At 47.9% G+C, this 57,671-nt stretch carries 62 protein-coding genes and 1 riboswitch (2 of these 63 running past the window's edge); of the genes, 8 read left to right on the forward strand and 54 right to left on the reverse strand.

What is annotated here, in order from left to right; translation table 11 throughout:
• From AK95_RS03680 to purT, 9 genes are all read right to left on the reverse strand, one after another.
• Positions 1 to 289 carry the beginning of a Gfo/Idh/MocA family protein gene (locus AK95_RS03680; RefSeq protein WP_071218582.1) on the reverse strand. 782 nt of this gene lie to the left of the window's left edge, so the window shows 289 of its 1,071 coding nt (coding positions 1-289); the start codon lies at positions 287 to 289; the stop codon falls past the left edge of the window.
• A gap of 296 nt (positions 290 to 585) precedes the next feature.
• Positions 586 to 1,605 (reverse strand): galactose/methyl galactoside ABC transporter permease MglC, encoded by a 1,020-nt coding sequence (gene mglC, locus AK95_RS03685; RefSeq protein WP_071218584.1) that lies wholly within the window; start codon positions 1,603 to 1,605, stop codon positions 586 to 588.
• Positions 1,583 to 3,115 carry a sugar ABC transporter ATP-binding protein gene (locus AK95_RS03690; protein ID WP_162487523.1) on the reverse strand — a complete coding sequence of 511 codons (1,533 nt, stop codon included), beginning with the start codon at positions 3,113 to 3,115 and terminating at the stop codon, positions 1,583 to 1,585. The genes mglC and AK95_RS03690 overlap by 23 nt, the downstream gene beginning before the upstream one ends.
• 116 nt (positions 3,116 to 3,231) lie before the next feature.
• Positions 3,232 to 4,284 (reverse strand): galactose ABC transporter substrate-binding protein, encoded by a 1,053-nt coding sequence (locus tag AK95_RS03695; RefSeq protein WP_071218587.1) that lies wholly within the window; start codon positions 4,282 to 4,284, stop codon positions 3,232 to 3,234.
• Positions 4,285 to 4,455: 171 nt separating this feature from the next.
• Positions 4,456 to 5,457 (reverse strand): substrate-binding domain-containing protein, encoded by a 1,002-nt coding sequence (locus tag AK95_RS03700; RefSeq protein ID WP_071218588.1) that lies wholly within the window; start codon positions 5,455 to 5,457, stop codon positions 4,456 to 4,458.
• Positions 5,450 to 7,279 (reverse strand): cache domain-containing sensor histidine kinase, encoded by a 1,830-nt coding sequence (locus tag AK95_RS03705; protein WP_162487519.1) that lies wholly within the window; start codon positions 7,277 to 7,279, stop codon positions 5,450 to 5,452. The genes AK95_RS03700 and AK95_RS03705 overlap by 8 nt, the downstream gene beginning before the upstream one ends.
• Positions 7,280 to 7,284: 5 nt before the next feature.
• A complete protein-coding gene (locus AK95_RS03710) occupies positions 7,285 to 8,919 on the reverse strand; it encodes a response regulator (protein WP_071218590.1) in 1,635 nt (544 codons plus the stop codon).
• A 198-nt stretch (positions 8,920 to 9,117) separates the two neighbouring features.
• Positions 9,118 to 10,476: an MATE family efflux transporter gene (locus tag AK95_RS03715; RefSeq protein ID WP_071218591.1), complete on the reverse strand. Its 1,359-nt coding sequence runs from the start codon at positions 10,474 to 10,476 to the stop codon at positions 9,118 to 9,120.
• 320 nt (positions 10,477 to 10,796) lie between these two features.
• Positions 10,797 to 11,957, reverse strand: a complete 1,161-nt coding sequence (gene purT, locus AK95_RS03720; RefSeq protein ID WP_071218687.1) for a phosphoribosylglycinamide formyltransferase 2 — start codon at positions 11,955 to 11,957, stop codon at positions 10,797 to 10,799.
• A gap of 83 nt (positions 11,958 to 12,040) precedes the next feature.
• Positions 12,041 to 12,121, reverse strand: a riboswitch (ZMP/ZTP riboswitch).
• 253 nt (positions 12,122 to 12,374) lie between these two features.
• On the opposite strand from purT, the gene AK95_RS03725 reads away from it, so the two are divergent.
• Complete coding sequence (locus AK95_RS03725) at positions 12,375 to 13,817, forward strand: PAS domain-containing sensor histidine kinase (RefSeq protein WP_071218593.1); 1,443 nt, start codon at positions 12,375 to 12,377, stop codon at positions 13,815 to 13,817.
• A 10-nt stretch (positions 13,818 to 13,827) separates the two neighbouring features.
• Here the strand turns inward: AK95_RS03725 and AK95_RS03730 are convergent, their stop codons facing one another.
• The 5 genes from AK95_RS03730 to AK95_RS03750 all read right to left on the reverse strand — a co-directional run bounded on the left by AK95_RS03730 (position 13,828) and on the right by AK95_RS03750 (position 19,560).
• Positions 13,828 to 14,460, reverse strand: a complete 633-nt coding sequence (locus AK95_RS03730) for a YdcF family protein (protein ID WP_071218594.1) — start codon at positions 14,458 to 14,460, stop codon at positions 13,828 to 13,830.
• A 169-nt stretch (positions 14,461 to 14,629) separates the two neighbouring features.
• On the reverse strand, positions 14,630 to 17,176 hold the full coding sequence (locus AK95_RS03735; RefSeq protein ID WP_071218596.1) for a diguanylate cyclase domain-containing protein: 2,547 nt from the start codon (positions 17,174 to 17,176) through the stop codon (positions 14,630 to 14,632).
• Positions 17,177 to 17,278: 102 nt separating this feature from the next.
• Entirely contained in the window at positions 17,279 to 17,800 is a 522-nt protein-coding gene (locus tag AK95_RS03740; RefSeq protein ID WP_071218598.1) for a GNAT family N-acetyltransferase, read from the reverse strand.
• A 251-nt stretch (positions 17,801 to 18,051) separates the two neighbouring features.
• Positions 18,052 to 18,516 (reverse strand): DinB family protein, encoded by a 465-nt coding sequence (locus AK95_RS03745; RefSeq protein ID WP_071218600.1) that lies wholly within the window; start codon positions 18,514 to 18,516, stop codon positions 18,052 to 18,054.
• A 129-nt stretch (positions 18,517 to 18,645) separates the two neighbouring features.
• Complete coding sequence (locus tag AK95_RS03750) at positions 18,646 to 19,560, reverse strand: LysR family transcriptional regulator (RefSeq protein WP_071218602.1); 915 nt, start codon at positions 19,558 to 19,560, stop codon at positions 18,646 to 18,648.
• A gap of 330 nt (positions 19,561 to 19,890) precedes the next feature.
• Between AK95_RS03750 and AK95_RS03755 the strand changes: the two genes are divergently transcribed.
• Positions 19,891 to 21,099: a peptidase gene (locus AK95_RS03755; RefSeq protein ID WP_071218604.1), complete on the forward strand. Its 1,209-nt coding sequence runs from the start codon at positions 19,891 to 19,893 to the stop codon at positions 21,097 to 21,099.
• A gap of 113 nt (positions 21,100 to 21,212) precedes the next feature.
• Here AK95_RS03755 and AK95_RS03760 read toward each other — a convergent pair whose 3' ends face one another.
• The 3 genes from AK95_RS03760 to AK95_RS03770 form a co-directional block, all read right to left on the reverse strand.
• On the reverse strand, positions 21,213 to 21,932 hold the full coding sequence (locus tag AK95_RS03760) for a YebC/PmpR family DNA-binding transcriptional regulator (RefSeq protein ID WP_071218688.1): 720 nt from the start codon (positions 21,930 to 21,932) through the stop codon (positions 21,213 to 21,215).
• Positions 21,933 to 22,069: 137 nt separating this feature from the next.
• Entirely contained in the window at positions 22,070 to 22,993 is a 924-nt protein-coding gene (locus AK95_RS03765; RefSeq protein ID WP_071218606.1) for an NADP-dependent oxidoreductase, read from the reverse strand.
• Complete coding sequence (locus tag AK95_RS03770; protein ID WP_071218607.1) at positions 22,990 to 24,363, reverse strand: MFS transporter; 1,374 nt, start codon at positions 24,361 to 24,363, stop codon at positions 22,990 to 22,992. Before AK95_RS03770 ends, AK95_RS03765 begins: the two co-directional genes overlap by 4 nt.
• A gap of 178 nt (positions 24,364 to 24,541) precedes the next feature.
• On the opposite strand from AK95_RS03770, the gene AK95_RS03775 reads away from it, so the two are divergent.
• Positions 24,542 to 25,414: a LysR family transcriptional regulator gene (locus AK95_RS03775; protein WP_071218609.1), complete on the forward strand. Its 873-nt coding sequence runs from the start codon at positions 24,542 to 24,544 to the stop codon at positions 25,412 to 25,414.
• A 239-nt stretch (positions 25,415 to 25,653) separates the two neighbouring features.
• The gene (locus tag AK95_RS03780; protein ID WP_201259347.1) at positions 25,654 to 26,859 is read left to right on the forward strand and encodes an MFS transporter; all 1,206 of its coding nucleotides are present in this window, start codon (positions 25,654 to 25,656) and stop codon (positions 26,857 to 26,859) included.
• A 91-nt stretch (positions 26,860 to 26,950) separates the two neighbouring features.
• Here the strand turns inward: AK95_RS03780 and AK95_RS03785 are convergent, their stop codons facing one another.
• The 3 genes from AK95_RS03785 to AK95_RS03795 all read right to left on the reverse strand — a co-directional run bounded on the left by AK95_RS03785 (position 26,951) and on the right by AK95_RS03795 (position 30,865).
• Entirely contained in the window at positions 26,951 to 27,187 is a 237-nt protein-coding gene (locus AK95_RS03785; protein ID WP_083397515.1) for a sigma factor, read from the reverse strand.
• Positions 27,188 to 27,265: 78 nt separating this feature from the next.
• Entirely contained in the window at positions 27,266 to 28,990 is a 1,725-nt protein-coding gene (gene cysI / locus AK95_RS03790) for an assimilatory sulfite reductase (NADPH) hemoprotein subunit (RefSeq protein ID WP_071218614.1), read from the reverse strand.
• 36 nt (positions 28,991 to 29,026) lie between these two features.
• On the reverse strand, positions 29,027 to 30,865 hold the full coding sequence (locus AK95_RS03795; protein WP_071218615.1) for an assimilatory sulfite reductase (NADPH) flavoprotein subunit: 1,839 nt from the start codon (positions 30,863 to 30,865) through the stop codon (positions 29,027 to 29,029).
• Positions 30,866 to 31,115: 250 nt separating this feature from the next.
• Here AK95_RS03795 and cdaS point away from each other — a divergent pair, with 250 nt between their 5' ends.
• The gene (cdaS, locus tag AK95_RS03800) at positions 31,116 to 31,733 is read left to right on the forward strand and encodes a sporulation-specific diadenylate cyclase CdaS (protein WP_071218617.1); all 618 of its coding nucleotides are present in this window, start codon (positions 31,116 to 31,118) and stop codon (positions 31,731 to 31,733) included.
• Between the two features lie 159 nt (positions 31,734 to 31,892).
• Here cdaS and bshB2 read toward each other — a convergent pair whose 3' ends face one another.
• The 9 genes from bshB2 to AK95_RS03845 all read right to left on the reverse strand — a co-directional run bounded on the left by bshB2 (position 31,893) and on the right by AK95_RS03845 (position 39,436).
• The gene (gene bshB2, locus AK95_RS03805) at positions 31,893 to 32,549 is read right to left on the reverse strand and encodes a bacillithiol biosynthesis deacetylase BshB2 (protein WP_071218618.1); all 657 of its coding nucleotides are present in this window, start codon (positions 32,547 to 32,549) and stop codon (positions 31,893 to 31,895) included.
• A gap of 22 nt (positions 32,550 to 32,571) precedes the next feature.
• The gene (locus AK95_RS03810) at positions 32,572 to 32,916 is read right to left on the reverse strand and encodes a YojF family protein (RefSeq protein WP_071218620.1); all 345 of its coding nucleotides are present in this window, start codon (positions 32,914 to 32,916) and stop codon (positions 32,572 to 32,574) included.
• Between the two features lie 103 nt (positions 32,917 to 33,019).
• Complete coding sequence (locus AK95_RS03815) at positions 33,020 to 33,511, reverse strand: 2-thiouracil desulfurase family protein (RefSeq protein WP_071218622.1); 492 nt, start codon at positions 33,509 to 33,511, stop codon at positions 33,020 to 33,022.
• Between the two features lie 134 nt (positions 33,512 to 33,645).
• Positions 33,646 to 34,440: a helix-turn-helix transcriptional regulator gene (locus AK95_RS03820; RefSeq protein ID WP_071218623.1), complete on the reverse strand. Its 795-nt coding sequence runs from the start codon at positions 34,438 to 34,440 to the stop codon at positions 33,646 to 33,648.
• Positions 34,441 to 34,629: 189 nt separating this feature from the next.
• A complete protein-coding gene (locus AK95_RS03825) occupies positions 34,630 to 35,718 on the reverse strand; it encodes a Gfo/Idh/MocA family protein (RefSeq protein WP_071218625.1) in 1,089 nt (362 codons plus the stop codon).
• A 14-nt stretch (positions 35,719 to 35,732) separates the two neighbouring features.
• Positions 35,733 to 36,680 (reverse strand): AraC family transcriptional regulator, encoded by a 948-nt coding sequence (locus tag AK95_RS03830; protein ID WP_071218627.1) that lies wholly within the window; start codon positions 36,678 to 36,680, stop codon positions 35,733 to 35,735.
• 30 nt (positions 36,681 to 36,710) lie between these two features.
• On the reverse strand, positions 36,711 to 37,712 hold the full coding sequence (locus tag AK95_RS03835; protein ID WP_071218629.1) for a Gfo/Idh/MocA family protein: 1,002 nt from the start codon (positions 37,710 to 37,712) through the stop codon (positions 36,711 to 36,713).
• Positions 37,713 to 37,870: 158 nt separating this feature from the next.
• Positions 37,871 to 38,395 carry a YfiT family bacillithiol transferase gene (locus AK95_RS03840; protein WP_071218630.1) on the reverse strand — a complete coding sequence of 175 codons (525 nt, stop codon included), beginning with the start codon at positions 38,393 to 38,395 and terminating at the stop codon, positions 37,871 to 37,873.
• A 60-nt stretch (positions 38,396 to 38,455) separates the two neighbouring features.
• The gene (locus AK95_RS03845; RefSeq protein ID WP_071218632.1) at positions 38,456 to 39,436 is read right to left on the reverse strand and encodes an aldo/keto reductase; all 981 of its coding nucleotides are present in this window, start codon (positions 39,434 to 39,436) and stop codon (positions 38,456 to 38,458) included.
• Positions 39,437 to 39,549: 113 nt separating this feature from the next.
• On the opposite strand from AK95_RS03845, the gene AK95_RS34700 reads away from it, so the two are divergent.
• Together AK95_RS34700 and pdxR are read left to right on the forward strand one after the other, a co-directional pair.
• The gene (locus AK95_RS34700; RefSeq protein ID WP_235612978.1) at positions 39,550 to 39,762 is read left to right on the forward strand and encodes a GntR family transcriptional regulator; all 213 of its coding nucleotides are present in this window, start codon (positions 39,550 to 39,552) and stop codon (positions 39,760 to 39,762) included.
• A gap of 29 nt (positions 39,763 to 39,791) precedes the next feature.
• Positions 39,792 to 40,976 carry a MocR-like pyridoxine biosynthesis transcription factor PdxR gene (gene pdxR, locus AK95_RS03850; RefSeq protein ID WP_481855808.1) on the forward strand — a complete coding sequence of 395 codons (1,185 nt, stop codon included), beginning with the start codon at positions 39,792 to 39,794 and terminating at the stop codon, positions 40,974 to 40,976.
• Positions 40,977 to 41,091: 115 nt separating this feature from the next.
• Here pdxR and AK95_RS03855 read toward each other — a convergent pair whose 3' ends face one another.
• From AK95_RS03855 to AK95_RS03950, 20 genes are all read right to left on the reverse strand, one after another.
• On the reverse strand, positions 41,092 to 42,000 hold the full coding sequence (locus AK95_RS03855; RefSeq protein WP_071218633.1) for a hypothetical protein: 909 nt from the start codon (positions 41,998 to 42,000) through the stop codon (positions 41,092 to 41,094).
• Positions 41,997 to 42,362 carry a glyoxalase superfamily protein gene (locus tag AK95_RS03860; RefSeq protein ID WP_071218635.1) on the reverse strand — a complete coding sequence of 122 codons (366 nt, stop codon included), beginning with the start codon at positions 42,360 to 42,362 and terminating at the stop codon, positions 41,997 to 41,999. Before AK95_RS03860 ends, AK95_RS03855 begins: the two co-directional genes overlap by 4 nt.
• 175 nt (positions 42,363 to 42,537) lie before the next feature.
• Positions 42,538 to 43,173 carry a DedA family protein gene (locus AK95_RS03865; RefSeq protein ID WP_071218637.1) on the reverse strand — a complete coding sequence of 212 codons (636 nt, stop codon included), beginning with the start codon at positions 43,171 to 43,173 and terminating at the stop codon, positions 42,538 to 42,540.
• A gap of 18 nt (positions 43,174 to 43,191) precedes the next feature.
• Positions 43,192 to 44,433, reverse strand: a complete 1,242-nt coding sequence (locus tag AK95_RS03870) for an MGDG synthase family glycosyltransferase (protein WP_071218638.1) — start codon at positions 44,431 to 44,433, stop codon at positions 43,192 to 43,194.
• A gap of 22 nt (positions 44,434 to 44,455) precedes the next feature.
• Complete coding sequence (locus AK95_RS03875) at positions 44,456 to 44,992, reverse strand: phosphatase PAP2 family protein (protein ID WP_071218639.1); 537 nt, start codon at positions 44,990 to 44,992, stop codon at positions 44,456 to 44,458.
• On the reverse strand, positions 44,992 to 45,609 hold the full coding sequence (locus AK95_RS03880) for a YqaA family protein (RefSeq protein ID WP_071218640.1): 618 nt from the start codon (positions 45,607 to 45,609) through the stop codon (positions 44,992 to 44,994). The genes AK95_RS03875 and AK95_RS03880 overlap by 1 nt, the downstream gene beginning before the upstream one ends.
• Before the next feature lie 331 nt (positions 45,610 to 45,940).
• Positions 45,941 to 46,588 carry an HAD family hydrolase gene (locus AK95_RS03885; protein ID WP_071218641.1) on the reverse strand — a complete coding sequence of 216 codons (648 nt, stop codon included), beginning with the start codon at positions 46,586 to 46,588 and terminating at the stop codon, positions 45,941 to 45,943.
• 142 nt (positions 46,589 to 46,730) lie between these two features.
• Entirely contained in the window at positions 46,731 to 47,429 is a 699-nt protein-coding gene (locus tag AK95_RS03890; protein ID WP_071218642.1) for a YjjG family noncanonical pyrimidine nucleotidase, read from the reverse strand.
• Positions 47,430 to 47,455: 26 nt separating this feature from the next.
• A complete protein-coding gene (locus AK95_RS03895) occupies positions 47,456 to 47,689 on the reverse strand; it encodes a hypothetical protein (protein ID WP_071218643.1) in 234 nt (77 codons plus the stop codon).
• 9 nt (positions 47,690 to 47,698) lie between these two features.
• On the reverse strand, positions 47,699 to 48,283 hold the full coding sequence (locus tag AK95_RS03900; RefSeq protein ID WP_162487520.1) for a GNAT family N-acetyltransferase: 585 nt from the start codon (positions 48,281 to 48,283) through the stop codon (positions 47,699 to 47,701).
• A gap of 123 nt (positions 48,284 to 48,406) precedes the next feature.
• Positions 48,407 to 48,886: a GNAT family N-acetyltransferase gene (locus AK95_RS03905; RefSeq protein WP_071218644.1), complete on the reverse strand. Its 480-nt coding sequence runs from the start codon at positions 48,884 to 48,886 to the stop codon at positions 48,407 to 48,409.
• Between the two features lie 15 nt (positions 48,887 to 48,901).
• Positions 48,902 to 49,624, reverse strand: coding sequence for a class I SAM-dependent DNA methyltransferase (locus AK95_RS03910; RefSeq protein ID WP_071218645.1), 723 nt, complete (start codon positions 49,622 to 49,624; stop codon positions 48,902 to 48,904).
• A 204-nt stretch (positions 49,625 to 49,828) separates the two neighbouring features.
• The gene (locus tag AK95_RS03915; RefSeq protein ID WP_071218646.1) at positions 49,829 to 50,575 is read right to left on the reverse strand and encodes a GNAT family N-acetyltransferase; all 747 of its coding nucleotides are present in this window, start codon (positions 50,573 to 50,575) and stop codon (positions 49,829 to 49,831) included.
• A gap of 125 nt (positions 50,576 to 50,700) precedes the next feature.
• The gene (locus AK95_RS03920; protein WP_071218647.1) at positions 50,701 to 51,258 is read right to left on the reverse strand and encodes a GNAT family N-acetyltransferase; all 558 of its coding nucleotides are present in this window, start codon (positions 51,256 to 51,258) and stop codon (positions 50,701 to 50,703) included.
• Positions 51,259 to 51,292: 34 nt separating this feature from the next.
• Entirely contained in the window at positions 51,293 to 51,709 is a 417-nt protein-coding gene (locus tag AK95_RS03925; RefSeq protein WP_071218648.1) for a hypothetical protein, read from the reverse strand.
• Positions 51,710 to 51,743: 34 nt separating this feature from the next.
• Positions 51,744 to 52,304, reverse strand: coding sequence for a ribonuclease FAU-1 family protein (locus AK95_RS03930; RefSeq protein WP_071218649.1), 561 nt, complete (start codon positions 52,302 to 52,304; stop codon positions 51,744 to 51,746).
• A gap of 88 nt (positions 52,305 to 52,392) precedes the next feature.
• Positions 52,393 to 52,938, reverse strand: coding sequence for a GNAT family N-acetyltransferase (locus AK95_RS03935; protein WP_071218650.1), 546 nt, complete (start codon positions 52,936 to 52,938; stop codon positions 52,393 to 52,395).
• 186 nt (positions 52,939 to 53,124) lie between these two features.
• Positions 53,125 to 53,751, reverse strand: coding sequence for a hypothetical protein (locus AK95_RS03940; protein WP_071218651.1), 627 nt, complete (start codon positions 53,749 to 53,751; stop codon positions 53,125 to 53,127).
• Positions 53,752 to 53,755: 4 nt separating this feature from the next.
• The gene (locus tag AK95_RS35090) at positions 53,756 to 53,881 is read right to left on the reverse strand and encodes a hypothetical protein (protein WP_260065605.1); all 126 of its coding nucleotides are present in this window, start codon (positions 53,879 to 53,881) and stop codon (positions 53,756 to 53,758) included.
• A gap of 336 nt (positions 53,882 to 54,217) precedes the next feature.
• Positions 54,218 to 54,622: a NusG domain II-containing protein gene (locus tag AK95_RS03950; RefSeq protein WP_235612982.1), complete on the reverse strand. Its 405-nt coding sequence runs from the start codon at positions 54,620 to 54,622 to the stop codon at positions 54,218 to 54,220.
• Between the two features lie 38 nt (positions 54,623 to 54,660).
• Here AK95_RS03950 and AK95_RS34020 point away from each other — a divergent pair, with 38 nt between their 5' ends.
• Positions 54,661 to 54,831, forward strand: a complete 171-nt coding sequence (locus tag AK95_RS34020) for a hypothetical protein (protein ID WP_162487521.1) — start codon at positions 54,661 to 54,663, stop codon at positions 54,829 to 54,831.
• 34 nt (positions 54,832 to 54,865) lie between these two features.
• Here AK95_RS34020 and AK95_RS03955 read toward each other — a convergent pair whose 3' ends face one another.
• From AK95_RS03955 to AK95_RS03975, 5 genes are all read right to left on the reverse strand, one after another.
• Entirely contained in the window at positions 54,866 to 55,336 is a 471-nt protein-coding gene (locus AK95_RS03955) for a hypothetical protein (RefSeq protein WP_071218653.1), read from the reverse strand.
• A 14-nt stretch (positions 55,337 to 55,350) separates the two neighbouring features.
• On the reverse strand, positions 55,351 to 55,890 hold the full coding sequence (locus AK95_RS03960) for a thioredoxin domain-containing protein (protein WP_071218654.1): 540 nt from the start codon (positions 55,888 to 55,890) through the stop codon (positions 55,351 to 55,353).
• A gap of 10 nt (positions 55,891 to 55,900) precedes the next feature.
• Positions 55,901 to 56,428 (reverse strand): MauE/DoxX family redox-associated membrane protein, encoded by a 528-nt coding sequence (locus AK95_RS03965; protein WP_071218655.1) that lies wholly within the window; start codon positions 56,426 to 56,428, stop codon positions 55,901 to 55,903.
• Positions 56,429 to 56,450: 22 nt separating this feature from the next.
• Entirely contained in the window at positions 56,451 to 57,095 is a 645-nt protein-coding gene (locus AK95_RS03970; RefSeq protein ID WP_071218656.1) for a hypothetical protein, read from the reverse strand.
• A gap of 198 nt (positions 57,096 to 57,293) precedes the next feature.
• Positions 57,294 to 57,671 carry the final stretch of a carbon starvation CstA family protein gene (locus tag AK95_RS03975; protein WP_071218657.1) on the reverse strand. It continues 1,074 nt past the right edge of the window, so 378 of the gene's 1,452 nt are visible here — the last part of the coding sequence; its start codon lies off the right edge, out of view; its stop codon occupies positions 57,294 to 57,296.

Below are 57,671 nucleotides of genomic sequence, written 5' to 3' on the forward strand. Positions count from 1 at the left end.
GGACATGCTTGCCTGCTGCAATGGCTTTAAGGGCAGCTTCCACGTGAAATTGATCCGCGATGCCAATGATGACAGCCTCCACATCGGGATCGGCGAGCATTTTATCATAATCGCTGTAGATCTTGGCTGGCTGGTGGATTTCAGCCATGCGGCTCAGCAAATCCTCCGCGACATCGCATATCGCGTATAGCCTGGCATTGCGCGCTCTCCGGCAAGCCTCGAAATGTCCGTACTGCGATATGGGGCCACAGCCCAGCACGCCGATATTTAATTCCATCTTATCCATCATCAAATCAGCACCTCCTGTAATGGATGATTATAAGAAAAACGTCTATCGACGTACTTTCTCAGAAGACAGACCGCGGTTAGAGGATGTTTTTCTTGCGATATCAGGTAGGCCCGTGCTTCGTAGTTTATACTTCCTGATATCTAAAGAAAAACGTCTATCGACGTACTTTCTCAGAAGACAGACCGCGGTTAGAGGATGTTTTTCTTGCGATATCAGGTAGGCCCGTGCTTCGTAGTTTATACTTTCTGATATCTTTACAAAAGCCGCAGGATATATTCCAGCGGCTCTTTTTGCTATTATTTTTTTGCCATGTATTTGCGAATATCAAATGCGACCGCTGCTACAATAATAAGCCCTTTAATAATCAATTGCCAGTATGGGCTGACACCGATAAAGGTTAATCCGTAATTGATGACGCCGAAGATCAGAACCCCGGCCATCACGCCCGGTACTGTGCCGATGCCTCCTGCAGTGGATACGCCTCCAACCACGCATGCAGCAATTGCATCCAGTTCATACATATTGCCGTAGTTATTCGTCGCGCCGCCGGTTCTCGCAGCCTCCAGTACGCCGGCGATGCCGTACAACGCACCGGAAATAGCGTAGATCGCTATGAGATTACGGGCTACATTGATCCCCGATACATGCGCCGCTTGCACGTTGCCGCCAATCGCATACATATTTTTGCCGAGACGGGTCTTGTTGAAAATGACCCAGCAGATAAGTGCAACGAAGACGGCGATAATGACGATGTAAGGGAGAGAATACCCACCCCCGAAGTCGATGTAGCCGCTGCCCCACACGGTAAAGTCCGGTCTTAAGCCGCCAATCGGCTGGGATTGGTTCGGCTCCATATCAAAATAGATGGAGTTGACGCCATATATGCCGACCATCGTACCGAGTGTCGCTATGAACGGCGGCACATGCAGTTTGGCTACGATGAAACCATTGATGAACCCAACGATAAGTCCCGCTGCAATACCGATAAGGATCGGCAATACAACCGCTACTTGAGGCAGGTCCGGGAAGAAGCGATTTGCGTATACATCCGTTTGCAGCATGGAAGCCGATACGACCGCCGTTAATCCGACAACGCGTCCTGCGGAGAGGTCAACCCCGCCGGTGATCAGAATGAACGCCGCGCCAAGCGCGATAATTAATCGGGTGGAGGATTGCTGCAAAATATCCCGGAGCGTGGAGAACGCCAGAAAGTTGGGATCTGCGACGGCAATCCCGATAACAAGCAATATTAATACTACGAATATAGCGCGCTGCGCCAAATAATCTTTAACCTTACCGATGGTTTGCGTATTCATCGACTTCCCCTCCCGAATCGGCTGACCGCTGCTGTGCGGCAAGCCGCATGATTTCCTCTTCGCTTGCTTCCTGCCCTGCCAGAATTCCCGTCAACCGCCCTTCACTCATCACCATGATTCGGTCGGACATTCCGAGCAGCTCGGGCATTTCGGAGGAAATCATAATAATGCTCTTTCCTTGCTTGGCTAGCTGCGTAATGATGGAATAAATCTCGAACTTCGCGCCGACATCGATGCCACGGGTCGGCTCATCCAGCAGAAGGATCTCAGGCTCGGTCAGAAGCCATCTTGCCAGCAGCACCTTCTGCTGGTTCCCGCCCGACAGATTCCGTATCTGGGTATGGACCGAGGGCGTTTTCGTTCTAAGCTGCTCCACGTTCATTCGCGCATCCTGGATTCCTCTGCGTTCATTTAACAGAAACGCCCAATTCTGATACCTGCGAAGATTGGCAATGACGGTATTCTCATAGACCGAGAGCACCGGGAATATGCCGGTAACTCTGCGCTCTTCCGTCAGCAGCGCCATATTATTTTTCTTGGCGTCCGATGGTGATTTGATCTTTACCGGCTTCCCGTTGATCGATATAGTTCCGGAAGCCACAGGACGTAGTCCGAATATTGCTTCAACCAATTCCGTCCGCTGTGCGCCGACAAGGCCGCCGATGCCCAGGATCTCTCCCCGTCTTAGCTCGAAGGATACATTCTGAAACGATTTTGGATTCGTGGAGCTTAATTGGCGAACCTGCATCCGGGTTTCGCCGGGAACGTTCACCCGTTCCGGATAGCGATCCGTCAAATCCCGTCCCACCATGCGGGTGATAATCAAATCGGTTGTCAGCTCGCCGGCCTGCCAAGTCCCCACATATTTACCATCGCGCATAATCGTCACGTCATCGGATATGCGCAGGATTTCTTCCATTTTGTGCGAAATGTAGACGATCGACACCCCTTGCGAACGGAGCCTATTCATGATGCTGAACAGATGCTCCACTTCATTTCCGGTGAGCGATGAGGTCGGTTCATCCATTACAATCACCTTGGAGTGATGAGACACCGCTTTGACAATCTCAAGCGATTGGATCTTGGATACAGACAGCGCTCCTGTTCTTGCCCTGGGATCGATATCGATATCAAGCTCGCGGAACAGGCGGAGCGTATCTTCTGCCATCTGTTTCTCGTTCACGAATTTCAGAGGCCAGAAACCCGTCATCGGAAATCTTCCCAGCCATATATTCTCCATCACATTGCGGTGAGGCACGGGATGAAGCTCCTGATGAATCATGGATATTCCGTGATTCAATGCGTCCCTGGAGCTGTTGATGGTTACCTTGCTGCCGTTTAAATAAATGTCCCCTTCATCAGGCTTGTAGATGCCGAATAAACATTTCATCAGCGTTGATTTGCCTGCCCCGTTCTCGCCCATGAGCGCATGCACGGTTCCGGGTCTCACCTTGAACGTTACGTCGCTTAATGCCTGAACGCCTGGAAACGCCTTCGAAATATTCCGCATCTCCAGCACATACGATTCCGCCACCTTGAATACCTCCTTCGCAGGCCGGGTGAAAAAAGCCCAATATAAAGGGACAACGCTACGAATAGCTGCTGCCCCTTCCCATAACCCTGCTATTATTTCGCGTCGGCGATATTGTCCTTCGTTATTTTTTTGTAAGCGATCCATACATATTTGCCGTCGGTAATATCAAATCCGGTGTTGTCCTTGTTCGGCGTTTCTCCTTTGGATAGCGCTGCGGCAATCGCAACGGAAGCTTTACCCTGGCTCTTGGCGTCATTAAGTACAGTGCCGAGAAGCGTGCCGTCTTCCAGCGCCTGAATGGCCGGAGCTGTCGCATCTACACCCACGACCGGCATATACTTGTCGCCGCTGAAGTAACCCGCCGCTTTCAATGCTTCAATGGCACCGAGCGCCATATCGTCATTGTTGGCCAGAACCGCTTCAATCTTGTCGCCATGGGATGCAAGGAAGGCTTGCATCTTTTCCTGTCCCTTCACGCGGTCCCACATGGCGGTATCCACCGCTAGCGCTTCGACTTCGATCCCGGCATCTTGAATCGCCTGAACGGAGAATTTGGTCCTCAGCTCGGCATCCTGATGCCCCGGCTCACCCTGCAGCAATACATACTGCAGCTTGCCATCCCCGTTCTTGTCCGCCTTGGGATTGGCCTTCCAATAATCGACGATAAGCTGACCCGAAATCGTTCCGGATTCCTCCGCTTTTGCCCCTACGTAATACACCTTATCCCACTTGTTCATGTCTTCCGCGATCGGCTCCCGGTTCAAGAATACCACTGGCGTATTCGCAGTTTTTGCCTTATCGATAATGACGCCGGCGGCCGTCCGATCCACCGGGTTGATGATCATGGAGCTGTATTTCTTCGAAATGAACAGATCGATTTTCTCATTTTGGGTTGGCTGCGCATTTTGGCTATCCACGATATCCAGTTTGGCTACGCCATTCGCTGCATCGGACATCGCGTTCCGAACGCCTGTCATGAACGTGTCGTCGAACTTGTAAATTGCCACCCCGACTTGAGGTGTGCTGCCGCCTGCCGCCTCATCTTGCTTGCTTTCGCTGCCGGTTGAACTGCTCCCGCCGTTATTGCATGCCGCCGTGGTCAGCATCATGCCGGCTATAAGGATTAACAGCCATTTTTTCTTCACCTGGGTTGACCTCCCTGTTTCATTCGAATTTTCAGTGACGGATACGGCGTTCCTGCGCCATATCGCACTGTCTACCGCCATTATGCCGCAATGCTCCTGACATTCGAATTCAAAATCCTCATGCTTTCTAGCAAAATTCTCATCACTTTGCCTCTAAGTTTCGCGATTTCTTTACTTCACAAATGGAAACAGAACCTTCTGATTATCCATCCAGAACATGTTGTCCGCATCAATCACCTTGGTCTCAAGCACAATCGGCTTATCATATTTCGAACCATCCAATACCTTCACAGCCTGTTCTACTCCCAGATATCCCGTGCTGAATCCGTTCTGCACAATGAGTTTGTGAAGGATGCCATCCTGCAGAAGCTGAAGCTGCTCCAGGTCGCTTCCGAAGGTGACAATCTTGATCTTCCCCTGAACGTTCCGTCTTGCGACTTCTTTTGCCGCTCCCAAGGAGGCCTGAATATCGAGTGCCAGTATCCCGTCAACCGATTCCCGGTCCAGCAGCTGCTTGGCCGCCTGCCAGCATGCATCTTCACGTTTGCCGCATGCTGCCCCGTCCGCTATCTGAATCCCGCTAATTCCCGACAATACGCTTTTGGCTCCCTCTTCGAGGGCAATGAGGTCGGGATCCTCCCTGTCGGATCGAAGTATGGCGACAACTCCCCGATCGCCAAGTAAGTCGGCCAGTTGTCCACCCGCCTTGCGTCCGGCCGCCTCATTATGGATTGCGATGGCGGACAGGACACCTGTGGTCATTCGCTCATCATTCAAAGCAATGATGGGGACATCAGCTGCTGATGCCTGATCACCTAATTTCAACAGTACGGCTTCGGATGCCGGATCGATCAGAATCGCGGAGGAACCTTTCTCCAGCACCTCCAATGCAGCTTGCAGCTGCTCCGCTTCATCGTCACTAGGCTCCAGCGGGATATAATCAAGCACCATTCCGTATACCTTGGCAGCCGCCTCAGCGCCTAATCGGATGGCATCCCCCTGCTCTTCGGCGTGTATGGGAGCCACGAGTGCAATGTGCCGGAGTTTGGGCTCATTCTCATCTATGGTTGCGTCTGATGAACACGATGTTAAGAAGATCAAGGATAGAATGAGTACAACAAGACGGCCTTTCTGTACAATCGGTATCCATAACACACGCTGCATGCTAATCATGCTCCCGCTCCTCCCCTGGCTCGTGAATAATCGGTATCCGTATGCGAACGGTCGTGCCCTCTTCAAGCTCGCTCTCATATTCCAGACCGTAACGGTGCCCATAATATAATTGGATCCGGTCATGAACATTTCGAACGGCCACGCCGGAGCCTGCCGTATTGATAAATGGAGCCGGATGTTGTCGCAGCGCTTCAACCTCTAATATCCTTTCAAGCATCTCGGGAGACATTCCGACTCCATTGTCCCTAACCGTCATCTCCAATAGATCGCCTTGTATAGCAGCCGTTATGTGAATATGTCCTTGATCCACCATATATTCAATGCCATGTACGATGGCATTCTCGATTAAGGGCTGAAGCACAAGCTTTAGCGTGTAGCAGGACTGCGCTGTCTCATCCGCTTCGATCATAAAATCGAATTTCTGTTTATATCTCATCTGTTGGATGGTCAAATAATGCCTTGCATGCTCCAGCTCCTCACGGACGCTTATGGAGGTCTTCCCTTTGCTCAAGCTCAAACGAAACAGCTTCGACAAGGAAGTGATCATCGTTATGACTTCCTCCTTCTTGCTCATGCCCACCATGCGGACAACCGAATTCAAGGTGTTATATAAAAAATGCGGGTTGATCTGAGCCTGCAAGGCTTCCAGCTCGTATCTGCGTTTCGATTCCTGCTCTTTCACAATCTGTTTCATGAGCTGCCTGATCTTATCCAGCATCAGATTGAACCGGCTGGACAGCTGTACCACTTCCAGGGGCCCCTGCATCGGGAGCTCCACATTGAAATCGCCACGTTCCACCGCCTTCATCGTTCTGCCCATCCGGCGGATGGGGCGGGTCAGCATAGCCGAGAGAATCAGGGAAACTGCGATGGCAAGCACCAGAACCATCGCCACGACCTGAACCAGATAACGATTGACCTCTTCTCTTGTGGTCATGATTTCATCCAAATAGGAAACCCCAACGATTTTCCATCCTATATTAACGACTGATTTCACCGTATTCAGCCGCTTGACCCCATCCGATTCATCAATGTAGCTGTCAGAGGAAGTAAGTGCCCGCTCAACACTTTCATTTCGAAGCCCCATGTAAATTAATTGCTGCTGGGGATGATACACGATGTTTCCCGCTCCTTCATCGATGATGTACGCATATCCCCGCTTACCCAAGCTAATGCGGCTGCTTAGCTCATCGATTTTCTTGAAGTTTATATCTACCAGCAGAATGACATATGTTGGCTCCCCGTTATGAACAACCGTAATTCCTTTGCTCATCGTGACAACCCATTTAAATGTATGGTCGTACAAATTCTGCACATGCGGCAGTGAGAAGCTCAGATGGTTGGAGACTCTCATGGCCGAGTGAAACCAGCTTTGTTCCGTCACCCGCGCGCTGGCCTTAACCGGCATAGCCGGATGGTTCCTCAGCATATCGCCCTGTTCATTAAATAACGCGATGGAGACGATGTCATCCCGGCTTCGCATGATGATGTTCAGCTGTTGAGTAACCTGCTCATCGTCCCATTGCCCGTCCGCGAGCATGTTTTCCTCAATGGCCCGATACAGCTGTGCCATCCCGTCCACATAATCCTCAAGATTATAGCTTACTTGATCCACGATTTGCTGGGCATTCAGAAACACGCTTTGCTCCGCCGATCGGGAGAATTTATTGAACAACAGAACGGCTACCACGATCACGATCAGCAAAATAAATGCCGAGAAGGACCACATGATGATCGATTGAATGCTGTGTGCGCGAAATCGCCTAATCCATCGCTGAATGGTTGGTTTAATCGAGTTCCGCTTGGCATACGCGATTTTCACCAGATCTACCCCCTCGCTTGTGTCCGGTATTCCTTGGGCGAGATGCCGACCAACTTCTTGAAGCAGAAGCTGAAATAATTCGGATCCGCAAATCCGACACGCTCCGCGATTTCGAAAGCTCTAAGATCCGATGATCGAAGAAGCTCCTTAGCCGTTTCCATCCGAAGCTGCATCAAATACTGCACGTAGGTCATTTTGACTTCTCTTTTAAACACAGCGCTAAAATAGCCTGTACTAATATGAAGCTGCATGCACAGCTTCTGCAGAGATAATTCCGAATCAACGTAATGCTCCCGTGTATATTGGAGTGCCTTCTCCACAATGTCTTTGTACGCATGCTGCCTGGAGCTGGCAATATGCTTTCGTATGGTCAAACTAATGTCCTGCAGCCAGGCTTTAGCCTCCTGTAATCCGGAAAACTTAAAAATCTCCGCATGCAGCTGAAATCCTGAACCGAACAACGCCTCGATCTCAACCCCGGATTCTTTGGCCGATCGCAAGACGGCCGTTACAACCTCCAGAAGGTATACCTGAACGTCCTGAATGGTACATGAGGCGCCAATGAGTTCATCGAATATATGCGAAATGGCTTCGGTCAATTCCTCTTCGGTTCCGAGCTTTAGACTGCGGATCAGCGCTTGCTCCTTTAATTCATCCAGACGAACCCCCTCCGGTCTCGGACGCTCGACATCATCGATGAAAATGACTTTCTCGGCACCAAAAATCAACCGGTAGTCGAGCGCCAGCAGCGCACCCTGGTAGGAAAGCTTCAGGTCTGTTAGATTCCCCACCTGTGAGCCCACTCCAATCGTAACCGGCAGCTTCAAATAATGAAGAATGCTTTTTAATAAACGGTCAAGTGTCACCTGCAGCTCGCTAAACCAAGCTTCTTCCTCCCTCTCATCATTCGCAATCAGCAGCACAATGCTGTCCTGATATATGAATGCGCTTACAATAGATAAGGGATCCAGAAGCTCCTTAGCGATGTTCAGCATGGCATGCAGCATTAAATCCAAGTCTCCAGAATGGCGTAGGGAGGCTGATGAGGTTTGCTCCTTATCAACAGAAGCGGGATATAAGGCCATAACCGCAGCAAGGTAACAACCTCCGTTCAAAGATAATTCGTAATTTCGAATCTTCTCTTCAATAATCGAGCGGGGTAATTTCCGGGTGAGCAGCGACGCAAGAAACGATTCTCGAAGCAATGGCAGGCTCGTGCGGTAATGCTCCTTCAATTGGCGCACATCCTCGCGCTCTGCAACCTCCAAATCGATCTTGTCCTTGATCTTCCTCAATAGCTCCATAAAGCTTTCGGCTGAGAAAGGTTTAAGCATATACTCGTCCACGCTGAGCGTAATCGCTTGACGGGCATAATCAAATTCATCGTATCCGGTTAAGATCACAATTTTGCACAGCGGCTGAAACTCTCTGAGCCATGAGGCCAACTGGAGCCCATCCTGAAACGGCATACTGATATCGGTAATGACAACATCCGGCTCCAATCGCTCCGCAAGCTCCACAGCTTCTCTCCCGTTCTCCGCCGTTCCCTCGATCGTGAATCCGCAGGCTTTCCACTGGATTTCCTGCACGAGTCCCTCTCTTACGTCGGCTTCATCGTCCACTAACAGCACTTTGTACAAGGCAACCCCTCCTGTTCTAATCTGTCAAATTAGTTAAAAGAATCTAATGTGATCTTACCGCGGCCCATCCAAATTTGGAATGCATCATTTACACGCTGTTTTGAGGCAAAAAAAAGAACGAATGCATGGCTCTTGAACAACAGAGTGATTTCTGTTCGTTAAGTCATGATTCGTTCTGAACTCGATTGTATAAAATCCTTACGCCTGGGCCGGTATGGAGACGGGATTAGCAGGCGTGCCTAACCTTTTAATGCTCAGGTAGTAGGCAATGCCGAGCGGGATGACGGCTCCGAGCCAAGCCAGCGGGTTCGCCAGGCTTGCGCCGAGGAACCCGATCTGCGCGGTCAGGAAGATGGCAGCCAATACCCGCATAATCAGTTCCATGATGCCGGCTACGGTTGGGATAAAGCTCTGTCCCAGTCCCTGCAGCGTGAAGCGGTAGATGAACAACAGCGACAGAAGCAAATAGGTGCTTCCGTTCGATAAGAAATACAGCCTGCTAAGGGACAGCAATTCTTCCTGTCCTTGACCGACAAAGAGGCTGACGGCTGCAGGGCCCGCGAATATAACCAGCATCCCCACGGCGATGCTGAAAGATCCCGAGACCCATATACATTGTTTAACTCCAAGCTTAATTCGGTCTATGCGATTCGCACCGAAGTTCTGGGCCGCAAAAGTCGCCATCGTAATGCCAAAGGAACTCATGGGCTGCGTAGCGAGCATGTCAATCTTCTGAGCAGCAGTATATGCGGCTACGGCTGTTGCCCCAAGACCGTTAAGCGTAATCTGAAGAATGATGGCACCGATTGCAATGATGGAGGCTTGGAAGCCCATCGGGAAACCGACCCACATATGCCGGCGTATAAATGTCCAATCGATGGACCAATCGGCATTCTTGAACTGCAGAAGCGGAACCTTTTTATGAATGTATAACAAGCAGAGCAGGCAGGAGAATAGCTGCGATACCACCGTGGCAAGCCCTGCTCCGGCTACTCCCATCTTGAATACGAGAATAAATAACAGATCGAGTACGATATTCAGAATGCTTGCGACTACCAAGAATAGAAGCGGTGTCCGGCTGTCCCCAAGCGCTCTGAGCAAGTTCGCCAGCAAGTTGAACAGGACGGCTGCCCCAACACCCCAATTAATGACAATTAAGTACGAATAGGCATCATCCAGGATTTCTGCCGGCGTGTTCATCATGACGAGGACAGGCCTCGTGAATATGACACTCACAATGGTCAGAAAAACCGTGAATACAAGGCTAATCCATATACTCGTTCCCACGCTTTTGCGAACGCCCGCGATATCCTTGGCGCCAAAACGCTGCGCCGTTATGATGGATAAACCTGCCGTCAAGCCTTGGGCAAAGCCAATAACAAAAAACAAAATACTGCCCGTCGAGCCAACGGCCGCAAGTGCGTTCACACCAATGGTGCGCCCAACGATCAGGGTATCCGCCATATTATAAAATTGTTGAAAAATATTTCCGATTAAAAGCGGGATCGTAAACATGATGATCAGCTTGATCGGACTTCCTTGCGTCATGTCTCTCATGTAGATTCTCCTATGCCGTCACTAAACGTTCCTCTATATATTTATTAGATAATATAACGCTATAAAGCCTATAGAGCAGTGCCTTGAAAACATTATAATGGGTGAGGGTCGTTTGTATTCTTGTGTATCTTATCATGAAAGAACATAAATTTCTGCATATTTATCATCAAAACCACTAACAAAACTAAGTCACTAAGGTCAGAACGGTTCATACCGGATTTTGATCCGCGAAATCATTTCAATGAAAAAGATCAACCAGTTAATCGGTTGACCTTTTTTTCAGAAGATTATGGATGCACCACCCTAAGAATCGGTAATGATTAGGCTTCCTCAATAGCAAGCTCATCCAAAGCCTGCTTCGCACGCGAACGCGCTTCCTCTACTGTGCCGGCGGTTGACAACGCAACTGCGACCCGTCTTCCAACCTTGGTCACCGGTTTCCCAAAAATGCGCAGCTGCGTATTCGGAACAGCCAGTGCTTGCTCGGCACCGGTAATTGTGTAGTTCTCCAGCTCTCGCACAGCTTTCAGCGGACGACTGGCTCCCGGCGTTATTAATTCGATCTCCGGGATTGGAAAACCAAGAATGGCACGGACGTGAAGCGCGAATTCAGATAAATTTTGCGTCACCAGCGTAACCAAGCCGGTATCATGCGGTCGCGGAGACACCTCGCTAAAATACACTTTATCCGCAGCAAGGAACAATTCAACACCAAACAATCCATATCCGCCAAGCTCGTCGGTAATCGTCCTTGCAATATATTTAGCTTCCTCCATTTGCTCATCGGACATGTTGTGCGGCTGCCAGGATTCGATATAGTCCCCGCTCTCCTGAATATGACCGATTGGCGCACAGAAGTTTGTTCCATTGACGGAGCGAACGGTCAAAAGCGTGATCTCTGACTGGAACGTAATGAATTCCTCAATGATCACTCTGCCGTTCTGCACGCGGCCGCCTTCCATCGCGATGTTCCAGCAGGACTCGATATCCCCTTCGCAGCGGCATACACTCTGGCCTTTGCCTGAGGAACTCATCAGCGGTTTAATCACGCACGGAAAGCCCATATCCAGGACAGCCTGTTTAAATTCCTCATAAGTATCGGCAAATCGATAGCCTGCAGTAGGCAGTCCCAACTCCTCGGAAGCCAACCGGCGAATCCCTTCACGATCCATCGTAAGCTTCGCAGCTCTGGCAGTAGGAATAACCCGGTACCCCTCTTCCTCCAGTCTAACCAGCTCCGAAGTAGCGAGCGCCTCGATTTCGGGTACGATCAGGTCCGGCTTCTCCAGCTCGATGATTGCGCGTAATTTCTCCCCATCCAGCATATCGAGGACATGGCTGTGATCGGCAACATGCATGGCAGGAGCGTCAGCATAACGATCGACCGCTACGGTTTCAACACCCAGTCTCTGGGCCTCAATCACGACTTCTTTTCCGAGTTCTCCCGAACCTAGCAGCAGTATTTTCTTCGTTATTAACATCGTTGTTTGATCCCCTTTTCGTAGTTTCAGAGACTTATAAAAAAGCAGAAAATAATAAAGAGGTAAGGGAAATAAGCTTCCCTTACCTCTGCCCAGGCGTACGGCCGTCGTCATCTATGTGCTCCCTCATGGTCCCCCATGCTACGCCAGTTACACATAAACCTATACATTGTTATTTAAATCATACTTAATCTTCCCGTTAATTGCAATATCACCGTAAGGCGACATTAGGATTTAGACTTCAGCATGTCGATGGCATCCTTCAGCGATTGCGAAAGCCACTTCTTGGGATGGATTTATCGCCAAAACGAGAAATTTCGTTAAAGATCTATCGCTTTAAAGGATTGATGAATGATAGGGTCCAACATATAATATGGATAAATTCATTCCTGTCAGATATTTGAAAGGAGACTTGCTGTGCTGCCCTATTCCAACCCCAATCATGATTTTGCCTTTGAACAAGCCGTAATCGGAATGGCATTGATATCGCTTGATGGTTCGATTCTTAAGGTCAATTCGGCACTAAGTGATCTATTGGGATATTCACAGCAGGAGTTAACTGCCGGGGCGTCACAAGAAGATTGCAGCATCCGCGCCTTATTGAATCAAGTGGTTTGGAACACAAGAGCCACTCAAGATCAACAGCAATCCATAACCCAGTTTGAATATGTTTACCGCCATCCATCCGATCGTGAAGTATACCTCAGTTTACGTATCAGCGTTAAGGAGGAGCTGGCGCAGAGTTTCCGTGGCTGCTTGGTACAGTTTGAAGATCGAACCTTGCTGAGACAACTTATGAGACAGCTGGAGCTGAAGGAACAGAAGCTAAACGAGAAGGAAAATTCGTTTCTGCAGCTGTTGGAAGGACTTCCCTTATCCGTACTCATAACAAAAAAAGGCATTGTCCACTATGTTAATCCTGCCGCGCTCAGACTTGTTAATGCTGCGCATCCCCGCGACGTCCTCGGGATTTCAACCGACGTGGTAGTCGACGCATCGTACCATAACGCATTAATGAAACGCAGGGCAAAATATACGGAGAGCGGAGAGATCGGCAGCGTCGATTATTTGATACGCTGTTTGGACGGACAAGAGAAAATGGTCACCGGGTTCACGTTAATCATTAATTATGAAGGTGAGAAAGCGGCGGTCGGGATCTTCAAAGACATCACAGAGCAGCAGTTGGAAGAAGATCGCGTGATGCAATCCGAGAAGCTGACCACCGCCGGCCAGTTGGCCGCCGGCATTGCCCATGAAATTCGGAATCCTTTAACTTCGATTAACGGATTCGTAAAATTGCTGCGATCTGCGGAACGCAGCAACGAGCTCTATTTTGAAATCATTGAATCGGAGCTCAAACGCATCGAGCTCATTGTCAATGAACTCCTGGTGCTCTCGAAACCGCAGAGTGTCCATGTCAGCGGACCCATCGACGTGTTTGCCATTATGGAACAGATCATTACGCTTATGAAGGTTCAAGCAGCCCTCAAAAATATCGAGATCATCCCTCATTATCCGATGGCACCGGTCTTCGTCCAGGGTGAAGTAAACCAGCTCAAGCAAGTGTTCATCAATCTGCTGAAAAATGCCATGGAAGCGATGAATCAAGGCGGTACCATTACCCTGGACATTTTGCACAACGCTCAAGAGGTTCAAATCATCGTGCAGGACGAAGGGATTGGCATGACGCAGGAGCAAATCCAAACCCTGGGACAGCCCTTTGTTACGACCAAAGACACCGGGACGGGACTGGGACTGATGATTACCAAGAACATTATTCATAATCATGGCGGTACGATGAACGTAGAGAGCATACCCGATTATGGGACAACCTTTACGATCCATTTACCGGCCTTATAACGCATACATATTATCGGAATGGTGAAGCCAGTTGATAACCGATGTAATAAAAGACTTCTCTGATTAAAAAAGGAACTTTGCTTCTCAGGCTCTGATACGCACTCCGGGCTGTGGGTGAAGGATTGGCTTTCAATCCCATGTCGTCAGCCATCATCATCGCCCGCTTCATATGCAGCGGGTCACTTACAATGAGGTAAGAGGACAGCCCTGCTGAATCTCCTACCTTATTGGCAAAGTGCAGATTCTGCTCCGTGATCGTCGAAGCCGACTCGACAAGGATGTCACTCTCTGGAACACCGTGCTCGATGGCATACTGCCTGGCAACTTCCGATTCGGCAAGTTCATCCTCCGAACTGCGTCCGCCTGTAAATATCAGCTTGTCTACGTACTGCCGGTCATACAGCCATAGCGCATGATCAATGCGTCCCTGAAAAACAGGGGATGGCTTCCCTTCCCATACAGCAGCCCCCAGCACGATGGCTGCATCAGACGGGATATCGGCTGTTCTTTGCGCATAATTCCAAATGGTGATGCCCACATATAGCGTATATATTAACAGGATTCCAATGAATCCCCCCAACACATAAATCACGGTTCGCTTTCTTCTGCCCCGAGCTTCCCTTGCCTGCATATTTTGTGTCATGCTGCACCCCCAAATGCCCAATCTTAAATCTACCCTTAGTGTACATTCTATCATTTTCAGCAAAAAAAACCTGCTGCTCCCTTATTGAGAGCGTCAGGCTTTCTTTGCTGTCAACTATCGTTTTTTCATTCTAGTACTACCGAGGGTAACACAAACTCGAATCCACCGTTTAATCCGCATCATATCCATACAGCGTGACTCTGTTCTTCCCTTTGCTCTTGGCCATATGCATTGCTTTTTCCGTCTCCGCGATCAAATCCGTGAACTTTAACATGGATGCTGGTGTAAGGCATGCCGCCCCCACGCTAACGGTCATAAACCCATCCTCTGCCGAGCGATCCTTGGGAATGCTGAGTGCAAGCACGCCCAGGCGTATCTTCTCGGCCAATTCATAGGTACGTTCGGGACTTTCGTTTTTCAGCTTCAGGATAAAGGTGCCGCCACCGTAGCGTGATATAGACGCTCCATAGTGTTCGCCAATAATTTTCAGGGCATCGGCTATCCATTGCAAACATAAATCACCGCCATATAAACCATGAAGAGTATTATATACGCGGAAGTCGTCAATATCGACCATCATTAAGGCTAAAGGCAGCTTATTCTGAACACATTCCTCCCAGTCCATCGACAGTTCTTTTTCAAAAGTCAGCGGATTGGGCAGTTCGGTCAGCGGGTCTGTTGTCACATAATTTTGAAGCTGATCCAGCACGTCGGAGTATACCCGATCCGGGCCGTCTTCCGCCGTGCCTTCTCTCAGAATCACCATAATGGAGGATCTACGCCCTTGATGAATAGCAGCCAGCATAAATTCAAGCTCGATCCCGTTGCCCTCCAGCGTAACAAACCTGCCGCTGCCGGATACTAACTGGGCTTGATTCTGCTCCATCCGTTTGATCTGCTCTCTCAGATCATCTCGCGAATCTTCTCTAGCCAACTTGTATATCTCAAGCTGCAGCAGCTCTTCGGGTTTCTTTGCGCCGAACAGCGATTCGGCCTGCGGATTGCAATACATAATGGTACCTGCCGTTGTCAGTGACAAGAAAGCGACTGGCGACAGGCCCATAAGCTGCAGATACCGTTCTTCGTTCTCTCTGAAAATTCTCGCATTCTGTATGGCCTGTTCTTTTGCTTGCCTTAATTGATCATCCGTCTGCTTGCGGACAATCGATTTCAATTGCGGGAGAACGCTTAACTCCTGTGACTTCCAAGAATATGAGGTCCCCTCAACCACCTGTCTCCATTTTTCGAATGATTTACGCGGAGATAAACGGACTTTATCCTCCTCTTGGATAACGGCTTTGGCCGGATCGCCGGCCCAATCCACAATTTGAACAACCTCGGGCCTGAACCACATGACATAATTTTGTTGGCCTGGTGACAAAGCGAGATACAATACACCTGATGCGATATCCCTATAAGCTTTAGCGGGTTCATATTCGGCACTGAGTTTAGAACTGTGGTACGTATAATCTTCGGCCCGGGCAGATAACCAGCCGGCAAGTTCCATGACTTGCTTCGAGGTTGGCGTCGTACCGTACAGCATCAAATTATCTTGATAATAAACGACAGCCCCGGTCGCGCTCATTAAATCGAGCAAGGTCTGCTCCTCGTTGTCAAGCTGTCCGATAACATGGAATACATCGGTTTGGCCGATGAAAATTTCGGTAAAGCGGGCGGATAAAATTCTGAGCCTCAACTCGGTTTGATAATCGTCGAGCTGCTGTCGTTGATACAGCTCGTTGGAGAAAAAGGAGCCCAGAAAGTTGCACAGGTTGCGGGTCCGGTGGGATACGTATTTTCTACTATAGTGATGACAAGTAATCAAACCCCACAATTGGTTGTCATGGATAAGGGAAATCGTGGTTGTCGCGCCAACCCCCATATTATGAAGATACTCGATATGAAGCGGAGATACACTCCGCAGCGCAGATAAACTGAGATTCAATGGCTTGCCAGTCAAGGGTTGTACCGTAGGAATAATCTCAACCGGCGTATAACTCACATCAACAATTGTCCGCAGCCAATTTCTTAGATACAGTTCACGGGCTTGCCTAGGAATATCCGATGCCGGATAATGATGTCCCAAAAAAGGCTCCAGCTCCTGCTCTTTAGCTTCGGCAACCACTTTTCCGTTCCAGTGATCATCAAACTCATAGAGCATCACGCGGTCATATCCAAGAATATCCTTCACAAGCTCGCAAGCCACTTGACTCGCCTCCACACGATTCTCGGTTCGTTTCATGCGACTGAAGAATGTCTGTATCCTTTCAAAATCATCTGTAAAGGGTACGGTATCTTCCGATACCAGCTCCAATTCAAGCAGTATCAACCCTTCGCTTGCGTGGACAATTCCGAAAAACGCAACCGGATCATCCCCAACCGGAATCGTTAAATTGATATACTGTAAATCGGGCGTGGCGATCGCCTGAAGATCCCGATGAATCATCAACTCAAATTGGGCCTTCCCAATAAGCGCTTCCAAACGCTGTCCCAGAAGTGCTTCTGCGCTAATGCCTAAGAACTGATCGGTATTTCGGCTGCATTGGGCGATCCTATAGTCATCGATAGGGTTAATGGCAAGCAGTACGCCATGGGGCTGAATATATCCTGGAATGTGAATAGGTTCTTTCTCGCAATTCGTCAGGTCGATCGGTCCATCCGTTACATAATCGCCCTCCGTCAGCAGCTCTCGATTTAGTGGATCCTGTTCCGTCATTGCTTATCAACTTCCCTTATTCACAGATTTAATAACAAATAAGCCCAATGCATCTCATTGTTATAAGAGATACATTGGGCACAGCATATTATAACAATAGAACTATGAGATTGTACGCCATTCAGTCTCCAGCATAGCATAGTAATACTCATCCCACCAAATATCGCCACGAGGAATACACTGTTGAAAATAGCCTTCTCTCCTCATGCCCAGCTTCTCCATCACCCGATACGAAGGTGTATTCTCAGGCTGGCATGTCGCAATGATCCGATGCAACCCCATTACCTCGAAACCGTGCTGAAGCAAAGCTCTGGCAGCTTCCGTGGCATACCCCCTACGGTGATAGGTTGAATTAAACACCCAGCCGATTTCATAGGTATGTTCGCCGAACCATGGATGAAACACCACGTGTCCAATCACCCGTTGTTCCTTTTGTAGGCAGACGGCATAATGATGAGCTTTATCGCCCTTGTTCTGAGCAAGAAATTGTTTTACTGTTTCTTCCGTATGCACAGGCTCAGGCATGTAATGCATCACCACCGGATCGGATGTATATTGCAGAACATCCTGCCAATCTTCTGGTTCAAACTCGCGAATTATTAATCTTTCCGTTACGATATCCATTTGCCCGACTCCTCTTCATGTTGTATTCAAGTGTCCTCTTCATGCCGCACACTTCAATACAGAGGCAAATGCGATTCGCCGTATATACAGATCTTTCTTAATTACGCCGGGTCACCCTCTTTCATTTTTCATATTACTCTTATTAAAGATTCGATCAAAAGAGTGGCATTCCTTCATAATATGTCAAATTTCTGGTTATTTTTCCGCTTATCGCTCTCAGCTCGAATTGTTTCTTTGTGTTTCATTACAACTTAGACTTGGCTGAGAATCGATTTCATTTTATCAAAATGCATGCCTTCATGATACAAGCAAAAGCTTAAGAATTCTTCGACCCGGGTTAACTTTAAACCTTTGGAGGTTGTATAGGGAGATAAAACCGTATCGTGCAAATGCCCGTTGTACCTGCGTTCGATTCGGTGGACCTGACCCTCAAGCAGTTCGACAAGCTCGTGCATGGATGGCCACGCTTCGCTAATCTCCTTTGGCTTAGAACCCGATCGGAACAGCTCGGTATATTCAACGGGAAGGGGCATGGGTTCTCCATTCACGCCGAACGCAAACCTTTCCGTTATGAATAAAACATGTCCCATATTCCATTTCACGTGGTTATTCATCCCACTCGGAATCAACTCCGCTATATCATCCGGGAGATCCCTTACAAGATTCAACGTTTGTGCACGCACAAATTCCAAATGTTCAAACAGGTATGCTTTCATGCAGCCCACTCCTTCTCATTTTTATCCAGCGTCCGCTTTAACCGAGTGTACTCCATATGCGGATAAAGAAATAATATTGTTTTCACTCCGTTTCATAAAAAAAATGAATGAATCAAGGGCAGGCCTTTATCATCCATGGATATACTGGTTTTTTCCGCGGATATCCGCTTGAATATAGGAAATAAACGAATGGACTTGCGCAGGTCTCGCTTCTTGTCTCTTGGTGCATACCCGAATAGGGTGCGGGAAAGTTACGCCTGACACTTTAACCTTGCCAAGTTCGCCCGAAGCCAGTTCTTTCTTGATAGAAAGGGCAGGAACTAATGCAGCCCCGTATCCCGCTTTTACTGCTTCAATGGATTCCTTCAACCCCTCTATCGTTATGGAACAGCGAGGTTCGCGTGCATTCGATGACTCCATCAACGACCATAACTGTTTTCGCGTGTAACTTCCTTCTTCCCTCAGCACAAAGGGTTCCTCCATAAGCTCAAGGAATGTCACTTCTTTATCGGCTAGTCGATGAAGGGCAGGCACAGCAAAAATTAATTCATCTTCCAGAATTGTAAAGGACTCGATCTCTTCCGCTTCAATGGGCCAGCTGCCGCATACGATGGAGATATGCACCGAATCGTCCTGTAACCGCTGCAGCGCGGTTCGGGAATTTCCTTTCAGCAGCTGCACATCCATCCTTGGATGCTCCTGCTTATACCCAACCAGCCATCCGGGCAGCAAAGCGCTCTCGGGCAGCTCCGTAGCGCATATTCGCAAACTTCCTTGCTGACCGGATTTGATGGCCTCCATCATCTCTTCCATCTCGGCTTCCATCGCAAATAATCGCTGGGAATGCCTGGCCAAGGCAATGCCTGCTTCAGTCAATTGAATATTGCGTCCGTTAGCCTCAATCAATTTCATGCCGAGCTCCCGCTCCAAATTGCGGATTTGGGCCGTAACGGCTGGTTGACTTAACAGCAGATTGCCCGCCGATCTCGTAATGCTTCCCGTTTTGGAGACATCATTAAAAATGCGTAGTGCATGAAGATTCATAGGTCATCCCTCGATTCTTGATCTATTCACCTGGTCAATCTGTTGCGATCATTTAGATCGTTTATATCCTAAATGAAGTGCATTTGTAAACTGCTGAATCGAATATATGACACATTGAGGGAAGTGCTCTGAATATAAGGAGCTCTGACTTCTTGGTGATCCGAGTTCGTAATCAGCATGATGATCCGTTTTCATGATTTTTCATGGTCCTGCAACCTTTTATCATTTCTCCCGTCTATAGTGGTGCAGCAAGTACATTTTACCAATTCATGATATGACTTAGCTGAATCCTAGCGTCCTAGGATAATCTACATTTGGAGGATACCTACCATGAAAAAAATCTACAAAGTACTAGCAACCGCTACGGTTCTCGCAATGGCGGCACTGCCAATAGCAGCGAATGCACAGGCCGTCCCTCCTGCTACAGCCCATAAGGGACAAGGCAACATCGCGAATCAGGTGAAGAAAAGCGTTCCTGGAACGATGGGTTACATAACGGAGTTCGTCAATGACAAATCAGGCACATGGATTACCGTAACCGGCCGCGGCTTGGCAGCAACCGATCAACAAGAAATCAAGCTCTCGATTTCCAAAGATACTAAAATCATGGATGCCAAAGGCAACCAAGTCCAGCTCCAAACGATCGTGAATAAAAACAAAGCGATAAAAGCTTTCTATAACCCAAATATAACAAAGAGCCTGCCCGCTCAAGGCTCGGCTCTTACGATCATTGTACAGGATGACGACCTCGCCGGTATTGATGGAACCATCTCGGAGGTAACCAAACAAGGCATTCTGGTGGAAGGAACCAATCTGTACAACGACAGCGAAGAGACCATGCTGCTTCATCTGGATCCAAGAGCAAAAATCATCGATCAAAACGGCAGCGCACTGAAAGTAAGCGACCTGGAAGCCGGCATGAGTATTCGCGCTTTCTATGGACCTTACGTGGCGTTAAGCATGCCGCCTCAATCCTCAACGAATTATATACGGGTCAACACGAATGCCGAGAATAACGATCAGGAGCAAGCAGCCGGCATTGACGGCATCCTTACAGAAATGAAGGATGGAAGAATAAGCGTTTCCGGTAAACCAGCTAAAGCAGGTGACCTCGAATACGTCGTGCTCGCTGTTGATGGCGACACAAAGATTGTAGATGCCGGGGGCAAATCGTTAACGGCTGAAGCCTTAAAATCGGGTCTGCGAATCGAAGCTGAATACGTGTCCGTGATTTACCCTGCACTGCCGCATGCAGATAAGATCGTGGTCTCCGACACCTCAGCGCCCAAAGTCGAAGGCACAATAACTACATCCGAACGCACGTCAAAGGATCAACTGTATATCAATGTAGGCTCAGATCAATCCACCGACAACGACATCATCATCAACATCTCCAAGGATACTCAAGTGATTGGATTGAATCCCAACGAGAAGCTGGAACCCGGCATGAATATCGTGGTCTTCCACTCCCCTATCATGACCATGTCCATTCCAGCAATCACATCCGCTGAAGTGATAATGGTTCAAGCCGACAACTAAGCTGTTGTTCTGACTGCTTACCGCAGCTAAAATAAACCACAAAAAACACCATCATACTCAGGATTCCTGAATACGATGGTGTTTTAATGTAGTAAGATATTTATCGTTACGAACTATTCCTCAAATTCCACGTTGTGATATACCTGCTGAACATCCTCGAGGTCTTCCAATGCATCGATAAGCTTCTCGAACTGGGCAACGCCATCTTCCGGTAAGGTGACAAAATTCTGAGCCAGCATCGTAAGCTCGGCAACGGTGAATTCCGTAATACCAGCGGCTTTGAATGCTTCCTGAACCGCATGGAACTGGTCGGGTTCAGCATATACGATCACGGCTTCTTCCTCCTCCAGGATGTCACGGACATCCAGGTCGGCTTCGAGCAGCAGATCCATGACTTCCTCAGCCGACTTACCCTCGACGCCGATGACTGCGGTTGGATCAAACATATAAGACACTGATCCGCTGACGCCCATATTGCCGCCGTTCTTATTAAAGGCAGAACGTACAGCAGGCGCCGTACGATTGACGTTGTTGGTTAAAGCGTCAACAATGATCATCGAACCGTTCGGACCAAAGCCTTCATAGCGAAGCTCTTCATAATTCTCATCCCCGCTGCCCTTGGCCTTATCCAAGGCACGGTCAATAATGGCTTTCGGCACATTGTATGTTTTGGCACGCTCAAGAACAACCTTCAGCGCACGGTTGGACTCGGGATCCGGTTCACCCTTCTTGGCTGCCACATAAATTTCGACACCAAATTTCGCATATACGCGACTTGTATTTGCATCCTTGGATGCTTTTTTCTCTTTAATATTATTCCATTTACGGCCCATATATTTCCGCTCACTTTCATTATTGAATCTGTAGCCGGTATTCAATAAATACCCTCGTCCATTATATATCTATTAAGTCCCTTGAACAAGGTTAAGAGCGTATATCCGGAAAATAGACAAATACCCGTAACCATCAATCAGTGCTGTTCACCGACAAGTAAGATCACCTTTCCCCTACCATGACCCGTTTCAACAAGGCGATGCGCTTCCTGCGCCTCGTGCAGCGGAAACACCTCTCGAATATGAATCCGAATGAAACCCTCCATATACAAATCCACCAACTCTTGCAGTCTAGCTGCCGTTCTCGTGCCGCTTAACACGGGTATACCCAGCTCTACAGCAGCTTCGTCCGACACCATCGTGCGGATACGCTCCTTATTGTTCACAAGCTGGGCAGAAGCCCTTAATGCCTCGGGGCCGGCTGCATCAACTGCAGCATCGATTCCTTGCGGCGTGATTCTGCGGACCCTTTCCACAAGCCCAGCGCCATATGCAACCGGTATAACGCCGATGGACCGCAAATATTCATGATTGCTTTCACTTGCGGTTCCAATGACAGCTGCTGCGCCCCAGGCCTTTGCCAACTGGCATGCAAAGGTACCAAACCCGCCTGCCGCGGCATGGATGAGTACGGTGTCCCCTTCCTCAATCACAACAGACTTCAGTGCCATATGTGCCCCCTGTCCATTACCGGAGAACCCCCCGGCTACTTCCCAAGGCATGCGTTCGGGTTTGATTACAATCTGATCCGCATCCACCACGATATATTCAGCGTAACTATGGAGCAGTGAGAATCCAAGCACCTCCATGCCCACTGCAAATTGGTTGACGCCTTCTCCGACCTGATCGATCACGCCGGCGAACTCATTGCCGGGAATCATCGGGAAACGCTGTTGGCGAGCATATCCTATCGTTCCTTCACGCAGCCCGCAATCAAAAGGCAGCACACCGGCTGTCTTCACGCGAACCCGAACAGTACCCGGTCCTGCCTGCGGCTGCTTTATTTCCGTTAATTTTAAAACCTCAGGTGGACCGAATGAAGTAATGGCCATAGCTTTCATTTGCAACATCTCCTCTTTTCGTAATGCTTATTAAAAAATGAACTAAAAAGCGCCGCTACAACTGCAATCATGATCATCAGCATGAAGTATATATTGCTAAAGACATACGCACTCAGATCGTGGATCAACGGGTTCCACGCCTGTGCGGCTTCCAGATCCACCATGGTTCCGTAAAGGCTGGCAAATATCGCTCCCGCCACGAAATTCAACATCGACAATATGCCCATTCCCACTCCACTTTGTTCATGCGGCAGTGTCAATGATATGGATTTGGATAGTGCAATCGACATAAATGCTTGCCCGACACCGCCCAGGATCAGGAACAATGCAATCCATACCGGCGAAGCCCCCGTAAATGAAGATAATAAAAGGAAACAGAGCAGAAATAAACTTACGGCTATGTGGAACAGATATGAAGTACCTTTACGGTCCGCCATCCTGCCTCCGGGTTTGCTGAGTAATGCGGTAGCAATTGCTGCTGGCACCATAACGTATCCCGTCAAGCCCAGCCTCAATTGGTGAACTTGTGTCAACAGCGTCGGCGTCAGGAACACAAGAGAATATCCTATGCCTGTTGCTGCAAAAGCAATCACCAAGCCAAGCGTGTAGCGAACGTTTTGGAATAGCCCCGGGTTTATAAAAGGAGCAGCCGCTTTCCGGATTCTCCAAATGAAACAAGTCAATAGCAGGACAAAACTGATCAGGGTCAATGCTGTTGGATTCGTAATGGAGAGCAGCAGACTAGCTACAGCTCCGGCTAGCAGACTGCAACCGAGCCAATCCATTTGGGCCGTGCCAACTCTTTCATCATGTAAGTATTTGTAGTAGAAAGGCAAAGTCAACAGAATGAGTACCGGCATGCAAAACAACACGCGCCAATGGACAATGCTTACAAGCATTGCCGCTAAGGCTGGACCAGCTGCACTACCGATAGCGCCGCCTGTCATCGATATCCCTAATGCTCTTCCCCTATGTTTCGGAGGAAAATAGCGCACGGGGATGATGCCGGATATCGCCGGTATGACGGAAGATCCTGCAGCCTGCAGCATCCTTCCGAAAATGAGCATTCCGTAAACCTGAGACAGCATCCCGATAACCGAGCCGATAATAAAGGTGGTAAATCCGATGGAAATCAAGATTTTCAGCTTGTAACGATCGGCAAGCTTTCCGTAGATAACACTTCCCATAGCGAATACAAGCAAATACGATGTCGTTACCCAGCTGACTTCGGCCATGCTCAGCCCAAACTCTCGCCTAATTTCTGGGAGCACGATATTAAACATTGTTGCATTCATAACCGATATGGCAAGAGTAAATGCCAGGATGCTGATTAATGCTTCGCTTGATGATTTCCTTCTCCCAATCTCCATAAAATGTCCCTTCTTTCCGGATTTTAAAAGGGAGACCCTATGACGTGTGTGTACCGATGTACAAATCTCATAAGGGATTGTTTTCCTTTCGTTGTTTATTTTATAATGGGTTCGAAATAAACAGAAATATATAAAATGCTATATAGATCATATACTGGAGTATATAGGGGGACGAAGGATGGAACTTCTGCAGCTGCGTTATTTTCAAACCGTAGCCCGAACGGAACACATGACGAAAGCAGCTCAAGAGCTTCATATTGCACAGCCTGCGTTAAGCAAAACCATATCCAGGTTGGAAGCGGATGTCGGAGTTCCATTGTTTGATCGTCATGGCGGGAGAATCCGATTGAATACATTTGGGAAGCTCTATTTGGATAAAGTTGAACGTGCACTTCATTTGCTGGAGGAGGGCCAGAAAGAAATCAATGAACTTGCCGGACTTCAGCATGGCAGTATTCATCTGGCAACCTCAACCCTGGATCCGTTATCCGAACCGCTGAGTCAGTTTCTGGCGGAGCACCCTGACGTGAATTTTCAAATATCCCAGGTCGGAACGGATGACATGATGAAGATGATGGAAATGGGGCAGGTCGATTTATGCTTTACTTCGATGGCGATGGAGCAACCCCTGTTATCTCAAGTGACCGTGCTTCGCGAGGATGTGTATTTGGCTGTACCCCAAGGGCACAGGCTCGCTGACCGTACGTCCATTAACTTGGATGAATTGAAGGACGAAGCCTTTATCGGCTACAAGGAAGATTTTATATTCCAGCAAATGAACGATAAATTCTTTCAGGAGGCTGGAATTACGCCCAGATATGTATGCCGGGTTGACGAACCTCCGGCTATTGCAAGTCTGGTTCGTGCCGGTCTTGGTGTTGCCCTCTTCGGATGTTCTCATGTCCAAGACGCCAAGCTTAAGCTTCTGCCCATTGCGAAGCCCGAATGCAAACGGCACTATCGGCTTATCTGGCATGAGAAGCACTATTTATCCTTAGCGGCTCGTCAGTTCCGTGACGACGTCATTCAGTACTTCTCGAATAAATCGTAATAAACAGCCAGATTCCAAACCTTATACAATTTCGTCTATTGAAAGCACTTCCTGCTCATGAACAAATGCGGGAAGTGTTTTTTATTGCGAGAGAATGTAGATGAAACAAAAAAATGATTGATTATTTATAGACAGAATATTATTATGTCTATGTAATAAACAACAAAATGCACATGCGTTTGTTTGTTTTTACGCTATCCGATCTGTAAAGTACAGATCTCGAAAGGAGACTCTTTATTTTGCTTAACAACCCCTATGTTCGAACGATTGTCTTGTCACGCGTTCTCTTGAATCTTGGCATTTGGGTTCGTAATTTTGCCATTCTTCTATACGTTACCGACTTGACGGACAATAATCCTATGTATGTATCCCTCATATCCGTAGCCGAATTTGCGCCGATTTTCTTGTTTGCCTTCATCGGCGGTACTTTTGCAGACCGCTGGCGACCTAAGCGTACCATGGTCAGTTCTGATGGTTTGTCTGCGATATCGATATTTCTCGTGCTGATTGCCGTTCATAACGGATCGTGGCAGGCATTACTGGTACTTACGTTCTTCTCAGCCGTCCTGTCCCAATTCTCTCAGCCTTCAGCGATGAAGCTGTTTAAACAGCATGTCCCCGCTGAACAGCTGCAATCCGTGATGGCCATGTTTCAATCGATGGTTGCCTTCTTTACGGTGATCGGCCCGATCGCCGGTGCATTTGTATATCAAACGTTCGGCATTGAAGTATCGCTGGTCGCAACAGGAGCGTTATTCCTGGGCTCTGGATTAATTCTGACTTTGCTGCCCCGTGATATGCAGGAAGAGACACAATCCAAGCAGCAGAACCTGAAACAAGAGCTTATCGAAGGCCTTCGCTATGTATGGAATAATCATACGCTCCGAACCCTTGCCGCGACCTTCGCCGCAGCTGGCTTGGCAGCGGGACTTATTCAGCCGCTCGCGATATTTGTGACGATTGAGAACCTCGGTCGGGATAAGTCATTCTTGCAATGGCTGTTAACGGTCAATGGAGCGGCGATGCTCGTCGGAGGAAGCTTCGTCATGGCATTTGCCAAGAAAATCCCCCCTCAAACCTTACTAGCTCTCGGTCTGAGCGTTAGTGCCGTCGGGACCCTTGGCATTGGCTGGTCAACCAGCGTCATCTTTACGATGCTGCTTCTAGTGATTAACGGATTCTTTTATCCCACCATCCACATTGGAATCAACACCATGATCCTAAACAATACGGAAGGGCCATATATTGGTCGGGTCGGCGGCGCCCTAACCCCGATTTATATGGGAATGATGGTGCTGGGCATGTCGATCGGGGGATTGCTCAAAGACCAGCTGTCCCTGTTCACCGTTTATGCGGCTAGCACACTCTTGTTCCTGACCGGTTCGGCGCTGCTGCTCCCATTGTTTAAAAAGAAAAAGAGCACGGCCGGCGTATTGGAGCAATGAACAACAAAAAAGAGCCGCCTCACATTACAAGAGGCGGCTCGTACTCAGCTAGAGACCGTGTAGCAACTGGCGGTCATGTCGTCTTATTGTTTCAGGCTCGGATGATCCAGGCTTTGAATGCCTTCCCTTCTTTTAGCGTTGAACGCTTGACCCATGCTCTGCACGTCATCTCCTGAACCGCTTCCAGCGCATCATATCGGTTCCGCAAGTAACTGTAAGCTATATGGATCAGTGTTTCCTTATGTTCCATAATGGCCTGGTAAAAATCGGTCTCATCATCCGTTTTCGTCAGTACCACCTTTTTCATCTCTGCTTGAGAGCCCATCATGATCTCCTAAAGTGCTATAAACCAACAAACCGAAGCTCTTCTCTAGAAGAACTCCGGCTTGTTGATAATTGAGTATCATTATGCGTGAAATTGTTGTCCGTCCAATACTTCCTTCACATAGCCGGCGCGAATAACAAAGTCACCGAAATGCTCGCCTTGCTCGCGTTCTTGTGCATATTGCTTCATGAGGGGACGAAGGGAGTCCAAAATCTCGGCCTCTCCGATGTTCTCCTTATACAGCTTGTTCAGCCGGTGTCCGGAGAAACCACCACCCAGGTACATGTTATATTTGCCAGGCGCCTTTCCGATAAATGCGATTTCAGCCAGCATCGGTCTGGCGCACCCATTCGGGCACCCAGTCATTCGAATGACGATATCCTCTTCGCGAAGTCCGTTCTCTTCCAGGATCACATCGATTTTATCCAATAACGTCGGCAGATATCGCTCGGATTCGGCCATAGCCAATCCACATGTCGGTAAAGCTACGCATGCCATGGAATTTCGTCTCAGGGCAGAATAATGATTACCGTCCGTAAGTCCGTAATGCTTGATGAGGTCTTCAATCTTTTTCTTCTTATGGCTGCTGACATTGGCAATGATCAGATTCTGATTGGCCGTCAGACGGAAATCTCCATTATGGATTTGAGCGATTTCGCGCAGCCCTGTCATCAGCAGGTAATCGGATTCGTCTTTCACACGTCCGTTTTGGATGAACAGTGTAAAATGCCATTTGCCATTGCTGCCTTTAACCCAGCCGTAGCGGTCTCCGTTATGATCAAAATGGAACGGTTTTGCCTCCTCCAGCTTCCAGCCCAGACGGCTGGTCAGTTCGTTGACAAACCAGTCGATACCGCGATCATCAATCGTATATTTGAAACGAGCATGCTTGCGCACCGCGCGGTCTCCGTAATCCCGTTGAATCATCACCGTCTTCTCCGCCAAGTCAACGATTTGCTCGGGTTTGCAGAAACCAATGACTTTCGCCACTTGAGGATAGGTTAACGAATCACCGTGCGTCATCCCCATGCCACCGCCTACCGATACGTTAAAGCCCATTAATTGTCCATCCTCAATGATCGCAATGAAGCCAAGGTCTTGGGAAAATACATCAACATCATTGGATGGCGGCACGGCCATCCCGATCTTAAATTTCCGCGGCAGGTACACCGGGCCATAGATCGGCTCCTGCTCCTCTCCCTCTTGCAGGCTGTCTACGATCTTCTCGCCGTCCAGCCAAATCTCATGATACGCACGCGAGCGCGGATCGAGATGACTGCTAAGCATTCGTGCCCATTCGTATACCTCCGAATGAATTTCGGATTGATAGGGGTTCGGATTGCACATCACGTTACGGTTGACGTCGCCGCAAGCAGCCAATGTGCTAAGCATGGCATCATTCACTTCTTGAATGGTGCTCTTCATATTCCACTTCAATACGCCATGAAGCTGAAAGGATTGGCGTGTAGTCAAGCGAATCGTCCCGTTGGCATACTTTTGGGCTACACGGTCCATCATCAGCCATTGCTCCGGTGTCACGACGCCGCCAGCGGCGCGAACACGCAGCATGAACTGGTATGCGGGTTCCAGCTTTTGCTTATGCCGTTCGTTACGCAAATCCCGGTCATCCTGCATATAACTGCCGTGAAATTTCATCAGCCGGTTATCGTCTTCCGGAATCGACCCCGTTATGCGATCCTCTAAGGTCTCTACAAGACTGCCACGCAGATAGTTGCTTCGACGCTTGATGTCCTCAACATCACTATGCGGCGCACTATGGGGTGATACTAGATTATTATCAGACATGTTCCTTTTTCTCCTCTCGCAACCACAGGGGTGATCTTAATACACATCCCGCTGATAACGTTTCTGTTGCTGCATGAGCGTCAAATATTCCGCAGCTTCTTCCGGACTCATCCGGCCTTCTTGTTCGAGAATAGACCCCAACGCAGAATGCACATCATGAGCCATCTTCTTCTCATCGCCGCAGACATAGACGCAAGCTCCTTCTTGGAGCCACTGATATAGATCCTTGCTCTTCTCCAGCATGCGGTGCTGTACGTATACTTTTTTGTCCGTATCCCGTGAGAAAGCAACATCCATGCGCGTCAATACTCCATCCTTCAACCAACGCTGCCATTCAATCTGATAGAGGAAATCCGTCGAGAAATGCTGGTCTCCGTAGAACAACCATGATTTTCCTTCTGCCCCCGTCTCTTCCCGTTCTCCCAGAAAGGCTCTGAAAGGTGCCACGCCTGTACCGGGTCCGATCATAATGATCGGGGTGGCCGGATTCTCGGGCAGCTTAAAGTTCGGATTATGCTGAATGTATACAGGCAGCGTATCGCCCGCTTTCAGACGTTCCGCCAATTGCACGGAGCATACGCCGTAGCGGCGGCGGCCATGTGCTTCATAACGCACCGTTCGAACGGTAACATGAACTTCATCAGGGAAGGCTTTGGAGCTGCTGGCAATCGAGTACAATCGAGCAGGAATTTTGCGCAGTATGGATACAAAATCGCTTGCCGCCACTTGCTGCAGGCCATAATCCTGTACCAGATCAAGCAAATCCCGTTCCTCGATATAAGTGCGCAATTCTTGCTCATGACCTGGCTCCAGCAATGTCCGAAGTCCTTCATTCCCTGACATTTTAACCACTTGCTCGATCAGTGGTTTCGTGAGAACGGTAATTTCGTAGTGACGGAGCAAAGCATCCCGAAGAGCTCGCGCTTCACCTTGTTTATTAATAACGACCACTTCATCCGCATTCCATCCCATTGCAGCGATGAGGTCATCCACCAGCTGCGGATGGTTTTCCGGATAGACTCCTAAGCTGTCGCCCGGCTCATACTGCAGATTCGATCCTTCAAGAGAAATTTCGATGTGACGAGTTTCACGGTCGGATCCTCTTCCGTTCAAATTCAGGTTCTCGAGGATTTCCGCTTGAAATGGATTGCTTCTCGAAAATTCCGATTCCGTACTATCGCTCAGGGCTACCGCACTCCCATTTTCGACAACGGATGATCCCGCTCCAGCCTCATTCAACGATAGAAGAACCTGATTCATCCATTCAGCAGCCGACTCATCAAAGTCTACATCGCAATCGACTCTTGGCGCCAGCCGCTTACCGCCCAATTCCTCGAGCCGTTTGTCGAAATCTTTACCCGTTTGGCAGAAAAATTCATACGAGGTATCCCCCAGCGCCAGTACGGAATATTGAAGATGGTCTACCTGAGGTGCCCGCTTGCTGTGCAGAAATTCATAGAATGGTATAGCATTATCCGGCGGCTCTCCCTCTCCATGCGTACTGACGATTATCAGGAGATTCTGCAACTTCTTCAGGTTATTGGGTTTAAAATCGCTCATAGAAGACATCGTGACTTGCAGGCCAACCTCTTCCAGCTTCTTGGATAACTTTTTCGATAATCCATGACCATTGCCTGTCTGTGATCCGTACAGGACTGTGACTTCTTTAGTAGCCGTCGCCACCGGTGCCGATACAGCAGCTAACGTGTTCGCTTGTGGTGCTGCCGCAACTGCTGCTGCGGCTTCCGTTCCCTGTAATGCAGCGATGAATCCGCTGAGCCAGGTCCGCTGGGATTCTGTCAGTGTAGGCAGTAGGCGGTTCAGCAGTTCCACCTGCTCCTGATTAAAAGGACTGTTCATTACTTGAAGTTCCAACAATATCCACCTCTCAAAAGCGCACATTATTAATTCCTACTATTACGATACAATTAATTTTATTACTCCTCTGAACCTATCACAGCTTACCTGAACCGGTCAATTACAATGTTCTTATAGCATTTATCAGTTTTACTAATAAATCGATTTTCCGGGCTTTACTACAAGCGAAACCCAACCCTGTTTACGATAGAGAATATCGATATCTCCGAATGGCAATGATACCAAGTGATAAGGAGGAAGATTTCGGATGTTAAATCATGATTGCAATTTTACGCCGCTGAAAAACAAATTGAAGGAACAGCTCACAGATATTACAAGACAACTACAGCATATCATCGTCAATTTGGACCAGGACAGTTCATGTCTGCTGGGTGAGCTGGATCTTGTCAGAACAAAATTTTTAGAAGCTGAATCGATTTCTTCTACGTATTATCTCAATTGTTTTCTCTTCCCCTTCACCAGCAAATATCAAGAAATCGCGAAATCCATATATCATCTCAGTCAAAAAAAACGGGGTGCGCTCATTGTGATTCAACGGGAAGATGGGCTTGATTCGTTAATGACGCCAGGGATTCCCTTGTCTGCAGAAATCACAAGCCCCCTGCTTGAATCCATATTCGTTCCAGATAGCCCGCTGCACGATGGAGCGGTGCTTGTACGTAAAGAGATGATTATTTCCGCCGCGAACGTGTTGCCTTTAACAGCCAAAACGTATGGGGATCGTAAGCTTGGCACGCGTCACCGTGCAGCCATTGGCTTGTCCGAGATCAGCGATGCCCTGGTGCTCGTTGTATCGGAGGAGACGGGCAAGACCTCCTTCTGCATGGAGGGCACCCTCTATCCTTTATCCATCAGCAGCCCCTAATATTTTATGCTTGATCATAGAGCCTCCTAGATAGCAAATGAAGTGAAATCTTCCCTGAAGGCTGTCATCTTCAAACAAAGCACTCGATTCCAAACCATGCAAAAGAGCCGCAGATGCTGATTCTGCGGCTCTTTTTATGGATCATCCCATGACGGGATTTTATGCAAATGTATAGGTCCAGAAACGTTCCGTACCAAAGCGCTGCTCCACTTCCTTGGCCTTCATCTGTTTCTTGCCCAGCAGCTCCGCTGCCTGGAATTGAGAGCGATGGGCTTGAATGGAGTTCAGCTTCTGTACCATGAACATGGATACATCTTGATAAACATCCGGTTTACCCAATTCTTGCTCACAATTGTTGGAGAATGCCAGACATTGAACGACAGGTCTATCTCCGGCCGGCATCCGCTGAATCGTGCGAATTACGGCCGCGCCCGTTGCGTCATGGTCAGGGTGGACGCTATATCCAGGGTAGAACGTGAACACCAGCGATGGCTTTATCTCCTGAAGCAGAGCGGCAATCACGCTATCCAGCTTATTTTGATCCTCGAATTCAATCGTTTTATCATGGAAACCAAGCAATCTCAAATCCTGTATGCCTATTGCATTGCAGGATTCCTCCAGCTCTGCTTTGCGAATGGTTGGAAGCGTGATACGGTTCGCAAACGGTGGAATGCCCATATTACGGCCCATCTCCCCAAGCGTTAAGCAGGCATAGGTAACATGAGCGCCTTCCATAATATATTTAGCCAGCGTACCGGACAAACCAAATGCTTCATCATCCGGGTGCGGCAATACGACCAGTATGTTTTGCTCCATCAATCCTCGTCTCCTCTCTCTATTAAAAAGGCTCCCGGCTCAACTGCAAAGCGACAACCAGTTTGCCCTGACTGTCATGACCTGCCATAATCAGCCGATCGGTATCCGTCTGTTCGAAATGGGTGAGTCCTTCAGTATATACCCAGCCCTGACTCATTTTCAATCCAACCCGATAGGGCCCATTGCCGGATATCGAACCATGGCTGTAACGAATGATTGCATTCGTAATAAAGTTAGCCGCGGGATGCTTCGTGCTGTCATAATGGGCAGCATAAGCGCCTGTCGTCATCTCAAGATGAATATATAAATCCTGGTCCTTCAATTTATCAATCATTTGTTGTACTTCGGTTTGATTTATGAGTTCCATAGTTCCCTCCAATATAAAGAATCACAACATGTAAGCAGTCGATAGGATCATTCTATCATAATTTTAGAGCAGGACGAAAATACATAAACCAAGACGCATGATTTTATCTCGCAGTAAAAAGCGTGGCGTATTCCGGTTGTGCTGCATATGCATTAAGCTCATGCTCCGAAATAACCGTATAGCCTTCCTTGCGCAGCAGAGCCGTTGTCACGCCATAACCGGCTGTTTTCTCATTGGCAAATTCTCCATTATAAATCATGGCGCTTCCGCAGGAAGGACTGCTCTCTTTCAATACGATCAGCAAAGCTCCGAGCTCTTGCGCCATTCGAAGCGCTTGGTATGCACCTTTTATATACATCTCGGTCACGTCTTTTCCGGATAGCTCAACCACTCTAGCATGCCCTGCCAGTACATCATCTCCGTTTCCTCCAACGATCTCCGCCGGCTCCCGTGGAGTTGAGAATCCGCCAAGCAGTTCTGGACATACGGCCACGGCTTTCTTCGCTTCAACCAGCTGCTGAATATTCGTATCCAGGCTGTCCGTAGCGTTATAACGAACCTTCAAACCGGCTAAACATGAGCTTACAACAATCACAAAGGCCACCTCAAATCTCTCGTTCTTACCTACATACTGCTTACTACTGCCTAAGCCGTTTTCTCTCATTTTAGTATCAGGAATCGGAACTCAAATGTCAACGAAATGCATAGGGCACCGATCATATCCCTTATCTAACGTAACATGGGAGCAACCCTTTTGAGGAAGTGATTCATTAATAATGGCAAAGAAATCAATATCGGCGGATCATCCAGCCGGGGAACATGCAGAGTTACATGAAGATGCGGAGTCTTAGCGTTTGGGGTAACGATAATAGGTTCCTTCGAACGGGTACGCAGTGTGGTAGACTTCGGAAGCAAAAAATCGACCGCCTGCATGCCCCATGGGACCGAAGTAGCCATCAGATAATACGTTCCGGGACTGACATCGCCGAACCGAAACGAGCCGACGGAAGGTAACAAGGTTCCGTATAACGGAAGCCCTTCGGGAATCGGCTTGGCAAACAGCCCGATCAAGATGACGCCCTGAAATGGAGCCGTTGCCTCTACCGTGCCTTCAACTGTCAGATTGGGATTCTCGACCGGTATGGATTCACGCCAGCTGTTCAGTTTCTGTAGAGATAATAGATGCTCGTCCGCCTCCTCCTTCGAGTTCCGAAACTGGGAAGGGGTCACGCCTACTCTTTCCGTGAAGCGTGTCGTAAATGTACCCAGACTCTGCTGACCGATCTCCATGGCGATATCCCGGATACTCAGATGTGTATGTAAGAGCAAATCCTTCGCCTTCTCCAAACGAAGCGAGGACACGTAATATAATGGGGGCAGTCCGATTCGATCCTTAAATATACGTGAAAAATGATATGGGCTGTATCCTATGTAATCCGCCAGTGCCGATAACGGAAGGGGCTCATAAATATTGTTGTGAATATACGCGATTACCTCATCGATTTCAGCATATCGATCAGTCATCAGGTCTGCACCATCCTTCATTCCGGATATTATGTATGGGTCCAATCCAAAACGTTCGAAGAACAATTGTTCGCATTCATACTATCATATCCATCTAAAAAATGGAAGCTTTATATGTTAAAAATATCACCTTGCAAGTATAATCATTCACATAAAAAAAGCCGCGCTGCAAGCGCGGCTTTCTGACCATCAATCCAGGTCCGGAATATGAATCTCAACCTCTTTTTTGCTCTGGGAAGAACGCAAAATGCCGTCCAGAATCGCTTGATTCCGAAGCACCTGCTCTCCCGGGATCGGCGCCGGCTTGCCTTCGCGCACAGCGCTTACGAAATCCTTGATTTTCTCCTGAAATACGTTAAGCTCATGATGGACCAGCGGTATGGCGCTTTCGGTATGATGACCTTGGATATCATGGAACATGGAGATTGATCCTACCTTCCCGTCCCACACACCGCTCCAAGGGCCTGAACCTGCCGGTGTAATCTTCATGCCCGCATCCGTGCCCAGGAACATCGTCGCCCCCAGGGTATCCATATGCATAGCCCATGACGTTTTGAAGTTAAGCACAAGGTCTCCTTCGAATCGAATCATCGCTACGCCGAAATCCTCAACATTAAACGCACTGGATTCGGAGTGGTATTTGGGGTTTGTTCCAAAATAATTCGATGTATACGCGGATACCGTTAACGGCTTGGGATATCCAAGCGCGTTCAGGGCCATGTCCAAGGAATAACAGCCAATGTCCGCCATGGCGCCTGCCCCTGAAATCTCCTGCCGGACAAACGTTCCACCCGGCATTCCACGGCGGCGGCCGCCTCCGGTTTCCACATAATACACTTTTCCAAGCTCGCCCTTTTGAATCAGATTCTTAATGATGCCCATATTCGGATCATAACGCGGCTGGAAGCCGACGTTGAGCATATTTCCGGTTTTCTTCGAAATCTGAACCATCTCGATGGCTTCATCCAACGTGACCGACATCGGTTTCTCGAGCATTACGTGTTTGCCCGCTGACAGCGCATCAACCGTGGTGCTATAATGCGCAACGTTTGGCGTACAGATGCTCACGCCATCCAGGTCGAGATCCAACAATCTGCGGTGATCATCAAATCCGATCGCTCCCTGAAGTCCCCAGCGCTCAATAAATTGATCGGCTCTGCCGGGTAAAATATCAGCTACAGCGACAATCTGCACATCGTCGATTTGTTTATAATATTTTGCATGCTCCCCCGCAATGCCGCCGCTTCCAATAATTCCAATTCGAATGGTTTTGCTCATGGCTGATACTCCCCCTACAATTTCACATTCATTGCCCGATATGTTGATGGCGTATATCCATATCTCTTTCGAAACACAGTATGCAAATAACTTCCGCTTGAGAAGCCTTCGTGAATTGCGATTTTATCAATCGACCAATTGGTATCGATCAGCTTCCTGCATACGGCTTCAAGGCGGACATGCTCCAGTATTTCGCTGAAGGACTGCCCTTCCGCTTGCTCCTTGAATATTCGCTGCAGCTGTCTTGAACTGATATGCAGTTTCTCCGCGACGTCATCCAATACAACCTCTCCCGAAGAGTTCGCATGAATATACTCCAGTGCCAATTGATAGCGGTAAGCCTTCATATCCCGTGAAGGCAGTTCCGCTTCCGATGGCTCGGATTCATATGCGCGTACAGCTCGCAGCAATATTTGAATAATGCACTGCTTAATCGTTGTATACAGACCCGAATACTTCTCTTGAGAAGCCTGATAAGCTTCAAGGAAATAAGGCATCGCACGATGGATATCCATCGTTGGCTTCAGCGGTAAATCTCTCAGCTTCTCCATACAGTCATCGGCTTCCGCCATTTCCCATGGATCCGAAGGAGGCAGTGCCGGACTCTCAAGATCGGATACCTCATCGCGCGGAATAATGTCCACGTGCAGACATAATTCGTCCATCGGCTCCGCTGCATCCGCCTCCTGATAATGAAGCACATTCGGACCTGTTAGATAAAACATGCCTTCCCGCAGCGCATAAGGCTCTTCTTCCATAATAACAGTCCCCTTGCCGCGGGGTATGAAATGAAATTCATACTCCGCATGCTTGTGGAAGGAGACAATCTTTCCTGGCGGAAAGGTGGTGAGATGAAACCGAAGAACCCGGATCTCATAACGTCCCCAATAGACTCTCAGGTCAAGTCGCTCCAAGGCATCCTGCCGATCTTTCATCAATTCGTATGGAAAATGGTTATTCATCCTGATGCATCATCCCTGTATCTTATACTCTTATGCTTGCAGTTCATCCAAACGAATGGCGCGATGCTCTTTGGCCGAACGGTTGGAGGCTTCCATCAGTTTGGTTAATTCAACCGCATATGCAATATTTTCCTCTGCAATGGTATCTTCTTGAATATGGGAAATCCATTGCTCAAATGCACTTGCACGATTCGCAGGCACCGGAAGCTCAACCCAGGCATCCTTGTACTCTTCTTTTTTCGTTGAACGAATCAGAAGTTTGTTGTCAGGCGTTCCGTACAGAATCGTTCCGTCCGTACCATGAATTTCAATTGTAAATGGCGAGAAGTTGTTTACAAATCCGGCTTCAACCACACCTACAGCTCCCGCAGCCGTAGAAAGCGTAGCAACGGCGTTGTCTTCCACCTCTTTACCCGTAATGTATCCGAAATTCGCATGGACATCAACCGCTTCTTCACCGAGGAACAAGCGTGTCAAATACATCGGATGGCATCCCAGATCGATTAATGCGCCTCCACGGCACTCCTCCAGGTTGTAGAAATGCTCAGGCAGCCAACCGGCAGTCGCGCCATTATGAGATAAGCGTACACGAACGAGTGTTACGGTACCGAGCAGCTCCTGCTGCAATACCTCACGGATTGCCAAGGTATAGCCGTCATTCAGTCGGGGTAGCGATACCGTGAATTTGACTTGGTTCTCATTCACGGCGTTGATGATATCGTTGACCTCTTGCAAGGTGGCCGCAATTACTTTTTCCGTGAAAATGTGTTTGCCTGCCGCCGCAGCTTTCAACATGACTTCTCTATGCATGGATGTCGGAGCATCCACGATCACGGCATCGATATCGTCACTTTGCAGCATGTCGTCCAGGGACTCATAAAAAGGCACGCCTTGCTTCTCTGCAGCTTCTCTTCCCCGCTCCGGATTCTCATCCCATACCGCTACGATTTGAGCATCCGGATGCTCCTGCGCTTGTTTCGTATAATCCCACGCGTGTACATGCCAATAACTAATTTTTCCGATTCTAATCATTCTCGTCACCTCAGTATCTAATATTAAGACATCATGCCATTAATCTATCACACGAACCGCCCGATTCACAGTGTAAAATTGCGACAATCAAGTTAGATATCACGACATGATGGCAAACAAAAACTCCGCCAGTTGACGGAGCAGAATCATCTGAAAACTCACAGTTTCAAGCGTTCTCTTGCAGTTGTGATATGTGCAGTATGATGTTTACCGTGCCAGGCGTACATGCCCGTTGCGTATTCCAGGCTCGTTTTTTGCTGGTTCTCGGGGTGATAGAACGTTCTGAGATAGTCCTCGGTATTCATGATGTTTAATAAAGCGACCCATCTGGCGTGTATGCCATCAATCAAAACGAGTGATGCATCAACGTCCGCCGTCATTGAATCCTGAAGGGCTGCCCACTTCTGCTCGTCATAAGGCTTAATCGTTGGGTTGTCTTCCGTCAAAGCAAGTTTGAACCGGATATAGCTGTTCAAATGACTGTCGGCCAGATGATGAACGACCTGTCGGATGCTCCAGCCTCCATCTCGATATGATAAATCCAGCTGTTCCTGGCTTAGCCCCTGCACGGCAGCCCTCAGTTTCTCCGGCAGGCTCTTAATCTCTTGAATCCAGAGCTCCCTTTGTTCAGGCGTCGATGGCCCTTTCCATTCAAATTGTTCTATCGGGTATCTCAAGTCCATGCTCCCTCACTCCTTGACCATCATTTTTTGAATCATTCGTATAGTAATGATAATAGCATTTTACAACGACCCCATTATATCTTCAATTTCGTTTATTTGACCGTCCGATAGTGGTCCGAAAAGAGCGGCCCCAGTCAATTCCTCCACTTGCTTCCTCGTTTTAAAACCCGGAATCGGGATCGCGACGTGGCTTCTTCCCCAAATCCATGCCAGCGCCCCTTGCACCAAAGTCCGATTTTCACTGGTTAAAATCTCCCGAACCGCCTCAAGTTTAGCCAGAAACGATGGTACCGGTTTACCATCCTTGAAATAGGAAACCCAATCGTGACCGCTCCCCCTTACATCTTGATCACTGAATCTTGAGTCATGATTGAATTTCCCGCTTAAGAGCCCCATAGCCAAAGGTGTATTATTGATGCTTGCTAAACCGTAACGCTCACAGAGGGCAAGCATCTCCTTGTCGTCACTGAGAACATTCAGCACATGTTGGATTGCCGCGGCTTCCGATTTTCGAGCAAACCATTCGGCATTGGCCACATCCCATGTACTCCAGCCATATGTTCGGATCAGCCCATCTTGACGAAGACCGTTCAAGGTATCAATCACCGACTCCACCTCGCCAAGACTTAATCCGCCTACATGAATTTGATAGACATCGATATAATCAGTATCCAGGCGTTGAAGTGATCGCTCGCAAGCGCTCCGAACATAATCCGCTGAAACATTGTGACGAGTGAAAACCTCCTTCGTTGACTCATCATACGTATAACCGAATTTGGTGGCAATCACCGCATCCTGCCGCCTTCCCTTTAACGCTTGGCCAAGGACCCGTTCACTATGGCCCGTTCCGTATACATCTGCAGTATCAAAAAAGTTAACGCCCCGTTCCAACGCAGCGTGAATCCCCGCTATGGATTCGCGTTCATTCACCTCTCCCCATCCATCCGCCAAGCCGTCCAATGTAAATTTCCCACCTATGGCCCAGCAGCCCAGACCGAGCAGACTTACCGATATTTGCGATCTGCCTAACATTCGTTTCATTGTTATATTTCCTCCCTTTTCGAATCAGTTCGTCATCATTATAATAAGGAGAATGGTCTGTGATGAGATCCAATGATAACGAATTTGGAGGAACCAATTAGAGGAGGGATACGGTGTACGGCATTCAGATCGACCGTGAATCTAAACTGACGGTAACCCGTCAGATATGCCAGCAGCTGCGAAGGATCATCGAATCGGGACAACTGACAGCCGGAACTCGTCTGCTTCCTACGCGCGTTCTGGCAAAAGAATGGGGGATTGCGCGCAATGTCGTCATTGAGGTATATGAGCAGCTGCGGCTGAAGGATATCTGGAGGGGCGTGTAGGCTCCGGCACCTATGTAGCGGAAGGTATCATCCCCGTTCCCAATCCGCGTACCGCTCCCTCTTCGAGCAAGCAGCCGTTCCAAAGGCAGATAACCACTCAGCATGAACACGTCATTGATTTTGCCACGGGCGTTCCCGATCGGAACATGTTTCCACGACACATCTGGGCCAAGTATTTGAAAGCAGCCTCTGAATCTTCCGAATATGAAGACCATGATTACGGTCACATCAAAGGGGATTCGACTCTGCGATCTGCGATCTGCGACTATGTATTCCGGGCTAAAGGCATCCAATGCTCACCCGAACAAATTGTGATTGTGTCCGGTGCCACTGAAGGGTTCCTTCTCCTTGCCAAATCGTTATCTTCCAAGTTTCATTCCATCTATATCGAAGACCCGACAATCGATATTACCCGGGATATTTTTCAGACGATGAACTATAATCTTGTTCCGGTCGAGGTTGATCCTAGCGGAATGCGCGTCGACGTCTTGTCGAGTATCGCTCCTGGTCATCTGGTTTTATTAACGCCATCACATCAGTTTCCAACCGGCACCGTATTATCCATTCAGCGCAGGCATCAGATCATTGGGATGCTGGAGGAAGCCGACTCTTTCGCTATCGAGGATGATTATGACAGCGAGTTCCGGCTTCGAGGGATCCCTGTGCCTCCTCTACAGACGCTGTCGCCTTCAAGAGTTATCTATGTAGGAACTTTCAGCAAGACGCTGTCGCCCAGCCTTCGGATCGGATTTATGATTGTACCACCGAGTCTAACCGATGCCGTTGCCGAAATGAAAGATAAATTGAATTTACATACTCCGTACATCATTCAAAAAGCATTAAGCCAATTCATGTTGGATGGGTATCTGGAACGGCATATCCATACGATGAAGAAAATGTACAAGAAGCGGCGTAATGTCATGACGGAGCAGCTTCAGCACTTATTCGGAGCGGATATTTCCATTCTCGGCGATGATGCGGGAATGCATCTTCAGATTATTTTCCATTCACAGCCCTACGCCCTTCTTCCATGGAATGACACGACCTCTTACGGGTTCCGTGTTGAGCCTGTATCGAATTACAGAATCTCATCCTCCAGCCCTCTCCGTTCAACCGACATCGTGTTAGGATATGGGAACCTGTCATCCGAAGAAATCGAGGAAGGATTACGCCGACTTTACTTGTTTGCTTCCTCTTGCAAGACACTCGCTTGAATATTGACATGTTATAGATTTTATATGGATTCATGCTTTCACCCACTACATCAAAAAAATGGCTCGTCCGCTGTATGGGAACCGAGCCATTTCTGTTTTATCCAGGAATTCGATGTCAAACTCCCTCAATCCGTTCAAAATTACGCAGCGTCCGAAGTGCATTCCATGTCAGAATGCCCTTCCATTCCTCCTTGGCCAACGGCCATACCTCTTCGTACTGGTACCAGCTCCAATTGGGCTCCCAGGCACCATCTTCCCCTTGATTCCCTATAAGCTCATCCAGTTCCAGCGGAAGAAGCTCGTGGTATTTAGCAAAATAGGGCGAATCCGGCGAATCCATAATGCTGAGGGGCGTTGCTCCATATCCCTCGCGGCTGCCAGGATCCCTGCTTATGCAATGATCCATGAAGACCTCAAGTGTTTCTCCGATCTCGGACGCCTGTTCTGTTGACAATCTTTCGTTCATACGCAAATAACAAAACAATTCATGCATTTCATGAAGATCGCTGGATTGTTTCAGGTAGTTCACAGCATAATCAATCCTTGATTCCAAAAACTCCAAAGGGTATAGCTCCCGATAGTCGATAAAATAGGCGATAATATCCGCATTCGGATTTCCCCAATGATCTTTGAAGGCACCATACTGCCACCATATCGCCCTCGGAGACTGCTCGGCTTCCTTAGGGATGATATCCCACCCTGACCGTTCTGGCACATAGGAATGCTCGAGATACTTTAAAGCGGATATCACCCGTTCGTTCCGCTCCGGATGATTTGGATTCAACCGAAGAATCTCCAGCGCCCTGGTTGTTGCCAGAGCAGATGACTCTTTGCACCGAAGATCAGGCTCAAGTCCATGACCATATCCACCGTCCTCGTTCTGGTAGCTGTCCAGCTCAGTCAACACGTCCGTAAACGACCCGTTCTCGAAATCATACCGGAACAATGACCGTTCAAGATCCCTGGCCTGGTGCAGCATATATTGCCTGGCTTGTTCAAATCGCATCCTGTTTAGCTTCTTCACTTGGGTTCCAACTCCTCGTAGAAAGTGATTCGGTTGCCAAATGGATCCGTGACACATAGCTCTTTGCTGTTCCATGGTGCAATCTCTATTCCGGGTCTGGAATACGGGTAGTTCTGGTTTAACAGCTGTTTGTGAAACCCCTCAATCCCCGCCATCTCCACGCGAATGGCTGCTCCCGGGGAACAGTCACCGTAATGCTCCGTCAAATGAATCGTTACCGATTCCTTTGATATTTGCATGTAAAGCGGTGCCGTTTCATCAAAGCGGTGTTCCCAATCCAAAGTAAAACCAAGATAGTGAATATAGAATTCCCTTGCCTTCGGTTCATCGAACACTCTGAATAAAGGTATGACTTTGCTCATGGTCTGCCCCTAACTACACCTGTATTTTTTCTAACTCGTTATGTATGCGCTGCCGTTGACTTATTTAGAATATATCATAATTTCCGCCAGGCTCGTCCTAAATCTAAAAACCCAGCACAGATCCATACATCCACATTGCTGGGCCATCTTTTGCAAGTATTCATTTTATTTATCATTATTCATTCCTGGTCACTTTGGCTAACTTCTTGGCCTTCTCGCGTTTAATACGACTCCACACCAGCAAAACGACAAATGAACTGGCCAGGCAAATGAAGATCACTTTCAAATAATGCTCCACCACGTTCAGAATGTACTGCCACTGCTCGCCGAATATAAAACCAATGCTGAAAAAAGCCAATACCCATGCAGCCACGCCCGTATATCCATACAGCCACACCGTCCGATAGGGAACCCGAATCATGCCGATAAAATACCCGATAAACTGCCTGACCCCGGGTATGAAAAAACAAATAATGAGCAGCTTATTTCCATACTTGTTGTAATAGGCCTGCGTCTTCTCTACAAGGGACGGCTTGATAAACAGCCATTTTCCATATCGCTCGATAAGCGGCATCCCGAGCTTGTATCCAAGGATATAGGTAATGGTTAACCCCATGGCCGCTCCCATAAAAGCAGATCCAACTGCAGGAACCATATCGATAATTCCTTTATAGGTTAAAAAACCGGTATAGGTCAATGTGCTGTTTCCAGGAGGAATTGGAAGAGCAATAAAATCAAGGGGGAGCCCAATCAATAACACTAGATAACCATATTGTTCAAATAACTGCTCAACCAATTCAAACAAATTCATGGGGAAAACTCCTTCATCTTACCGATAACTGTCATAGTAGTGTTGCAGCGTTTCATTCACATAAACTTCTCTGTTCAGGACCTCGTAGGGCACCGGATTCACCTCTTCAGACCATTCACGGGAAAAGCGCTGATTCTGCTGTATATCCATCAGTCTTGTCAGGACCAGCAAAGCCGAATCTTTATGCGTGTTCAAGGCGGCCTGTCGTTTCATCTCTTGCAATAAGGACGGACTCTTAATTAATGTCAGCAGTTGGTGCTTCAATTCACCGGCCATAGCCTGCCGTGCCACACCTATTCCAACCAGATAATCCGCATTATCCTGTTCTTGGCCTGGCAAGGGTTTTACTAACAGCATCGGCCGCTCCATCGTTAACGCCTCGGAAATCGTGAGTCCTCCCGGTTTTGTCACCATCAGGTCCGCTATCGCCATCAATTCATGCATGCGATCCACATAACCCATAACAGTGATTTGCGGATGACCTGCAAACTCCTCGAGCAGTGCTTGATATAACTTCATATTACGGCCGCACACGACCATAAACCGAACGTCCTTTGGGTATGCCCTTGATTTCAAGAGCTCGATAATTTCTTTATCGATCATCCCTTCTCCGCCGCCCATGATCAACACAACCTGCTCGGATGGACGCAAGCCATAATGAGCTCGGAGCCGTCCGGAATCCATTGGCTGGCTATACAGCGGATTGACGGGGATGCCGGTTACAGAAATCTTTTCGCTTGGCACGCCTTTGCGCTCCAACGCAACCTGTACCACATCGGAACCAACCATGTAATAATCCGTATGGGCGTGTATCCAGTAGCTGTGATCCGTATGGTCCGTCATGACGGTTGCCGTCGGCACATTGGTAAAGCCCATCCCTTTCAGCAGAGACATCCCTGCTGCTGCCGGCGGAAACGTACTGACCACGATAGCCGGATTTTCCGTTTCCAGCATCGTGCTGAGTTTGTGAAGACTGAAGGTGCTGAAGCGTTTCAGCATATGGATGAGCGTGTTTTCCTCGCGCGTTTTTTGGAATAAATAGCCGTAAACGGATGGGAAATGCTTCATCCACTGCACAAAGAAAAACTGACCGGCCACATGCAGCCGTGGATGGGTTAACTCCATATAATCAATGACTTTAACGCGCAGATGAGGGTAGTTTCTTTTTGCTGATTCCACAATGGCCTTTGATGCCTGGTTGTGACCCTCTCCCAGACTTCCGGTTAATATGATGATTTTTTGCTCATATATGGATCTCATGAATATTACTCCTTATCTAACGTTATGTGATTCCAATGACATGCATCAGGTAAACGACCAGCCATCCTGAACCCAATCCAATCAGACTGCCTGCCAGACAATCCGTCGGGTAATGATATCCCCAATAAATACGGGATAGACCGACCAGCACAGCCAGGATAAGCAGCAGTATCGTTGGCAGCGGTGATACCAGAAACAGGAGTGGTGTAATGACTGCAAAGATCGCTGTGGTATGTCCTGACGGGAAGGAATAGTCCTTCAATGGGAAATTTCCGATCTTCACCTGCTCCAGAACCCGGAATGGGCGATCTCTTCTGACGATCTTCTTGATGAGGACAACAATCAGATGGCTAACGGTTAAAGCAATGGCACTCTGATATGCCGTTATGTCCCATGCTTCAAACGCTGCCCAGGCGATGAGCAGTGCACTCAGAATCGTGAAGGTGGCTCCACCGAGATGGGTGATACCTCCGAACAACCGATCAAAAGCTCTGTTGCTGATGGTCTGGTTACACCAGACGAATACCCGATGATCGAATCTCCGCAATCGCTCTATCATTACTCTTCACCTGCCGTTACATCCGTCGATTCTTGTGGACCCTGCACAACAGGGACCTCCGCACGTTTCTTCTTGCGGTTCTTGATAAGACGCACTGTCAGCCAGATCCCTCCTATCAGAGCACCTACAGACAGTAGAATGATCGTAAGTTCGCCGTCCACCATATGCTCTGCAGCACGCCCGTACACGTAGAACAGAATACCTACGGTATAGAACTTCACGGCACGCCCGAGGGCTGCGTAACTGAGTAGTTTCCATAAAGGATAACTCATACAGCCGGAGAGGATGGTGAAGATTTTGAACGGAATCGGCGTAAACGCACCGACAAGAATAGCGGCTTCCCCATGCTTGGTGAACAATGTGGTGGCCGAATCGTACCATTTTTTCTTCATGATCTTGGTTAAGACCAAATTTCCGGAAACCTTGCCGATTCCATAACCAATCGGCGTTCCGATCAGGCAGCCGACAAATCCGATCGTGGCAAGCCAGATCGCACGGTCTGGACTCAATGCACTCAAAGACAATTGCGAGAAAAGAGCCGGAATCGGAAAAATAATCGCATCGATCATAGCATGAATAAATAATCCGATATCGCCTAAATTACGTAAAAAATCCATCTGGCCTTGTCTCCTCTGCTAGGCTTCCTACTTGGCAGCCCGTATGCTGTGCGATATCGTTGGTTACATTTAAAATCGAAATCATGCGTTCACATTCCTCTCCGAAATCATGTTAATGAAAGGATATCATGATTGGAGAAGGATGACTTCCGTCTTCAGACGATAATGAACCTAGACTTAGGTCTAGATACTAATAGTAGATATAATATAGTAGATATAGTATAAACGAGTTTTATGATCAATAAGTTGAGTTTATAACCATTTGGACCAAAAACAAAAAAACAGCTTAGCCGCAATGTGCGGCCAGGCTGCCAAAATCTAAGATCATGAACTATTCAAATTGACAAATTTGCGGGACTTCTCGGACCGAGTTCACCACATGATCGGCCTGCGATAAGTCCTGATTCCCCGAATTCGGGTTCACGAAGCCGATGCATTTCATGCCAGCCGCCTTCGCTGCAGCAACGCCGTGCCTTGCATCCTCAAGCACCATGCAATGCTCCGGATCCACACCGAGCAATTCAGCCGCCTTCAGATATACATCCGGCGCGGGTTTTCCCTTCTCCACTTCTTCACCGCTCACAACGCATTTAAAATGATCCAGGAGATCAAACTTACGCAAAACGGCCGAAATAAATACAGGTGGCGATGAAGATGCAATAGCCGCCGGTATGTTTCGTGCTTTAAGCTCCGCAAGGAGCTCCCGTATGCCATCAATAGGCTCCATTTCCCGCGAAGTAAGCATTTCAATTTTATTGGACAATTGGTATTCAATGATTTCCGAGACGGATTGGGTAAGCTGATGTTCATTTTTAATGGCTGCCCACATCTCCGGATTGGTCATACCTACATACTGCTCCAGCTGTTCATGGGTTATCGCCGATCCGTAATAGTTCATCACCTGAATATCGACTTCAAAGTGAAGCGGTTCACTGTCAATAATAACCCCATCCATGTCAAAAATAAATGCCTGTATCATGTTCAAACTCCTTTGATGAAATGTTTTTAGTTAACGCCAGATTATATCGAGTAACGTTCCCAGCACTCCGGTTTTATGGCCTCTGAGAACATCGGGATTGAATACTTCTACGAAGCCGCATCGGGTGCAGGATACAAAGAGATCACGCAAATGAAATGATATCGTGCAGCTCCATAAGGGAATGAATCTCATATTTAGGTTGAATGGCTGTCGGGTTTGCCTTGCGCAGCGGGTTATACCAGCAGGTGTCGATCCCGTAACGAATACCTCCTTGTATATCGGAAGTTAATGAATCACCAACAATAAGAACCTCGCTCTTGTCGGGATGGTTCAACTTATCAAAGGCATAATCGAATATGCCTTCATGAGGCTTTTGGGACCCTGCATCCTCTGAAACAATGATGCATTCAAAGGAATCGCATAACGACGATCGGCTAATACGGTTAAACTGCACCTCCTTAATTCCGTTCGTAATGATCGCCATTCGTTGACCGCGCTCGGTCAGTTGTCTGCACAGCTCTTCCGCCCCTTCCATTAGGAAGGAGCCTTGCCCTAAATATTTTATGTAAACATCGCTAAAGGCATCGGCATCCAAGGCGCACGAAATGCCGTGTTCTGCCAACAGACGCTCAAATCTGGCTGTACGCAATTCACGCTGTGTAACCTTCCCCTGCTCAAAATCACTCCACAACTGCTGATTAATGCGTCTGTAGCTGTCTACGATGGCATCCGTGCACTCCTGATCAATCTCGCCAAATACGCCGGATAACGCAAAAGCCTCCGACTTGGCATAGTCGTATAAGGTTTCATCTGCATCAAATAAAATAACGTTGTAACGCACGGCTGCCCTCCTTACATGCTGCTTACTTATTCCAATCTGGATTGATCATTCATTTCCCGAATCTTTTGCCGTTGTTGGCGCATTAGATGATCCCTGTTACTCTTTACCAGCTCCGTTAGACGAACTAGTATTAACAATAATAATGTAATGATTACCCCTGCTGCTAGTATGAGCATGATCCATTCGTCTATTCCATAGAGTATAAATAAAAGCAATTCTACCAAAATGAAGATTCCTGCACCCAAAGCAAGCTGTTTCATAATACCTCCTTAACTCTCTCTGCGGAGTTTATAGAGATGATGCCGCTCCTGCTCAAGCTCAATTTCGCCCACATACTTAAACCCGCATTTTTGGATTACTTTATTGGAGGCATGATTATGAACGACGGCTAATGCATTCAGCTCGTACTCGCTTGTATTTTGGAACAAAAACTGGATTAATGCCCTTACAGCTTGAGTGGTATATCCCTTATTGTAATGCTGATTCGAGATTCCGTACATAATTTCTCGATTGGGCTGGGGCAGCTCCTCTTTAGGGCCCGTATTGCACCAGCCGATACATTCGTCTGTTTCTTTCAAGACCATGGCTAGTCGCAGACGAAGCTGTCCCACATCCCCGCCGTTTTGAACAGCCTGCAAGAACTGCCGATTCTCCACAATTTCATAGTTGGTTAACCATTCAAGCCGCTGTTCCCTGGGTACATCCCAACCGGGCAGGAACTGTCTGATCTCCGGCTCATGCGTGATCTTAAAGATCGCATCAAGATCTTCCACCAAATATTCCCTGAGTAAGATGTCCTCACATTCAATTGTGAAGGGTATTTCTTGACAATCGTTATTTATCTTGTGCTTCAATTTAGTCCTCCTGGATTAATTCGCTCATATTCCCTGGCCCATGACGGGGGCTATCCATTGATCGGTTCAAGTATAAGTATCATCAGGCTCAACAATTGAGAGGCTTTGAATATTCCTTCCAGCTCAGGCCAAATTCAGCCTCATCTGAATGGTAATCATCTTCTGGTGATCATCTAACGTCGTAATACGGACATCGTAGGGCTCAAAACCAAGTTTATGATAAAAAACAAGCCCTCTGGAATTGGTATTATGGCAGCTAAGATAAAAGCGAGTCATTCCATATTTCTCTTTGGCTATATCCATCATGGTCTGTAACAGCTTCTGCGCGGCTCCCATTCCCCTACGCGACGGAGCAACAATAACATTGCCAAGCCACAGAGATTGATCAATATCCTCATAAAAATTTGCGTAAGCCACTACCTGCCCACTAGATTCTTCAACAATAACCGTGGGATCATATCGATTTTCCAGCAATCTCAAGACTTGCTGCGGAGTCCAAGGGAACTCCGATCTGGGACTCACATAAAACAGCTCCTCCGGCGTCTGAGGAAAGCTGCATATCGTTGATAGATCCTCGTCTGCCAGCGGCCGATGGATGTACATAATATAAGGTCCTCCTTACTTCACATTTCGTGCAATATACATGCCTCTTCCAATCAAGCCTTTCGGATCGTGCTCCACGCGAAGGCCCGCTTCCTGGAATGCCTCGATCAACTCTTTCACGGTAAAGAGCCCCAAGCGATGCTCCTCCGTATAATGCTCGATTCCATGCTCACTTCCAAACAAATACTCGAATCTCATGATCGAAATATCGCCTTCGCGGTCCGAATGGGACATCCTGCTCATATGGATCCCGCGACGCTCGGTCACGATCGTGTCCACTCTTCCGGTTGTCCAGACATCGGGCGTAAGCCAAGGCTCAACCAGAATGACCCCATCCTCGTTCAAATGCTCCTTAAACTGCGTAAGGGTCTGCACCAACAGATCTAACGTTTTCACATACCCGATGGAGCTGAACAGACATAGGATCACATCATATTTCCGGTCCAAGCGAAAACGGGTCATGTCGGCAACCGAATAATGACCATCCGGATTTTTCGACTTCGCGATCGAGACGAATTCCGGATTTAAATCAATACCATCGATCGTATAGTGCTGCTTTAAGAAAAAGGCGTGTTCCGCTGTTCCACAGGCAACGTCGAGTACGGTCCGGTAATCCTTACCCTGTCTTTTAATATATTGCCGGACCTGCTGCGCCTCCTGCTCATAATCCTTAAAGCTGTAAATCACGTCATAATATTTCGACGATAAATCAAACATGGATACACCAACTTTCCGCATAATAAGTAACCTTACCTTCACATCTTTATCAGCAGCCAAATAAGAGTTCGTAAACTAAAAAGACCCTACTTAGATAACATCATCTAAAGCCGGGTATCCGTGCCAGTCATCTTCCATGATTATACAACCGTTCCTCAGTTTGAGTAACCCTTTGTTCAAGGAAGCAGCAGTCTCATGAACATCCATGATTATGGTTGCATGTGCTTACCCTTCGATATGCTTGTGCCTATACCAATAGGAATAGATCTCTTTATACTGAAGACGATCATACAATCGGCTTGCGGCAAAATTATTCTGTACCACCTGTAAATAGCTGCTTGTAGCCCCATGTTTCTTGGCCCAATGCAGAATATGTAACATTAACTGTTTGCCGTACCCACGATTTCGACAGGCCGGAGCGGTAACCAGATCATATATTCCTACATAGCCCTGCTCCAATGCACCAATTCCGCATGCTACAGGTTCAGTACGATCATATAGGATGAAGAATCCATATTGTATCACGGAATAGTTAAACAGCTTTCTTTTTACAGCCTTGTTCTTCTCGGATATTCCGGTTATGTCCGCAAGCACATCCAGCCATTCATCGGTCAGCTTGTCTTCGATCTGAACTTCCTTGTGGGATGGGGACTCCATATCATCCAGGTGAGCCAATACTCGGAGACTGGTAAGATCCAATAAGGTATAACCCCTGGATTCTAAAATAGGATCGAGTTCCTGCGGATTGAATGGTGTGATTTTAAATACGACGTCTAGTCCGGCCTTAACATATAAACGCTCACATTGTTCAATCTGGCTATTAAGGTCGATCGAAGACTCCGTATAGAGAGCTTGAATTGAGTTGGATCTCTTGGTATAGCCGTCTGCAAATCGTAACAGCCATCCCTGTTGTGTCAAGGTTTGGAGCGCTGGCCAAGCGTTTAAGGTAAGCTCCTCGATTCTCTTATGCACGTAAATCACTTCTACAAATATGTTAGGAATAAATATACGTTAATATGGATTTTTATTCAATTAAAAATGTATTCCTTACTCTGAACCAGACCATTCCCCCTGCTTCGTTAGTGGAATTCACCGCCTTATAAACTGAATATAACTGGAACATCTGCGAGTCTTCGTTTCCATATCATATGATCTGCTCCACTCCCCCAATGGTCCTGTAGGACATAATCGGGTTCACCCAGCTTCTTCTTCCATATCTTCTGTGCACGAGAGTATCCGCTATCCAAACAAAATTCCGTCAATCCTTTATTGAGAAGCGTAAGATACATGATGTTTAACATTAGATTTCCGATCCCTTGCTGTTGGCAATCCGGATGAACAAATACCGTTCCGATTTCAACCACATCACGCAATTTCCCATCGGTAGCTTCCCGGATCAATGCAGTGGATGGTCCATACTCGATGCAGCTCACAATGCTGTTATCTAGCAGTCCGATAAGAAAATATCTCTGCTCTCCGTTCGTTTCAAAATCTGCGTTCAAGTACCTATTTTTGCTGTCAATCTCCTGTTCAATATCCTCCAGTAAGTCTGCCAAGCCTTCTTTGGCAAAAGTATCGGTAATTACGAGCCTGAAAAAATGCTCTATGGCTTTTATATCGCCGCGATTTGGTCGCCTGACTTCTACTTGAAGCATGTTAGGCCTCCTTGTAGCTTCAATTACAATAGTCTCACAGATCTTTGGTGTGTTTCATAACATGGGCTTTAACCTCATCCTTTTGTTCATCGGTTAACTGGACAGGTTTCCAAGCATGATCATCAGGGATGTGGATGGTTAGAGGTTGATCAAGCTCCTGCTCGAGATTGTTTGTATCCTCCGTCTGTAGATTTTTCAATCGTTTATGACTCTGATCGTACACCTTTGTTAGAATAAAGTTTCCGTCGCTATCATAATAGTCTTCAATCGCCCGTACTCGCGACAGCGTTGCTCCTCGATTATCTTCATGGTTGGTAATGGAATTCACTTTTTTATAACCTGCAGGCACATAGAATCCACCAGCATTCATTATTGTATTTTCAACAATAAAAGCCTCAACATGCTCTACCTTTTCCCCTTCGCTCTGGCAGGAGCACAAAACTAATACCATCCAAACTATACAGATCCATAAACCAACTCGACGTCTACTCTTCAGAGCTACACCCCCCTATATCCGTAATCAATTGCCAAAAGTGCCTGATACTATTGTTGATCACCTTGTTTTCTCCAGACCGGATCTCCAAAATGATCTTTGCCGCCGTTTCTTTAGCCAGCTTATAATCTTGAAACTCAATATGCCCTTGGCGTAAGGCTTCCTCAAGCTCATCTTCATCTTGAATGAAGAGCCTTCCGTCTGGAAGCACAATAACATCCAGATAGAGATCATCCCAATAAGGGATCCCTTCGTCACTAACTCCATTCACCCTAGAAATATCGATATACCTTTGGATCACTTCACGGTTTTGGTTCAACATCGTAGTCACACAAAAATTGGAATCTAATGGAAACTGCTGAAGCCAAAAGTATCCTTCAGCTGCGAGGCACAATTCTTCGTCTTGATATTGAACAAATAACTTGCGCTCTACCTGATGGAGGCTAAGTAAAGTAACATATCCCTTGAAATCCTGTTCCTCAATCAATACACATTTGAAATCTCTGCTTATAACTCTTCGCCAATCCAGCCTGTCAGCATATTTTCTTTTCACCTTAACCTCCACGCACATGATTTACCGATGATCAATAACGTGTTCAATTCGGCAGCCAAAAGCTCCCATCTCAGGTCGTCTTCATGCGTTATTCCATGCGTTCATTGCGAATTACCATATGTAGGTGGTCTTCCCAGACGCCGTTAATCTTCAAATATTTGATGGCCAGTCCTTCTTCGTAAAAGCCTAATCTTCTCGCTACATTCAACGAAGCTATGTTTCTTGGCATAATGTTAGCTTCCAGCCGGTGCAACCCCATCGTATCAAAACAATAGGCAACCACGGCCCTTAGCGCTTCGGTCATATACCCTTGCCCCGTATGAGCCTTTGCCAGCTTGTATCCCACATGGGCCGATTGAAAGACGCCCCGAACGATATTGCTGATCGCAATCGAACCGATAATCTCATCATCTTTATGCAGCCACACTTTAAACAGAAATCCGTCTGCTATGCTTCGACTCTCCGCTCCCAGTATCTCCGCCTGCTTATCGATGGTATAAAACTCAGCTTCTCTAGCTGGCTCCCATACCTTCCAATGCTCATCGTTCTTGACGATAAAATCCACCACATCCCCTGCCCGATCCCGATCAATCGTCTTCAATTGCAGACGAGAAGTTTGTATCGTTATGGTCATGCGACGCCCCCCTTGAACTACTTAACTAAAATTAGACAATTACCTATCCGTCCCTGGGAATATAATGTTTTAGCTCCGAGCGGGTAATTCCACGGGCTTCCCCCTCTGGAGTCAATCGGTAAGCACGAACACCAACAAAACCAAAATTGTAATTTTGAGTTTCTTCATTTTATTTCCCTAATATTTTCATAGATTAAAATGCCGTTTAACCTCTTCATAGTTCTCCTGAATACTTCTGTTTCCGTCCACGAATATAACCTTGAATCCCCGATCCATGGCGTCCTTGGCCACATATGCCGAAAAACCGATATCTCGTCCCATCCAATTCCGAAAAGCGTCGTCGGGATCATCGCATTGATTCAGAATATCGTGGATCCATTCGCGCTTCGCATAATGCTCCTTCTGGAAATCCGGAACCGGTACGATCCATATTGCCTGATGCGGGCTGGATACCAGCTGTGCTACTTTTTCAGGTAAAAGCGCTGCTCCCTCTACAATGATGGGGGGGCCGGCCGACATGGCCGATATATCATCCACGATCATCGGAAATTCCTCGCGATAAAACTCCAGCTCCTCATGAATCTGCTGCTCAACCGGTCGTGACCATAATGTATTCCAGCCCATATCCTTCAAACGGAACATGGTGGGATGCTCCGACGGATTGCATGCGTTTACGTGCTTCTCGTTGAACAGATCACATTGATAATAGGTGTAGCCGTAATCTTTCGTGATCATTTCGGCAATCGTGGATTTGCCTGAACAAGGGGAACCTCCGATGTATACGTGGGAGTAGTCTTTTTTCTCGTTCATCATCTAATCATGCCCCTCTGTCGTTATCTTTTCTTAACTCGTTTCTAATGTCCAGCAATACGTTCCAGATCGCCCGCAAATATACCACAATGAATAAAAAGCCTACAATCAATATCAATGCGATCATATCCATAATCTCTCCACCTTTGCTGCTCTGACTGGAGACCTCCAATCGACATAGCTCTTCTATGTGTAATCCCTCTTGCCCTCAGGGCTTTTTCGAATCCGGCTGAAAATTCTCGTCCCTTCACAATGGAAAGCATGTAACAGCCTCCTTCGAATCTATTCATCTGAAAATGATGGTTATCGGTTATCTGGCTTCGTTTCCTCTCTAATTATAACTATTCTTTCTGCTAAAAAGTTACGCTAACCTTGCATTCACACCATTGTCCTACATAACGAAAAGAACCGGCATTAACCCCCGGTTCTAGTAAAATTTATGATAGTCATTCTCTCTTGTACCTTGATCTTAGCCTACCACAGCATCCAGTTCTGTCTCTCGCTGTTCGTGTTCGGGAACTAACACCTCAACCACGACTCTAGTCGGTACGCAGATGATCTGCTGGTAGGGTTCCGAGATAAATCCCATATCCAGTGCAATTCGCTTCGGAGCATCCGAGTATATCATCTGGATCCCGTAGTCATACACTTTCAGTGTGTTGTGTCCAAACTTGGTTTTAATATCAATGATACGTTCGTCCGCGGTCAGCGGGACAGTCTCGTATTCTTTGCCATTCACTGTAATCAAAGCCTTGAGTTCTCCCTGCTGGTAATCTACATGGCTATGCTTCCACCACTGCAGTCCCGTGAAGGAGCCAAGGATCAGGATCAAGGCAAACAGGATCATATCTCCGCGTCTTATTCTGGACAACATGTTCCCTCCTCCACATGCACAGTCTTTGGAACCCTAGTATGAACGATGTACGAAACCACCGAAATGAATTTTGTCACATTCGTTATCCATGTGAACAGCTTGTACGACCGAAGGAGCAAGCCGCGAAAGCCTTGATGCAGCTCTCGCTATGGGGCAACCTGCCGGCTGCCCGGAACGGACTCGATCATGTGTTGGAGGCAGTGATTTAATCATAAATTGCTTGAATCACTTCCCTCTTTTCTATCAATACAACTCCGTTGACCTGCATGCACAGATTACATACCGCCCATAGACCCGTGCTCCCTGATAGCACCAATTCCTTCCGACATACGGATGTACATAACGCGAGATGCAATCCTGGCACTTGGCCCGTTGTCCCGCAGGATCACTCGTATACCACCAGCCGGAAGGATAAGGGCATAAGCCTTTACAATCGTCGATCACCGTCTTGGGGGTGCAAATAATATAATCCGACGGACAGGAGGCATCTGCGCCGCAGCCTGAGCAATATTGTCCATGCGGAGGCCGGCAGGGCCCCGCAGCAAACGAGATTTTAACGATATCGTTATCATCGGGACGGACTAATACTTTGGCAAGCGTCTCGGCCGTTTTTTGCGCAAATTTATTCAACAGCGACTTCCGATTCATCTTCCGGGTAACCCGGCTGATCACCACCTGCATCTCTTCGTCCTTGTTCTCCGGCTTCCGCCACATACTCTCACCTCGTCTTAAGAAGCCCTTGATGCTTTCGCGTACGCTTCAAGCTGTTCCCGACTGTTGACCAATCCCTTATGCCTGATCACGCCGTCCATATCCACCGCGTAGGCATAAGGGGTGACCTGCACATCGAGATGATTCGCAAACTCCGAACTAACGATCAGCACCTCATCGTCATAACCTATTTTTCGGACATACTCCGATGCCAAATCCGCGGACGAGAATAGCAAAAGGATGGGTTTCACGTTAGTCATCCTGGCGATCCGCTTAAAATCCGGCAAAATATCGGCGCATTCCTTACACGTCGGCGATCCAAACAGCATGATGGAAGGCGTGCCAATCAGCTCGCTTGTGGACCACTCGGCACCCCGCAGGGTTGTCGTTGTGGCCCCGGGGATTTTATGGCCGACCGGAATACCGGACTGATTCACGCCTCTCGCGGTACCCATCACCATAATCCCCAACTGCCGAAACAGGACCAGGTTCAGAATGACCAAAGGTACAACCAGAATCCACAGCATGGTATATGAAATCCAGAAGAAGGTGTTCATCGCGGCCCCCTTACAACCTTTTTATTTTGGAAATATGAGTTGCTGCAATCTCGCGGTATATTCGGATCGCATGCAGGGCATCCGGAACCCCTATGATGATAAAGAGCGATAGCAGCAGCATCATCCCCTCCATAAGCAGACCGGTGACATCAAATGAGTGGCGATGCGCAAACCAGTTAGGATGGCTGTAGGCCAACCCCATGAGTCCCATCGCCAGATTGAACCCAATTAATGGAAAGCCAAGCTTGGAGCTGATCTGAGGCCCGAGACAGCCGCAGTCCACCCTCCCTTTTTTTCGGATGAAATAAGCGACGCCCACACCCTGAACAAAATAAAGTAAAGAGATGACCAGGAAGCTGAACCGCGATGGAAAACCATATACCATGGTCACTGACAAGACCTGCAGGAGGATGAGCAGCGCATGCAATCGGGCACTTCCGGGGAACCGATCCGTATCACCGAATGCACGGCTCCAGCCAAAGCTCACCACGGACAACAGCATGGGCAGCGTAACGGATATTGCAAGCAAATCATACATGGGCCCATATGCTCCTTTCTCTTCAATAGCTGATGATCCAGATGATGGAACCGATGATCAACAGCATGGAGACCGTTTGCCGCACGGACGAGAGCAGCGTGAGATTGCGCACCCTTTTTTCAAGCATACGGTACACGATGGATCGGATCAGCGGGAGACTGAACACGGTGCCGCGAACGCCTCCAAATGTTGCTCCTGCCAGCAAGCTAAGCCACCATGGAGCCGCGAATAAGGAGACCAGGATATAAGCGTGAAAGAGGACGCCCACCTGCAATGTGATGAAACCCAAGCCCAGAATCTGGCCCCATAATGCCGCCGAACGGTACCCTGCATGCTTGATCCATTCGGAGGGAACGATGAAATTGCCGGATGGGAGAATCCCCGTTTTATGAATGAGCTCCAAGCCCAGGAGTATCGCAAACAGCACCACAATAATATAGTTTTGATATAAACCAACAGGGGTTAATTTCAGCCCAAAATTGATGCATCCGATCGCCAGTCCGGTCATAGCGCCGCCCAGGGTACAAGACACGATGTACACCAGCGCATATTTGGATTTACTGACCTTCGTACCCTCCAGACTGCCTAACACATTCAGCCCACAGGTGGTATCGACGCTGGCTACCGCGGCACCGACGGCAAATATAAAGAGCAATATCGACAGCAAGCCATGCCACCTCCCCGTCATCCCTAAATGAACCCTTCACTCCTTCATCTTATGAGTGACAGCCTGTCGATTATTTATACAAATATCCGATCCATTGGGTATGCTCCTACATGGCTATTTCATTGAGAATAAAAGAAACCGTCCATGGATAATCTCCAAAGACGGTTTGGATTTATGCAAGCATGCTCGCTGATATGGTTATGCGACTTTATGATAATCCGAGATATCAACCTCAAGCGGCATTTCGGCTGCGCGCGCTTTTTGGGCTGCTTTAAAAAATACGATGACCAGTATGACACTGATGACAGCACCCGCGATATAAGAAACATTCATGGACTGCCTGAATCCGATCTCCGCGTTCAGAATATACACCGTCGTTGTGTAGAGCATAAACGCACCCGGAATCAGCGCTACCCAGTAATTTTTACGGGCAATGAACAGATACATCGCGCTGACAAACAAAGCAATAACCGCGGTGGCCTGATTGGCCCAGGAGAAGTATCTCCAGAGAATATTGAAATCAATCTGCGTTAAGGCAATGGAAATGACAAACAAAGGAATGGCAATGCTAAGGCG

The organism is Paenibacillus sp. LC231, from assembly GCF_001860525.1.
Lineage (GTDB): Bacteria > Bacillota > Bacilli > Paenibacillales > Paenibacillaceae > Paenibacillus_AQ.

Coding starts and splice junctions, on each gene's coding strand:
- mglC (WP_071218584.1), bottom strand. CDS start 1,605: ATGAATACGCAAACCATCGGTAAGGTTAAAGATTATTTGGCGCAGCGC.
- AK95_RS03690 (WP_162487523.1), bottom strand. CDS start 3,115: ATGCGGAATATTTCGAAGGCGTTTCCAGGCGTTCAGGCATTAAGCGAC.
- AK95_RS03700 (WP_071218588.1), bottom strand. CDS start 5,457: ATGATTAGCATGCAGCGTGTGTTATGGATACCGATTGTACAGAAAGGC.
- AK95_RS03715 (WP_071218591.1), bottom strand. CDS start 10,476: ATGAGAGACATGACGCAAGGAAGTCCGATCAAGCTGATCATCATGTTT.
- purT (WP_071218687.1), bottom strand. CDS start 11,957: ATGTTAATAACGAAGAAAATACTGCTGCTAGGTTCGGGAGAACTCGGA.
- AK95_RS03730 (WP_071218594.1), bottom strand. CDS start 14,460: ATGACACAAAATATGCAGGCAAGGGAAGCTCGGGGCAGAAGAAAGCGA.
- AK95_RS03735 (WP_071218596.1), bottom strand. CDS start 17,176: ATGACGGAACAGGATCCACTAAATCGAGAGCTGCTGACGGAGGGCGAT.
- AK95_RS03740 (WP_071218598.1), bottom strand. CDS start 17,800: ATGGATATCGTAACGGAAAGATTAATAATTCGCGAGTTTGAACCAGAA.
- AK95_RS03745 (WP_071218600.1), bottom strand. CDS start 18,516: ATGAAAGCATACCTGTTTGAACATTTGGAATTTGTGCGTGCACAAACG.
- AK95_RS03750 (WP_071218602.1), bottom strand. CDS start 19,560: ATGAATCTTCATGCACTACGCATTTTTAATGATGTCTCCAAAACGGGA.
- AK95_RS03755 (WP_071218604.1), top strand. CDS start 19,891: ATGAAAAAAATCTACAAAGTACTAGCAACCGCTACGGTTCTCGCAATG.
- AK95_RS03760 (WP_071218688.1), bottom strand. CDS start 21,932: ATGGGCCGTAAATGGAATAATATTAAAGAGAAAAAAGCATCCAAGGAT.
- AK95_RS03765 (WP_071218606.1), bottom strand. CDS start 22,993: ATGAAAGCTATGGCCATTACTTCATTCGGTCCACCTGAGGTTTTAAAA.
- AK95_RS03770 (WP_071218607.1), bottom strand. CDS start 24,363: ATGGAGATTGGGAGAAGGAAATCATCAAGCGAAGCATTAATCAGCATC.
- AK95_RS03775 (WP_071218609.1), top strand. CDS start 24,542: ATGGAACTTCTGCAGCTGCGTTATTTTCAAACCGTAGCCCGAACGGAA.
- AK95_RS03785 (WP_083397515.1), bottom strand. CDS start 27,187: ATGATGGGCTCTCAAGCAGAGATGAAAAAGGTGGTACTGACGAAAACG.
- cysI (WP_071218614.1), bottom strand. CDS start 28,990: ATGTCTGATAATAATCTAGTATCACCCCATAGTGCGCCGCATAGTGAT.
- cdaS (WP_071218617.1), top strand. CDS start 31,116: ATGTTAAATCATGATTGCAATTTTACGCCGCTGAAAAACAAATTGAAG.
- bshB2 (WP_071218618.1), bottom strand. CDS start 32,549: ATGGAGCAAAACATACTGGTCGTATTGCCGCACCCGGATGATGAAGCA.
- AK95_RS03810 (WP_071218620.1), bottom strand. CDS start 32,916: ATGGAACTCATAAATCAAACCGAAGTACAACAAATGATTGATAAATTG.
- AK95_RS03820 (WP_071218623.1), bottom strand. CDS start 34,440: ATGACTGATCGATATGCTGAAATCGATGAGGTAATCGCGTATATTCAC.
- AK95_RS03825 (WP_071218625.1), bottom strand. CDS start 35,718: ATGAGCAAAACCATTCGAATTGGAATTATTGGAAGCGGCGGCATTGCG.
- AK95_RS03830 (WP_071218627.1), bottom strand. CDS start 36,680: ATGAATAACCATTTTCCATACGAATTGATGAAAGATCGGCAGGATGCC.
- AK95_RS03835 (WP_071218629.1), bottom strand. CDS start 37,712: ATGATTAGAATCGGAAAAATTAGTTATTGGCATGTACACGCGTGGGAT.
- AK95_RS03840 (WP_071218630.1), bottom strand. CDS start 38,395: ATGGACTTGAGATACCCGATAGAACAATTTGAATGGAAAGGGCCATCG.
- AK95_RS03845 (WP_071218632.1), bottom strand. CDS start 39,436: ATGAAACGAATGTTAGGCAGATCGCAAATATCGGTAAGTCTGCTCGGT.
- AK95_RS03860 (WP_071218635.1), bottom strand. CDS start 42,362: ATGAGCAAAGTCATACCTTTATTCAGAGTGTTCGATGAACCGAAGGCA.
- AK95_RS03865 (WP_071218637.1), bottom strand. CDS start 43,173: ATGAATTTGTTTGAATTGGTTGAGCAGTTATTTGAACAATATGGTTAT.
- AK95_RS03870 (WP_071218638.1), bottom strand. CDS start 44,433: ATGAGATCCATATATGAGCAAAAAATCATCATATTAACCGGAAGTCTG.
- AK95_RS03875 (WP_071218639.1), bottom strand. CDS start 44,992: ATGATAGAGCGATTGCGGAGATTCGATCATCGGGTATTCGTCTGGTGT.
- AK95_RS03880 (WP_071218640.1), bottom strand. CDS start 45,609: ATGGATTTTTTACGTAATTTAGGCGATATCGGATTATTTATTCATGCT.
- AK95_RS03885 (WP_071218641.1), bottom strand. CDS start 46,588: ATGATACAGGCATTTATTTTTGACATGGATGGGGTTATTATTGACAGT.
- AK95_RS03895 (WP_071218643.1), bottom strand. CDS start 47,689: ATGAAACAGCTTGCTTTGGGTGCAGGAATCTTCATTTTGGTAGAATTG.
- AK95_RS03905 (WP_071218644.1), bottom strand. CDS start 48,886: ATGTACATCCATCGGCCGCTGGCAGACGAGGATCTATCAACGATATGC.
- AK95_RS03910 (WP_071218645.1), bottom strand. CDS start 49,624: ATGCGGAAAGTTGGTGTATCCATGTTTGATTTATCGTCGAAATATTAT.
- AK95_RS03920 (WP_071218647.1), bottom strand. CDS start 51,258: ATGCTTCAAGTAGAAGTCAGGCGACCAAATCGCGGCGATATAAAAGCC.
- AK95_RS03925 (WP_071218648.1), bottom strand. CDS start 51,709: ATGGTATTAGTTTTGTGCTCCTGCCAGAGCGAAGGGGAAAAGGTAGAG.
- AK95_RS03935 (WP_071218650.1), bottom strand. CDS start 52,938: ATGACCATAACGATACAAACTTCTCGTCTGCAATTGAAGACGATTGAT.
- AK95_RS03940 (WP_071218651.1), bottom strand. CDS start 53,751: ATGATGAACGAGAAAAAAGACTACTCCCACGTATACATCGGAGGTTCC.
- AK95_RS35090 (WP_260065605.1), bottom strand. CDS start 53,881: ATGGATATGATCGCATTGATATTGATTGTAGGCTTTTTATTCATTGTG.
- AK95_RS03950 (WP_235612982.1), bottom strand. CDS start 54,622: ATGTTGTCCAGAATAAGACGCGGAGATATGATCCTGTTTGCCTTGATC.
- AK95_RS34020 (WP_162487521.1), top strand. CDS start 54,661: ATGAACGATGTACGAAACCACCGAAATGAATTTTGTCACATTCGTTAT.
- AK95_RS03955 (WP_071218653.1), bottom strand. CDS start 55,336: ATGTGGCGGAAGCCGGAGAACAAGGACGAAGAGATGCAGGTGGTGATC.
- AK95_RS03960 (WP_071218654.1), bottom strand. CDS start 55,890: ATGAACACCTTCTTCTGGATTTCATATACCATGCTGTGGATTCTGGTT.
- AK95_RS03965 (WP_071218655.1), bottom strand. CDS start 56,428: ATGTATGATTTGCTTGCAATATCCGTTACGCTGCCCATGCTGTTGTCC.